This is a genomic window from Winogradskyella pelagia (genome assembly GCF_017581965.1).
Lineage (GTDB): Bacteria > Bacteroidota > Bacteroidia > Flavobacteriales > Flavobacteriaceae > Winogradskyella > Winogradskyella pelagia.
In genome coordinates, this window is sequence record NZ_JAGEVF010000014.1 from 1 (window position 1) to 57671 (window position 57671).

The window sequence follows — 57671 nt, forward strand, 5'->3', positions numbered from 1 at the left end:
GAATGTTAAAATGGAGGAACATTTGCAATTACTTTTACGGTTTTTCCGTAATCAATTAAAAGGCGGCACAAAAAAAGGACCTATTTTAAAATAAGTCCTTTACATCTCTAATATGAATTTGTTATTAAAACGGCAAATCGTCGTGGTCCTCCTCATTTAAGTCGCCTGCAGGCTCAAAAGCTTCTGCTGGTGGTACAGGTGGCATATTCTCGCTCGCAGGCTCAGATTGTACGGCCTCAATGCGCCAGCCCTGTACAGAGTTAAAATATTTGGTCTCACCTTGTGGGTTTACCCATTCGCGACCTCTTAAATTGATACCAACCTTTACCTGCTGCCCAACTTGGTAGCTGTTTAATAAATCGGTTTTATCTTGGATAAATTCTATTGAAATATGCTGTGGGTATTGCTCTTCTGTTGTTACTACCACTTCTCGTTTTCTAAACCCATTACTTCCAAAGGTTTGGGTTTCTCCAATTACTTTTATACGTCCTTGTACTTCCATTGTTTGTTTAATCTATTTATAAATTGACTCAAATTTTTATGATAATAATATTTTCCAGGCACTTTCTACATCACCAAAACTCAAAAAGTTGCGCGCCAGTTTGTGTTTCTCCCTATGCGAAGCTGTTTTTATATTTGGATAACGTTCACTAACGTCATCGATAAAAGCCTCAACTTCAGTTTTACTTGGTAAAGTTTCAACGTTAGCTAACATACCAAGATTATTTCCGGTGAGTATCATACTATTGCGCACGCGCTTTGGTAAGGCGTCAACGCCTATGCCTAGAGTTTGTAAAGGCTTGGGGATTTCAAAAAAACCAGATTTAGCCCTACTGTAATAACTGCCACCAGCTCTAGCTACTAAATCTAAAGCTTCTTGGTTAAGGGTGTTGTCATCATTCATTACGTCGTCTGCAATATGCATCTGCACAACTTCACAAATAACAAGATTGCCTGCACCACCTTCAGTCCCCAAAGATATAATGTCATTAACAACACATTCTAATTGAATAGGTGATTCTGCCACTCTAAAGGGTTTAACCTTTTCGGATTTAAGCATGGTTAAACCTGCTTTTTCAAACTCATTGACACCATCTGGATATTCCGTACTGCTCAAAGACATTTGGTGAACAATATCATAATTCACCACATTGATTACAACTTCTCTTATAGTTTCAGCATTTTTTAAGGTGTGCTTCGTAGTGTTGTCTCTAACGCGTCTTGCAGGTGAAAAAATTAAAATCGGAGGCTTGCTGCTAAAGACATTAAAATAGCTAAATGGTGAAAGATTAGGATTTCCATTGACATCAATGGTACTGGCAAAAGCAATAGGCCTCGGTGCCACAGCACTTAGCAGATAACCGTGCAGTAATTTGGTTGAAATATCCTTTGGATTAATAGAAATCATGTAGCCCTCTGATTTACAGCAAATATAAATATATTAGGTGGTGCATAAAAACATTTTGGGTAGTGGCATGTACAATATTATTAACATTATTGCATTATCTTTAATAACGAAACTGAGCTATTGATGATTACCAATAAAAATCGTAATGTAATCCGTTGGATTATTATTTTCTCCTCTTTTGCCATTATCTCTCTTATCCTTTGGAATACCTATGTTTTCTTTCAGAATTTTAAGGCTGAAGAACGAGCAAAAATGAAGAATTGGTCCTTTGCCCAAAAAGAATTGAGTAAAACTCAGGATCTAAGCTCTGATGTTGGTGAATTGCCTTTTGAAATTATTGCCAGTAACAAAACCACACCAATGATAAGTGTGGCAAGCGATGGTAGCATGGATTACCGAAATATTGAGGAGGAAAAGGCGCAAGACTCTCTATATCTACTGAAGTTGATTGAGAAGTTTAAGAATGAAAATAAACCTATTGAAATTAGATATCAGGATAAAGTATTGTCTACCTTATACTATGGAAACTCTCCGCTTCTAAATAAGCTTAAATATTATCCATTAGCACTTGTATTAATAATTTTTCTCTTTGGTGCCGTGGTGTATTTCTTTTATCGCAGTACTAAAAATGCTGAGCAGAATAAACTTTGGACAGGGATGGCCAAGGAAACAGCTCATCAAATAGGTACACCGTTATCCTCTCTAGTGGGTTGGGCTGAGATTTTAAAGACGGAGAATGTGAATGCAGAGTACATTAAAGAGATTGAAAAAGATATTGACCGCCTTAAGACAATTACAGATAGGTTCAGTAAAATAGGATCCTTACCAACTTTGGAACAATTGGATGTGGTTGAGATGACCAAATCTTCATTTGACTACCTAAAATCTAGAAGTTCTAAATTGATAAACTTTGAGATTAATTGTCCAGATTCAGAAATCACAGCAATGCTTAATGCCCAATTATTTAGTTGGACTATTGAAAACTTGGTTAAGAATGCTATTGATGCCATGAAGGGTAAAGGTAATCTAGAACTTAACCTTAATGCGACAGATAAAAATGTACTAATCAATATTTCAGATACTGGAAAGGGTATTCCTAAAAACCAGTTTAAAAAAGTATTTGAACCTGGCTACACTACAAAATCTAGAGGTTGGGGATTAGGGCTCTCCTTAGCAAAACGTATTATAGAAGACTACCACGATGGTAAAATTAAAGTCTTAGAATCTGAGCCAGACAAAGGTACTACGATACAGATTAGTCTTAAAACCCTTTAAATAGTTATTCAAAATTAGAGGCAATAGCCTCTGCCAAAGATGAAAATTCATCTGGATTTAATTTTACCTTACTTGTAAACCTCGCATTTTCCATAGTGTGTAATGGAATTAAATGCACATGTACATGTGGTACCTCCAAGCCAATAACTGTCATCCCAATGCGCAAACAGGGTACTGTCTTTTCAATAGCTAATGCAACACGTCTAGAAAATTGCATAAGTTTGGTATAGGTCTCCTCATCCAAATCAAATAGTTTATCAACTTCTACTTTAGGGATGCATAGTGTGTGACCTTTAGAGTTGGGGTTGATGTCTAAAAAGGCAAAGAATTCTTCAGTTTCAGCAACTTTATATGAAGGTATTTCTCCATTGATGATTTTAGTAAAAAGTGTTGCCATAACAGTGAATTGTTTAGTGAATTACTAAGATAAAAAAGATTCCTGCTTAATATTATTAAACAGGAATCTTTATTTCAACATGTTATTTAGGTCTTATCTTGAAATCTCAAGGATATCAAATTTCATAATGCCATTAGGCACTTGTATCTCAGCAACATCGCCAACGGTTTTACCTAATAGACCTTTTCCTATAGGAGAGTTAACAGATATTTTACCAGACGCTAAATCTGCCTCGCTCTCGGCAACCAAAGTATAGGTCATTTCCATACCGTTGGTTTGATTTTTTATCTTAACTTTTGATAGGGCTAATACCTTAGAAGTATCTAATTGCGACTCGTCTATAATTCTCGCGTTTGCAAGTGTTTCTTCCATTTTAGAAATTTTCATTTCCAACATGCCTTGTGCCTCTTTAGCAGCGTCATATTCAGCATTTTCACTTAAATCACCTTTGTCTCTTGCTTCTGCAATAGCCTGAGAGGCTTTTGGGCGTTCTACATCTTTAAGATGATTTAATTCATCCCTTAGTTTTTTTAAACCTTCGGCAGTGTAATAAGATACTTTGCTCATAATTCCTTCGTTTACATATAATAAAATCCCGAAACCAGTTCGGGACTAATAGAAAAATCCCGCATGCACGAGATTAGAGCAAATATACAAAATATTTACGGTATAGCTGAATTAATCGTAACTTGCGTATCAAAATTTAGCATGAAAAAGTACTTTATTTATATGTTTTGCATCGTCCTATTTACTTGTGATAGAGATGATAATAATCCTAACTGTAATTTTTTGTTTGACGCAGGTGTTAACTTACAGGTAAATACTAATCTGCCTCAGTTTAGCCAATTGGCGTTTCCCATAAATGGTGTTTATGTGCCTGGTCAAGGTAATAATGGTATATGGTTATGGCGACTAAATTCGGCCACACTTTTGGCTTGGGACGCGGCTGACCCTAGCCATCCTCTAGAAGCCTGTTCTACATTAACAGATTCTGGGTCAGGCGATATTGTAGTTTGTGGTTGCGATGACGAAAACCGATATAGTTTAGCTACTGGTGTTGGTTTAAACGGTAATACACAACCCTGTACGTTACAGCCATACAGGGTTGATGATTTAGGAAACGGGACGTTTTTGGTAACCAACTAAAAGTTTAAGGTTAGACCTAATAAGAAATTTGTGGTGGCTTGAGGATAAAAACCTGCGCCTTCTATGGTTGTTATTGTTCCAGGTACTGAGAAATCGTCGTCAAAAGTGTAGTAATAGCCATTTGAAATAAATTTTTCGTTAAAAATATTATTGACAACACCCGTAAAAACAACAGAGTCAAATACCGAGTTGGTGTTAATGGTGTAGGTAACATTCAAATCGTTGACAAAGAAACTGTCAAGCTTAGACAAGTTTGCTTCAGTATTGCTCATAAATTGCTCTCCAACAAATTTACTTAATAGTGATAATTGTAAATTATTAAACGGTTGAAATACAATAGCATTTGCAGCAATAAAATCTGGTGAAAAGGCAATGGCAGTTTTACCTAAGTTTACAAGTTCACCATTAAAGGATATTATCGTTTCTCTATTTCTGTTAGCACTAATTGTGGCATTAGGTTGCAAGGTTAATTGTGGTGTTACAGGGATAATAGCCTCTAGCTCCAAGCCCAGCCTGTAACTTTCTCCACTATTTGTTCTAATAGGGCTTCCAACATCATCTAGTTGTCCCGAAAGTACTAGTTGTTCATTGTAAAGCATTAAAAACCCATTAGCATTAAAGCTAAAGTTACCATTTCTATGGCGCCAACCTAATTCAAAATCATTTAACTGTTCTGGTCTTACGTCGGGATTATTTTCAAAGTCTTGTCGGCTTGGTTCTCTATTGGCTCTGGCATAAGATAGGTAAAAACTGTTGTTACTATTAGCCTTATAGGTGACACCTGCCTTAGGATTAAAGAAGGTGTAGTTGACATCTACATTAAAGGGCTCAAGGCCTGAGGATTCTAATCCGGAAGTCTCGTAATTTACATTTCTTAATTGGACGTCTCCAAAGAAACGGAATTTGTCATTAAGTCTAAAATTAGCCTTAGCAAACACAGCGGCATCATTCTTTTTGCCGTTACCTTCATAGTAACGATCTCCCAAGGGTAATTCAGACGCATACTCGGCCCATATCACTTCCCCGAAATGGTCGCCATCGTAGTGACTAAAGGATATACCTGCAATAGCATCTAATTGATTGTCCTTGTAATTAGCATTGGCATTAACCACATAGAAATTATTTTCTAACCAACGCTGACGCACGTAATCCATACTGTCTACAGTTTCGCCATTAACAGTAATTGGGTCTAAGCCCAAAAAATCAAAGGTAGCATCTGGAGCAAACAGAATATTAGAATAGTAATAGTTATCTATGTATTCTTCAAGATAACCACGACCATAGGTATAATTGAGTCCTAGGGTAGTGGACCAATTGTTGTTAAATTTTTCATTCCAATGCAGTTGATAGTGGTCTTGGCGATAATCGTCCACTTGGTTGTTATAAAAACCGGTTCTATTGCCCTGATCATCAAACTGAATTCCACCAATGTTGAAGGTCCTATTTTCATCTATATTTGGATTTTCACCTATTACCGCAATAGTTGCTGGATCAAAGCCAAACCAAGATTGATAAGTAATATTGTTTCCTCCAAAGGTTACGGCTTTGATGAGTCTATTGTCATCTACATAAGCGCCTTGAAGAAAATATGACTTAAGACTTGTGGAAGCGCGGTCAATGTAGCCATCGGATTCTATATTGGACAAGCGTCCTGCAATTTCAAAATGGTCGTTCATTAGTCCTGTACTAAACTTAACCGTATGCTTTCTTGTGTTAAAACTCCCAAAGGAATTGGAGATTTCACCAGAGGCGTCCTGAGAAACGGCATCGGTTAAGATGTTGATACTTGCGCCGAAAGCCGCTGAACCATTAGTTGATGTGCCCACACCACGTTGTAATTGTAAACTCTCTACCGAAGAGGCAAAATCACCAAGGTTAACCCAAAAAGTACCTAAGGATTCTGCATCACTATACGGAATTCCATTAATGGTAATGTTTGTAGATTGGGCACTGACTCCTCTAATTCTTAAGCCTGTATATCCAATACCAGCTCCAGCATCTGAGGTAGTCACCACAGAGGGAAAAAAGTTGAGCAGTATAGGAATATCTTGCCCTAAATTTCGCTTGGCAATCTCTTTTTTAGTAACGTTACTATGCGTAATAGGTGAGGAGGCCTCAACCCTAACCGCTTTTACTAAAACTTCATCTAGTTTTTCAATTTTTGTTGAATCGGTAGGTTTTTCTTGAGCAATTAGGTTTGCAGAAAATAAAAACAAACCTAACAACACGAATACATTTTTCATACGACTATATATAATAATCGAATAAAAAGAGGTAATTATTCTTTTGGTTAAAATTAATTATACATTCCTAAACAGCATTACCTGTTCTAGGTTCAATGGGTATGATCTCAGCCACTATTAGGCACCCCTTTTTTGAGAACGGTGCAAAGTTACTAAGGATTTTTAAATGTTTAATCGGGTTTTGGAGGTTTTCTTTGCGCTTTTTTTTCTGAATGTTTGCGTTTTGAAGTCAAACGCTTTTTCTTGACCGATCTTGGGACTGTAGTTGGTTTACGCTTTTTTTGTTTTTTTATGCTGTTCTCAATAATCTGAAAAAAGCGTTTTGTAACAATGGTTTTATTTTTAAGTTGACTTCTAGTCTCGCCACAACTCATTACAAGGATACCATCTTTGTTGATACGGTTTGCAAGCTTGTCTAGTAATCTTGTTCGTTGATAATCGTTTAGATGTTGGGATTCTAATATATTAAAATGCAGCTCAACTTTAGTAGACACTTTGTTGACGTGCTGTCCACCACTACCAGAGCTCCTAACGGCTTTATAAGTAAGTTCGGTCGCTATAGCTTCATGGTCAATCATTACTTGAATTGATGCGGTGCTTTGAGCAAATCGTTTACCGTTTTTACAGGGTTGAAAGTTGTAATAGGCACTTCTACGAAGATGGTATTCCAAAATGCCATGCTACCATTCCATAAACCTGGTAATTCTAGCGCCTTTAGGTCTTTACCAACTTTTGTTTTCATGGTTATAAAAGCAGCTTTATCGTTAACGAACTTGTCTAGGTTAAACTTTTCGCCTTTATAATTTTTTATAGAACAAACGATGTCAACAGGGTTAAAATGAGTGGCATTTTCAAGGATGCTTTTCTGGGATTGGTCTTTTAGATTGATTTGAGCGGACTCAACAATTTGAAGGGATTCATTACCAGCTTCATCGGCAATCCAAAATGGTCCTCCGCCGGGCTCGCCTTCATTTTTTACCATACCACAAACCCGAATAGGCCTGTTAAGTTGGTTGTGTAAATAGACTCTTTTTTCTTCGTCTGAGCAGGTATGGAACTCAGTTTTGAGTTTGGCGTTCAATCGACGTTCTACAAAATCTGTTATAGTTATAATGGTGTCATTGGAAACATGTTCTTTATCCAATTCTTCTAAATAAGTAAAAGCTTCGGTTTGTAATTGTAGCAATAAGCCCGCTAAACCTTTTTTGTATTTCGCAATGACATCTCGATAGTCTGCAACCACAACATTATCTATATTTTTAATAAAGACAACATCGGCATCAATACTATTGAGATTTTTTAATAACGCGCCGTGGCCTGAAGGTCTATAGAGTATAGAGCCATCGTGGTTTCTAAAGGGTTTATTATTTGGGGTTACGGCTATAGTATCTGTTGATTCTGCTTGATAAGAGTATTCGGCATCAAATTTTACTCCTGTATTTTGGGTAACTACAGTTGCAATACGATTAAATTCCGCTTCGAATCTATCTTTCAGTCCAACGGAAATGGTAAAATGGAGCTTGGCTTTGTTTTTACCATTGGCATAAAGTGCTGCTTCATAAAGGTGCTCTTCAAAAGCAGTTGCAATGTGACTGTCTGAATATTTATGGAAAGGTAATAGCCCTTTGGGATAATTACCATAATTAAGTTCATCTTCCTTTAACATGGTTTGTACAAAGTGCCATACTTTTTGAGTTGTAGATAAATTATAAAAATCTATACCGTTTCTTTCGATTTGAACAAGTACCGAATTATAAAATGGGAATTGTTCTAGTTTTGATACAAAAACAGATAAGAGGTCTGATTTATTACTTTCAATATAATCCTTAATGGATTCCTCTTCTGGATTGAAGTCCATTAGAAATTGGAATAAAAATTTAAACATCCTAGTTGCGGCTCCAGAAGCTGGAACAAATTTCACAAGGGCTAAGTCATTCTTTCTGTCTTCAAAATATGCAATAAACTCTTCAATTTTAGCCTCATTCAAAGGCATTATACCATCATCAATTGTTGCTGCCTGTACAATATTAGTAAACGGAATTCCAGATTTAAAAAGCTCTATCTGAGATTCCACGGTTTTAAGGCTAAGACCTTTAGATTCTAGTTGTTTTATGTCTTGTTCTGAAAACTTCATTTATGTGTTTTGATTAATTTATCTATTTGGGAAACGGCAAAATTAAAGCGCTCTTTCTCATTTCCCTTTAAAATTAGGTAAGGTTTATTAGTCGATTTAAGAGCGTTCTCAAAGGCTTTAAACATAGCTTTGCGCTCATTGGGCTTGTCTCTTAAATCGTCTGGTTCCCACGGTGTATCAATATAAGTTAAAAAATATAAGTTGTAGCTGTTTTCGTTGGCGTATTTACTTAAAATAGGATCAGAAAACCCATTGAAATAAACTTCACTATATACTTTAGTTTCCAATAAGTCGGTATCGCAAATTAACACAGAATCCGTTTCTGAGGCACGTTTGTTTTCTAAGGCCATTTGTCCTATCGCAATTGGGATGATGTCTTTAGGTTCGCAGATGCTACGTTCTTCATCCCATTTTTTTTGAAGGTATTCCCGCGAAAATTCTGGGACCCAATTCGTTTGGTAATGCTCTGCTAATTGTTTGGACAGCGTCGTTTTACCTGTAGATTCTGGACCAAACAGAACTATTTTTATACAGTTTGCTGGGTGTTGTTTAAGCTTTTCTTCCATTCGTTATAGCCATAAATCGCAAGGATTGTAAAGATAAGATATTGTAAGGATAACATGCCCAAACCTCTATATGCATATAGCGGAACTGTAACTAGGTCACCGATAATCCAAAGCGTCCAGTTCTCTAGTTTTTTATTAGCCATGTACCACATGGCTGTAAAGAAAATACCTGAGGTTACAATGTCTATATAATTGGGCAATTCAATGGTGTAATCAAATGCTTTGTAGACAACGTAAGTAATAATTATGGTCAAGGCAAATAGACATAAACCGATTATTTTTTCTTTAAATGATGTTCTTGAAATTGGAATAAGATAATTGCCATTCTTTTTTCTAGACCAATTCCACCAGCCATAAATACTCATAATAGAATAGTAAAGATTCATCATCATATCGCCAAGATAGGTGTTGATGTAAAGAAGATATACTGTAATTACAGTACAAATGATGCCTGTTGGATAAACTAGAATATTTTCTTGTTTGGCAAACCATACACTGGCCACGCCAAATACAAAAGCAATAGCCTCTAGTACAATTTGAAAGGTTGGTGTTTGCCTATAAGCTTCCAGAAAAAAATCAAAAATGTGGTTCATAATTGCTTCGGTCTGTCTTTACCAATTTTATGGACATTACGGCTATATCTATACTGTTAAAAGCGTCTTTTATCGCTGTGGTTAAGAATGGCATAAGGTCATCATAATTTCCAAAAATTTGTGTGCTTAGGGGATTTTCAATGACAGTGAATTTTGATGCTCTTAAAACCTTAATAAAGTCAATCACGTGCTGCTCGTAACTGTCGGTTAAAGGCGAGTAGGTTAATTCAATAGATACATCCATGGTTTATTTTAAAAGGAATTGATTATTTGATTAAAAAATGTCTCATCTTTTTCAAAGGCTGTACCAATAACTACCAAATCTGCACCTGCTTCGTAGGCTTTATCCAAATCTGTTTTTGACCGAATGCCGCCTCCAACAATCAAGGGGATTTTGATTTGAGATTTTACAGCTGAAATAATTTCTGAATCTACAGGGTGCGTTGCTCCACTACCTGCCTCTAGATACATAAGTTTCATACCAAGATATTCACCAGCTTTGGCAGTATGGCTAATAAGTTCTGTGTTTTTTCGCAGCATAGGTTTCGTTTTACTAATGCGTTCAACCGCTGTTTCAATGCCGTTTTCTATAAGGATATAGCCTGTGGGAATAACCTCAAGATTCATTGTATTCAACTTCGGAATAGCTTTTATGTGTTTTCCGATTAAGTAGTCCGGATTTCTTCCAGAAATAAGTGAAAGAAATAAAAGGCCATCAGCATTGTTGGTCAGTTGATTCTCATCACCTGGAAACAGAATAAGTGGTGAATCCGTATAATTTTTAATGGCCTTTGCCAATGTATCAGTTGTATTATTTTGCAGTTCACTACCTCCTAAAAAAATATGGGTGGCCATAGACTGGTTGACTTTATTTACAAAAGGCTCAATACTATTTACAGGCATTTTGTCCGGATCAATGAGTACGGCAAGTTGTTTTCTCCCTTCCTTTATGGCATTTAATATGTTGTTGTAAAGTCTTGTCATTCAGGCACAACGTAAGCACAGGTGAAATCCTCAAATTCTATAAATGCAGTTTTATGTCGGTATTTTTTAGAGTTATAATCTATCCAAGCTACGGTTTCATTATCTTCAAGCATAAATGGAATGACCAGAAAATGCTCTTTAAATAGCATACCTGGTGTGGCAAATAGTTTATATAGTGATTCCTTAATTGCCCAGATAACGGTTAAATCTCTCACGTAAGTAGGACTTTCGGGTTTTAGATAATCAGTTTCATATTCAATAAATTTGCTGGCAATGCGACCAATTTTGGGGCGTTGTTTTTCAATATCTATGCCTACTGGCTGATTACTAACGATGACACCAGAAAATTCAAAAGAATGTGTAATCGATATGTAGTTGCCATCCTTAAGATGTGGTTTCCCATAGTCATCATAGTAGAGGTCTTGATCGGTATATCCAAATTCGCGAAGCAAATGTCGCACGCTTAAAAAACCTCTTTGGTGTATTTCACTTTTCATGCTTAAAACGCGCGCCTTGCTATTGGGCTTTAAATCAAGGGGTTTTAATAAGTCATCGTAGGATTCTTCAATACGCCAAATTTTAACAGCAGTTTGTGAATTTACGCTAATGGATTTAAACAGTGGCATTTAGTATTCTGAATGATATTGATTACCTTTGCATCGCTTTTGCTAAGGCTAGTATTCGTCGATGTGGCGAATTTAGCTAAATAAGCGATAAAGCCAAACACCAAGCAAATTATAAAAATTGAAAAATTGAGATAATGAGTACAAAAACAACAACTTACGTACCATACAAAGTTAAAGATATTGATCTGGCGGAATGGGGTCGCAAAGAAATAGAATTAGCTGAAGCAGAAATGCCAGGACTAATGAGTTTGCGAGAAGAGTATAAGGATGAGCAACCGCTTAAAGGTGCAAGAATTGCTGGATGTTTACATATGACGATACAAACTGCAGTTTTAATTGAAACCTTACAGGCTTTAGGAGCTGAAGTGACTTGGAGTTCATGTAATATTTTTTCAACACAAGACCAGGCCGCAGCCGCAGTAGCAGCTGCTGGAACTCCAGTTTATGCATGGAAGAACATGACGGAAGAAGAGTTTGATTGGTGTATTGAGCAAACCTTATTCTTCGGCGAAGACAGACAGCCTTTAAACATGATTCTCGATGATGGTGGCGATTTAACCAATATGGTTTTGGATAAATATCCGGAATTGGCAGAAGGTATTAAAGGATTATCTGAGGAGACAACAACTGGTGTACATCGTTTATACGAACGTGTTAAAAATGGAACCTTACCAATGCCAGCCATAAATGTTAACGATTCTGTAACCAAGTCTAAGTTTGACAATAAGTATGGTTGTAAAGAATCTGCAGTAGATGCTATTAGAAGAGCTACGGATATTATGTTAGCAGGAAAGCGTGTTGTGGTTTGTGGTTATGGCGATGTAGGTAAAGGTACAGCAGCATCTTTTAAAGGAGCGGGCAGTATCGTAACTGTTACAGAAATAGACCCAATATGTGCACTTCAGGCTGCCATGGATGGTTTTGAAGTAAAACGTTTGGAGACGGTAATCTCAAATGCAGATATAGTCATCACCTCTACAGGGAATAAGGACATTGTTAGAGCTGAGCATTTTAAGGCTATGAAGGATAAAACCATTGTCTGTAACATAGGTCATTTTGATAATGAAATTCAAATGGCGTGGTTAAACGAGAATTTTGGTCATACTAAGAATACGATTAAACCTCAGGTAGATAAATATACCCTTGACGGAAAAGATATTATTGTATTGGCTGAAGGCCGTTTAGTAAATCTTGGATGTGCTACTGGGCACCCAAGTTTTGTAATGAGTAATTCCTTTACCAACCAGACTTTAGCACAGATTGAGCTTTGGAATAATTCTGATGCTTACGAAAATGATGTTTATATGCTACCTAAACATTTAGATGAAAAAGTGGCCAAACTACATTTAGAAAAAATTGGTGTAGAGCTTACCGAACTAAAGAATTACCAGGCAGATTATATTGGCGTTACAGTCGAAGGTCCCTACAAACCTGAGCATTACAGATACTAAATTTGGTATGCTGAATATTTTTCAGCACCTCATATATAGACCTAAACCCTTGCAGAAATGTGAGGGTTTTTATTATTTTTAAAGTATATGAAAAATACTCAAAAGCTTTCTAAATACCTTGATGAACTAGAATCTCTTATTCCAAAGTTTAAAGAAAAGAACCCAAAAGTATCAAAATCTAATGTAGGTTGGCAAATTGATCACAGCCTCAAAGTGATTAATAATGTCATTAAAGCTCTTGAAGCTTCGGACCCTAAGTTGTATAAAAGTAATTTTAGTTTTTTAGGATGGGTGTTTTTAAGCCTAGGTTATTTTCCAAGAGGAAAAGCCAAGGCTCCCAAGCATGTAAAACCACCCGAAGTTATTTTAGAAGAGGATTTAGTATCACAAGTCAAAGCGGTTAAATCTAATTTAGAATCATTAGCCAACTTAAATAAGAATTCTTTTTTTGAGCATCCTATGTTTGGGAATGTTAACACCAAAAAAGCAGTTCGTTTTCTAGAAGTTCACACCAATCATCATTTAAAAATTATAAGAGATATTTTAAAATAGATGGGCTATGACGAGTCTAAAATAAAAGTTCCAAGGTTCAATGAAGAATCGGGTTTTTATACCACCAAAAAGCGCTCAAAAATAATGAGTAAGATTCGTGGTAAAAACTCCAAGCCAGAACTACAATTTAGGAGAGCACTTTGGGCAAAGAGCGTTAGGTATAGAGTTAATACAAATCAACTACCAGGCAGACCAGATATAAGCATTAAAAAGTATAAGCTAGCTATCTTTATAGACGGTGACTATTGGCATGGTTACAATTGGGATGTACGTAAACCAAAACTAAAAACCAATAGGGAATTTTGGATTCCAAAGATTGAACGCAATATGCAGCGTGATGCCGAGGTAAATCGTCAATTAGAAGAAATGGGATACACCGTATTTCGGTTTTGGGAACACGAAATAAAAAAGAATCTAAATACCTGTATAAATGATATTATGGTGTATTTACACTCAAGAAGGATTCACTAGCCTTTCTTAGGATGCACCAATTTCATCTCTTTAATTAAGTGCTTAGCACCTGCGTACTTGTCAATTATAAATAGGACATAACGTAAATCGACCATAATATTTCTGCAAATCTCAGGGTCATAGTATATATCGCTCATGGTGCCTTCCCAAACACGATCAAAGTTCAATCCTACCAAATTTCCTTTGGCATCAATAGCCGGACTACCAGAATTGCCACCGGTAGTATGGTTGGTCCCTAAAAAGCAAACTGGTAGTTTTCCATTTTGGTCTGCATATTGCCCATAATCCTTATTAGAATACAATTCTTGCAGTTTTTCGGGCACATCAAACTCATAATCGCCAGGAACATATTTTTCCATAACGCCGTCTAAATAGGTTACAGGATTATAATAGACCGCATCTTTTGGAGCATAACCATTAACTTTTCCATAAGTGACCCTCATTGTACTATTAGCATCCGGAAAATAACGTTCTTCTGGCATAACTTCCATGAGTGCTCGCATGTACTGCGTTTGTAAAGCATTGATTTCGGAATTGATGCGTTGAAACTCCGGTTCTAAAGTGGTATAAAATTCAAGAATCAAAGGTTTCGCATATTGATAGGCAGCGTCTGCATTGATGTTTTCAACAACGGTGTTAGCATCGCCTTCCAAAAGTTTTAGGGCGGAATCCAAATCAACAAGTGCTGTTTTATCGTATATGGACTCATCTACATTAGACGTGTACAATGGCATAACCACATTATAGACACCTCGATCCACTTTTAAACTATAATTTTTATGAATGCCCTTGAGACGATTAATCATAGAATTTCTTGCTTTATCGAATTGCTCTTCACCTTGTCTTGCTGCACTCTCCACTTCTATTAGCCTAAAGGTCATTTGCATGAGTTCGTTGGTGCGTAAAAAGACTTCAACAAAGCTGTTTCGCTTCACATTTACGGATTCAAAGGCTTCATATAATTCTTCAAATTTGGGCAATAATTTACCATATGTTTCTTCTTTACCTTGTGCCTTAAGTGCTCTGGTAAACTCATCCTCAAAATTGCGCTTTATGTCAACCGCTCCACTTTTTTTTATACCTAGATTTTCACCAATCCATTTTTTCCACGCATTGGCAATACGTGCCTGCTTCGATGCATATTGAATCCGTACTTGGTCGTCAGCCTTCATATTGGCATCAATGACTTTAAGCGCAGCTTCCCTAATTGCAATTCTCGCTGGATTAACCTTTTCTGTAATCTGTTCTACAGCGACTGCAGGTAAGTATTCGTTGGTTCTCCCTGGAAAACCAAATACCATGGTAAAATCGCCCTCTTCAATCCCATCTAAAGAAACAGGTAAGAAATGTTTTGGCTTGTAAGGTTTATTGTCTTCACTGTAGGGCGCTGGTCTGTTATTTTTGTCAGCATAAATTCTAAACAATGAAAAATCTCCTGTGTGCCTCGGCCAAACCCAATTATCTGTATCGCTTCCAAACTTTCCAATACTTACAGGTGGTGCACCAACGAGTCTAATATCTTCAAAACGCTCCGTTACGAACAAGTAATATTGATTGCCTTTATAAAATGGTCTTATTTTTAGGCCTTGCCACTCTTCTTTTTTTATAGTTTTCTCAACCTTATTCCTGTTTTTATCAATTTGAGATTGCCGTTCTCTAGGATTCATGGCGTCAGTGACATTCATTAGCATCTGTTCTGTGACATCCTCTATACGTACAATAAACTCAACAAAAAGCCCTGGGTTTGGAATTTCTTCTTTAAAGTTCTTTGCCCAAAAACCATTTTTGATATAGTCGTTTTCTAAGGACGAATGCGACTGTATTTGGCTATATCCGCAGTGATGATTGGTGAGCAGAAGCCCTTTTGGGGAAATCACTTCGCTTGTACAACCACCATTAAAATGGCCAATAGCATCTTTAAGACTAGAGTTGTTGACATCGTAAATATCCTTAGCAGTCAGTTTGCTGCCAAGGCTTTGCATTTCGGACTCGTTCATGCCTTCTAAAAGGGAAGGAATCCACATACCACCTTGTTGAGCAGTCAATTGAAAAACAACGAAGAAAAATAGGATTTTAATAAAGCGCATTGTTGAGATTTTAGTTTAAGGTAAAGATAAAAAAAGGTCTTTTATATCCTTATCTTTAAGGCCAACAAAGCACATTGAAATGAGATTTCTATCTAAACTCCCAAATGTTGGTACAACCATTTTTACGGTGATGGGAACTTTGGCCAATAAACATAAGGCTATTAATTTGTCCCAAGGATTTCCGGATTTTCCAAGTGATAAAAAATTGAGTGACTTGGTATATACCGCTATGAACTCAGGGTATAACCAATATGCCTCAATGGCCGGACAGATAGATTTGCTACTGGCTATTTCAAATAAGTATCAAGACCTATATAATGCACAATATCATCCAGAAAAAGAAATCACCATTACAGCTGGAGCTACACAAGGTATTTATACTATTATTTCGGCTTTTATAAGGCCTGGCGATGAGGTCATTATTTTTAAACCGGCTTATGATTGCTATCAGCCAGCGGTTGAAGTCAATGGCGGAAAAGCAGTGAGTATTCAACTTTCGGCACCAGAGTATAAAGTGGACTGGAACGAAGTTGCCACAAAGATATCTTCTAAAACTAAAATGATACTTATTAATACGCCGCATAATCCTAGCGGAACCATCTTGTCGAAAGAGGATATGATGCAACTTCAAAAACTCACAAAAGACACGGATATCATAATTTTAAGTGATGAGGTTTATGAGCATATGGTTTACGACGGAGAAAAGCATCAGAGCGTATGTTTATTCCCAGACTTGAAAAAAAGGTCGTTTATAACAGCGTCGTTTGGTAAAACATTTCATAATACGGGATGGAAAGTTGGTTACTGTTGTGCGCCAGAAGCATTAATGCGAGAGTATAGAAAAGTACATCAATTCAATGTCTTTTCTGTAAATCATCCTGTTCAAAAAGGGATTGCGGATTATATGCAAGACCCAAATACGTATCTTGGTTTAAATACTTTTTTTCAGCAAAAACGTGATTTGTTTTTAAACTTAATCCAAGAATCGAGATTTAAATTTCAACCATCCCAAGGCACCTATTTTCAAGTGTTGGAATATTCTGCAATAACTGATGAGAATGATGTTGATTTTGCAAAGCGCTTAACTAGAGATTATAAAATTGCTTCTATTCCATTGTCCGTGTTCAATGAAAACCAAAAGGATGACAAGGTGTTACGATTTTGCTTTGCTAAAACTGATGAGACATTAGTGAAGGCGGCTGAAATATTATGTAAAATTTGATAGAGAAAACCATAGTAATTTTATGAATGATTCTTTAAAGATAGCTTTGGTTCAGACCCATTTAATTTGGGAATCCCCAGAACAAAATCTGAAACAATTAGAAGAAAAAATAACTCCTATTAATGATGGTGTAGACGTCATTGTACTACCCGAAATGCTTACCTCTGGTTTCACCATGAATGCAGAAGTTGTAGCCGAATCAATGGATGGTCCGTCAGTTCAATGGCTAAAATTTATGGCTAAGAAAAAAAATACAGCGATTACTGGCAGCCTTGTTATTAAGGAAGGTGGTCAATATTATAATAGGTTAATTTTTTCAGAGCCATCAGGTAAAATTTCAACCTATGATAAAAAGCACACCTTTACTTTGGCAGGAGAGGATAAAGTTTATACCGCAGGAAAAGAAAAAGTAATTATAAAGTATAAGGATTGGAGCATCTGTCCTTTAATCTGCTATGATTTACGTTTTCCGGTGTGGGCGAGAAATGTAGAGGATTATGATTTACTGCTATATGTTGCCAATTGGCCAAAACCAAGAATTAGTGCTTGGGACGCTTTGTTAAAGGCGCGCGCTATTGAAAATATGAGCTATTGTGTGGGAGTAAACAGAATAGGTTTAGATGGTACCAATCACGAGTATCCTGGACATTCTGGAGTTTATGATGCCCTCGGTAATAGGCTAGATGATTTAAAACCCAATACAGAAGGTATAGCTGTCATTACTTTACAAAAGAACCACCTGAACAAATACCGCAATAAACTTGGTTTTTTAAAGGATAGGGATGGTTTTAATCTAAAAGATTAAATTCTATAATCTGATCAAAATTAGCTCTTACCTCGTCAATTTTAGGGGCATAACTAACTCTTTCAGGTTGTAAACCCAGTAAGAAGTTCCCTGGGTCGTATTTTCCATTTTTATTGGTGTCAAAAACTACTCTCAGGCTATATTGTTTTGGAAGCACATCCGTGAAATCAACTACCGGAGAAGAACTAGTATAGCGCTCATAAAGCACTTTGCCTTTATCATCGGTGAGTTGAACAATCAAAGGCAATTTCGCATTCCTTAGATTAACCCTAATATTACCATATTCAGATGTCATCTTTGTTCTAAAGGAAAAATTCAAGGTGTCTTTATTCACTTCATCATAAAAATCCGTAAAGGTATTTGGGAGCATGGTAAAGTCGTATTTTTCACCTTCTTCTTTTACAATTTCAATAGCAACTCTGTTTAATAAAGTATCCAACTCCAACTCGAAAGCCACCTCTAATGAGTCTTTATTAATGAGTTTTATTCTGGACTTATCAATAGTTTCAAGCGGTGTTGTAGCTTCCAGAACAAAATCTTCTTCGGAAGTTAAGGTACCAGAAGTAACAGCTTTTATTTGTAGCGAATCGCGCACTAAATCCCTAAAGCGATGCTTAAAAGTGTCTACATATTTCTCGTTTGTAACGACGAAAAACGTTGTGTCAATTTCAAACTTCGGCTTGTACCAATAGTAAATGGTATCGGTCTCTGGATTTTTTGTCATCTTATAAGTAAATCCCTCTGGCTTTTCTCCTAAAACGCGAATTTTCATATTTTCATGACTGCCTTCATAGGGGAAAATGATTTTAGAGCCACTTTCTTGTTTTGGCTTTATGGCTTTAAAATTTATTAATTCATTGAACAATTTAAGTTCATATAAGGAGTCGTTAGGTACAGAAATAAATTCATTGATAAATCCAATTTTATCGTCCTTTTGATTAAAAATATAATTACTAGACTTGTCTTTTAGCGCAATGAGCTTATAGGTGCCCTCTTTAATATTATCTACAGAAAAGGTTGTTACACTATCCAGGGTATTTGTAATGTATCTAGGCTTTTCTTTATAAACAATGGAGTCTGTGTAAGCCGAATCTTTTTCGTAGAGCATCACGGATACAAACTTATCTGGCTGTTCTAATAGCGCATCTACAACATAACCTTTTACGGATAATGAATCTATAGTATCTCCAGTTGAAAACACATATCTAAAATATGGGTATGGATTTTCTTCGTTATTATCAACTATGCTTTGGCCAAAATTAAAGGCATAAGTGGTGTTGGTTTCTAAGGTGTCTTTTAGTTTTATTTTTATGGTCCTGCTCGCACCGCCAAGAGGGTAAATGGTTGGCTGATTGTCTAATGGCGGAGAAATAATGAGTTGTTTTTGTACGTCTTTGATTTTTACAAACTCATCAAACTCAATTACAATTTCATCGGAAGTAAAGCCAGTGGAAAAGTTTTTTGGACTTATACGCTTAATTACCGGCGGATCGATGTCTTTTTCTCCTCCAGAAGGTGTTCCGCGATTGGCACAACTTACAATTAAGCAAGTCCATAAAACTACTAAAAACAATTGCAGTAAAGGTCTAATCACCATGTTGAAATTATTTTGCACAAAGAAACAATTTTAAAGATAACAAACGAAAAAATCAATCAGCAATTGCCATGGTTGCGAGACTTAACTTAATATTATCAATTGAATGCAAGACGGAAGCACATGCTTCAATAGTGGCTCCTGTTGTAATTAAATCATCCACAAGCAGAATGTGCTTGCCTTTTAAGGATTGATTTTCAGTTAAAGAAAAGGTTGAAGAATCTTCAGCCCATCGTTTTAATCTGGATTGAAAAACTTTGGTTGAGGTAGCCTTGGTTTTTACCAATACACTATTATTAAATTCAATATCTAGATGTTTGGCAATTTCTCTACCGAACAAATCGACTTGGTTATAGCCCCTTTGTCTTTGCTTTATTTTATAAAGAGGGACTGGAATTACAACATCAACATTATTATAAGCCTCAAGGGACTTCAGTTCAGAACCTAGCCATCGACCTAAAAATCCCGAAATGTTTTCATGGCCTCTATACTTTAAATTATGGAGCATTTGCTGAACACTACTTTTTTTTGAAAAGTGCAATAAGGCAGTGGCATTTTCTAATTTAACCCGTCCATAGAGTACTTTTTTAACAGCCTCAGGATGGTCAAAGTGAAAATTAGTAACAGGCAATTGATGACGGCATTTTAAGCAAATTACAACTTCATTATCAGTTAAAACGTTTTGGCACGCTTCACAGACTTTAGGGAAGAACAAGTTTAACAAATTTTTTACCACTTAATCGATTAAAATAAATTCACACTTTAATTAGCTCTAATTTCGCTTTAAATTAAGAAATTAATTATGATAGTTAACCCTCAATTATTTAACTATAGATTAATTATAGGTTCTTTATTAGTCGTTTTAACTGTTTTAGGGATTTACAGCTTTACTAATTACAAATCCATTAAATCCTACGAGGAATTCCTAAAACAAGAGAAGGTTCTTATAGAAAAGGAACTGACAGAGATGTTAGAGAGTTATGACGAACTGAGCGAAGATTATAATCTTACCGCTTCCCAGCTCCAAGAGGCGAAATTGGAAACTAAACTTGCTTTGGATTCTTTGAGGTTATTAAAAAGTGACTTATCCATAATCACAAAGTTTAAAACCCAGCTTTTGGTGCTTAAAACCAAAAGCAAGATTTTGTTGTCCACCATAGATTCTCTTAATGCAACAAATGAAAATTTAATTAAGGAAAATCGATACGCCTTAAATACTATAGAGCAGAAATCTTCAACGATTAATGCTTTGGCAAATGCAAATGATTCTTTAAATGAAACTATTGACAAGGCTGCAATTCTTAAGGCCAGTAAAATAGAGGCAAAGTCTTATAGACTTAAATCTGGAAAGAAGCGACCTACATCTAGAGCAAAACGCTCAAATGCTATTGACGTTTGTTTCTCATTGACCGAAAATCCTCTAACCACAAAGGGCAATAAGGATATTTATATTCAAATTGTAAGTCCAGAAGGGAATGTAGTTGCCGATCAAGGGGAAATAGTTTTTGGAGACAATTCTCTAATTTACAGTAAAAAAGAAGCTGTTAACTATGCTAACGAGACTTTAGATATTTGCACAGAAATTATCGCTGATGAAGATGATAAACCGTTTTCAAAAGGGTATTATTTCATCAACGTATTTCACGAAAATTTAAAGCTTGGTAGTACGAGCATAAGGCTTAAATAACGAGCTAAATAATATTTATAAAAACCGCACTTTAATTAGTGTGGTTTTTTATTTTTGTGACATGGCAAACGACGATAAATTTAAAAAAGTAATCGCCCACGCAAAGGAGTACGGTTACGTTTTTCAGAGTAGTGAAATCTATGATGGATTAAGCGCGGTGTATGATTATGCCCAAAATGGTACCCTGCTCAAGAATAATATTCGTGAATATTGGTGGAAGGCCATGGTACAAATGCACGATAATATTGTTGGAATCGATTCAGCTATTTTTATGCACCCTACAACATGGAAGGCCTCAGGTCACGTCGATGCATTCAACGACCCCTTAATTGACAACAAGGATTCTAAAAAGCGCTACAGGGCTGATGTTTTAGTAGAAGATTATTGCGCTAAGATAGAGGCTAAAATTAATAAAGAAATAAATAAAGCGGCTAAACGCTTTGGCGACGCCTTTAACGAAGCAGAGTTTGTCTCAACAAATCCAAGAGTATTAGGTTACAAAGAAAAAATAGAAACGATACTAAAACGATTGGGCAAGTCTCTTGAGAATGAAGATTTAGCAGATGTTAAGGCTTTAATAGAAGAGTTGGAAATTGCTGATCCACTATCGGGTAGTAAAAATTGGACTGACGTTAAGCAGTTTAATTTAATGTTTGGTACTAAGCTTGGCGCTTCAGCAGAACATGCCACAGATTTATACTTAAGACCTGAAACTGCACAGGGTATTTTTGTCAATTTTCTTAATGTGCAAAAAACTGGGCGAATGAAAATTCCATTTGGCATTGCACAAACAGGTAAAGCGTTTAGAAATGAAATTGTAGCTCGCCAGTTTATTTTTAGAATGCGTGAGTTTGAGCAAATGGAAATGCAATATTTCATCAAACCAGGCACACAAAAGGAATGGTTTGACTATTGGAAAAAAACACGATTAAGTTGGCACCAATCCTTAGGATTAGGTGAAAAAAATTACCGTTTTCACGATCATGAAAAACTCGCCCATTATGCTGATGCGGCTAGCGATATAGAGTTTAATTTTCCATTTGGTTTTAAAGAATTGGAGGGTATTCATTCTCGTACAGATTTTGATTTAAAACAACATGAGGAATACTCAGGTAAGAAGATGCAATACTTCGATCCAGAAGATAACACAAGTTATACACCATATGTATTAGAAACCTCAATTGGTTTAGATCGCATGTTCTTAGCTGTATTCTCTAACTCACTTCAGGAAGAAGCTTTGGATAACGGCACCACTCGTACGGTATTGCGATTGCCAGCGGTTTTAGCTCCTACTAAAGCTGCAGTTTTACCATTGGTTAAGAAAGATGGCTTGCCAGAAATTGCAAAACAAATCGTTGAAAGTTTAAAATGGGATTTCAACGTGGCGTATGACGAGAAGGATGCTGTAGGAAGACGCTATAGAAGACAGGATGCTGTCGGTACACCATTCTGTATTACAGTAGACCATGATACTCTAGAAGATAATACCGTGACTATCCGTCATAGAGATAGCATGGAGCAAAAGAGGGTAAGTATAGAAGATCTCAAGGATTTAATTAAAGCTGAGGTAAATATGAAACATTGGCTAAAACGCATGAATTAAACTTACTTTATTTTTTTTAGATTGCGACCTTTAAGACTTTAGCACCTTTAATTACTATGTTTTTATCTTTAATACCTTCAGCATTGAGGATTTCTACATTGTTTTCATTTTGTTTACCCAGAGAGACTTTGACCTTTTCATACGAGTTATTACCCTTAAGTTCTTTTAAAACATAGATATAGCTACCCGTGTCATCTTGTATTACCGCAGAGCGCGGTATACCCTTGCCCATATCATGAGTAACTAAAACTTTTGCAGTTACGTACATACCTACTATGAAATGCTGTTCTTCATTATCTACGTGGCCATGTACTTTAACCCGTCTCGTAGATTCGTCAATAGTTGTACCAACAAGATGAACTTCCGCCTCAAAAATAGTATTGCTAGCTTCCGGAATTTGGAATTCTATACTTTGCCCCTTTTTTACTTTCATGATGTCTTTCTCAAAAACAGACAGCTCCAAATGAATATGCTCTGTATCCACAATTTCCATAATAACATCGTTTGCTGAAACAAAAGCACCATTACTCACATTAACTTTAGTGACGTAACCAGCTATAGGTGCATACAAATTAATTGTAGAGACGATATTACCTGATGTAACACGTTCAGGATTGAGGTTAAGCATCTGTAGTTTCTTCTTTAGTCCGTTGAAGTGGGCTAAATTACTCTTATACTGACTTTGGGCCTTTAGGTAGTTCTTTTCCGAACTAATATTCTCATCATAAAGTGTTTTCTGCCGGTTATATTCAGATTTTAAATAGTTTAATTGCTCCGATAGCTCTAAATAGTTTTGCTGTAGTTCCACATACTCCGGATTTTCCAAGGTTACCAATAATTGACCCTTAGAGACTCTATCACCAATGAGCAAAGGTGTTTTTACAATATAGCCACCAATAAAAGTTGAAATGACAGATTTATTTTTTGGAGGTACATCAATCATTCCTGTAACAGTGAGTGATTCACCGAAATTTATGTCGGAAAGCTTGCCTAAAACCACCTGACTTTCTTCCAGATGGATTTGTGACAAAGTTGATTGTTCCGATGTTGCTTCTGTGTTTTGCTCTTGAGGCTCTGTATCCGTTTTGCTATTGCAAGACAGTACAATTATACCTAGTATAAAGATGTTTAGAAATTTCATTTCTATAGAATTATAAAATTAAGTTGAATAATGGTTTGATTGTAATTGTTCATGTTTTCTAAATACTCCAATTGTATAGTCTTCGCCGTTTCTATACTTTGAATGTATTGAAAGAAGTTTATTTCACCTTCTTTATAGGTTCTGTTTGCTGTTTTTAGGATTTCTCTAGAAAGTGAATCCCCTTGCTGCACGTAATATGCAATTGCTTCTTGATATTGCTGTAATTTTTCTATTAGACCATTGTATTTCGCCTTAAGTTGTACTTTGTAGTCTAATGTCTCTTCAACTAGTGATTCCTGTGCTAATTGTGCCGCTTTTATTTTTGCACGTTGTCCACCAAAAAGCAAGGGTATTTTAATTCCAAACTGGTAGCCAATTAGGTTGTCATTTAATCCACTATTGGTGCCTTGAAAATATTCTGCTGTTAAATCTGGAAGTAAGTTTTGACGTTCTAATTTAGTCCTTGCCCTTTCATAATCTACAACCGATTCCATGTAAACTAATCCCAAATTATTGTCAAGTTCCAGCTGTGACAATTCTAATTGGGGTAGAAGTTCACTACCCGTTGAAATTAAAACACTGTCGGATTGAATTAATTTAATTACTTCTTCCTGACTATATGCTACCTGGTGCCTGGCCTGTTTATGTAAAGTTGAAATTTGTCGCTGCTTTGACTGGGCTGTTATCATCTCCAGATAATTAGTTTCACCGAGCTCAAACCTTCGTTTGGCCTTTTTAGCAAAGTCACTGTACAAGCTGTCCAAAAATCTATACGTGTCTGCCTTCATTTCCTCGTAGTTGAGTTGGTAATATGCAGAATAAATCCGTCGTTTTAATACTTGGAGATTAATAGTGTGCTTAGACGATTGCACCTCTATACCTTGTTCATTAAGCTTCCGTTCTGAAATATATGTGGTAGGAAACTTAAAATCTTGAGCAATACCAAAAACACCAATAGGTCTATCATTTACCGCAAGGTTGTTTTGGTCATAGCCATAGTAAATATTAGTTTTGTCAAAAAACTGTGCGCTTTTTACTATCATTTTTGCTTCATCGATTTTTAAACTAGAAGCTCTTACTGAGGCATTGTTTTGCAGGGCTAGTTCATAAACCTGCTCAACCGATAATGGCTTCTCTTGTGCTTGGGATGTTATACCAAGCATAGCCACAATCAAAGTAACAATAGTCTTTTGTTTCATTTTTGGTCGTTTTAATTGTTGAAACCAAGCGTATAATATGGGTAGAACAACAAGAGTAAGTAGTGTAGCTGTAATAAGACCACCAATCACCACAGTAGCTAACGGACGCTGTACTTCAGCACCTGCACTTGTAGAAATAGCCATTGGCAAAAACCCTAGTGCTGCAGCGGAGGCGGTTAGCAACACTGGCCTGAGACGCTCGGTAGTTCCTTTAATAATGAGTTTATCAATATTTACAATCCCTTGCGATTTTAAGTCTTTAAAATGTTCAATAAGAACAATACCGTTTAAAACAGCAATACCGAATAAAGCAATAAAACCTACGCCTGCGGAGATACTAAAAGGCATATCACGAAGCCAAAGGAGTAATATGCCTCCAACGGCTGCTAAAGGAATAGCTGAGTAAACCATTAAGGCTTCTTTCACGGAACCAAAAGCAAAATACAAGAAGATAAAAATTAAAACTAATGCAATAGGAACGGCTACAAGCAATCTGGACTTCGCACTTCTAAGATTTTCAAATTGACCTCCATAAGAAATGGAATATCCAACGGGCAAGTTAACATTAGCTTCAATAAGTTGTTGCACGTCACTTACGACAGATTGCAGGTCTCGGTTACGAACATTAATGCCTACAACTATACGTCGTTTTGTGTCGTCTCTTGAAATTTTAGCTGGACCGGTTGTATATTTTACTGATGCTAGTTCATTTAATGGTATTTTAATACCGCTAGGAGTATCTACCAGTAGATACTTGAGGTTTTCAAGATTTTGTCGATTGTTTTGATTGAGACGCAATACCATGTCAAACCGCTTCTCTCCCTCAAATACACTACCTACTTTTTCGCCGGCAAAACCCATAGAAACAATTCTATTTAAATCTGAAATGTTTAAACCATATCTTGCTATTTTACTGCGGTTATACCTTACACTCATTTGTGGGAGGCCTTCTATTTTTTCCACAACAATATCTGATGCGCCATCAACACCGGCAATAATCTGTTTAATTTCATCAGCCTTTGAAGCTAATATACTAAGGTCTTCACCAAATATTTTAATCGCCACATCAGCTCTTACTCCTGTTATTAATTCATTAAAGCGCATTTCAATAGGTTGGGTAAATTCCACTTCCATATTTGGCATAACCGCTTCTAACGCCTCTTTAAATTGGTCTGCTAATTCATCCTTACTTTTTGCCGAAACCCAATCACTTTTTGGCTTAAGCTTTATAATAACATCACTCTCTTCCATGGACATGGGGTCCGTAGGGACTTCAGCAGCTCCAATTCTTGTAACAACTTGTTCTACCTCGGGAAACTTTTCCAACAGGATACGCTCTATATTTGTGGTGGTTTCAATGGTTTTTCCAAGAGACATTCCGGTAGGTAAAACGGGTTGGATTACAAAATCCCCTTCATCTAATGTTGGCACAAATTCTCCACCCATGTTTATAAATACAAAGCTAGAGGCTACAAGAATAGAAATCGCAAAACCAATAACTGCTTTTTTGTGCTTAAGTGCCCAGATAATTGAGGGTTGATATGCACGCTCAATGCCAGACATCAGCTTCTTGGATAAAGCCAAAGTAGATTTTTTAGTAGGCTTTAAGACCATAGATGATATCACGGGAACATAAGTAAGGCATAAGAGCATCGCACCAAATAAGGCAAAGCTAAATGTCAGCGCCATTGGTCTAAACATTTTTCCTTCTATGCCGCTAAGCGATAGGATTGGTATAAATACTATGAGGATAATAAGTTGCCCAAATATGGCAGAATTCATCATCTTTGAGGCACTTTTTAAGGTGATGTTATCTATCTGTTCTTGCAGGTTTGCCTTTGATAATCCATTGAGCTCAGACATCTTTCGCATAATTTGAAAAGCGATAAACTCAACGATAATTACGGCACCATCAATGATAATACCAAAGTCAATAGCACCTAAACTCATAAGATTGGCGTCCACATCGAAAATATTCATAAGCGAAATGGCGAATAATAAACTTATGGGTATTATGGATGCTACCACTAATCCAGAGCGCCAATTGCCTAATAGCAGAACCACAACAAATATTACGATCAGCGATCCCAAAATAAGATTCTCTGATACGGTACTAGTGGTTTTGTCTATAAGTTCACTTCTCTCCAAAAAGCCATTTATAAAAACACCCTGCGGTAAGGATTTTTGAATTTCACTTACACGCGCTTTCACTAAATCAATAACCTCCTTGGAATTTCCGTCTTTTAGCATCATTATCTGTCCCAACACCTTTTCGCCTTCACCATTTCCAGTAATAGCACCAAAACGAGTGGCACTGCCAAAACCAACGTTGGCAACGTCCCTCACATAGATGGGTTGTCCGTCATTTTTAACCACTATAGACTCAATATCTTCAACACTTTCTACAAGGCCTTCACCACGTATAAAAAAGGCTTGGTTTCCTTTTTCAATATAGCCACCTCCAGCAACACTATTATTTTTTTCTAAAGCCTCATAAAGCTCTGAAAGGGTTATGTTTAGCGCATTTAATTTACTTGGGTCAATAGCAACTTCATACTGTTTTAAAAAGCCACCCCAAGTATTCACTTCCACTACGCCCGGAATACCAGAAAGCTGTCTTTTAACAATCCAATCCTGGATAGTTCTTAGATCTGTAACAGAGTATTTGCCTTTGTATTTGGGTTCAACATCTAGTATGTATTGATAAATTTCCCCTAATCCTGTTGAAATAGGTCCCATTTCTGGAGAGCCAAAACCTTCAGGGATTCTTTCGCGTGCGGATTCTATTTTTTCGGCGATAAGCTGACGCGGCAGATAGGTGCCTAAATCATCTTCAAACACAATAGTAACTACTGAAAGCCCAAACTTAGAAACCGAACGTATTTCCTTAACTCCTGGCAAATTGGCCATTTCTAATTCTACCGGATAGGTAATAAACTGTTCTACATCTTGGGTAGATAGATTACGGGATGTTGTAATTACTTGAACTTGATTATTAGTAATATCAGGCACGGCACCAATTGAGATTTGAGTCAATGAATATAGTCCAAAACCAACGATGGTGGATGTAATTAATAAGACAATAAGCTTATGTGCTAAGCTCCATTTAATAAGTTTTTCTAACATAATTCATAGATAAAAACGATGACCAATATCTATTAGATACCGACAAAAACAATTTTAAAAGATAAATGAACTATGTAAGTTTTGGAGGTTGAAAAATAGATGATTTTTCAAAAAGGGAATGAGATTCTGAATAGAAGAAATTAAGGGGAACCTCATTGTATTCGTTGTGTTGTATCGTAAAAGAGAAATTACTTAGAACAAAAACCGAGTTTAGTTGAGAACAACTTTGTTGACCGTGTTTAAACGGTAAATCCTCATGTTCCTCGTGTTCTATGCTGTCTTGGTCATCCAAGTCCGCATAGTGTTCAACTACAAACTCAAAGAAAGAATCACCATAAGTTTCTTGATGATACTGCGCATGCTCCAGCAGCACATGGAATTTTGAAAAGTCTTCCGTGCTTATATTAAGACTCTGAAAGAGAATTAATAATGAAAACACTATGGCAATACCTTTTTGCATTTAATCAAATTTATAAAAAAATTGATGTAATTAAGTCACATATGTCACAAAAGACCATCATGCAGCATTATTAAGCTCTATTCCGTGGGTTGTTCTGAGCCATATGGCTCTAAGGATTTAGTAGTCTATAAAAACTATTGAATTTTACTAAAATTAGAAGTAGGCTTTCAGTTGAATGGTTCCTGTATGAATAGTCCTGGAAGTCTCAGTTTTTCTCCCAAAATAATTTAGGTTTAAATCTAAAAATTTTGTGAGTTTCTTTTGTGCCAACAAGCTCCAAGTAAAATTACGGCCAGGTTGAAGGCCTTCTAACATTTGATAGGCCACGGGAGAATTCGCATTACCTTCAAACTCGTTTTGAAAATAATTAAATTCACCTGTTAGTGCTATTTTCTGCGCATTGTTATAGGTAAATGATAATCCGTAATTGTTTTGGGTTAGCGTCTCAAGACTGCCAATAGTGTTGGTCTTCGAGGTATATTGATAAAATATATCAAATTGTGCGTTCTCATTAAAGACATAAGATAGTTTTGGTTGTAAGCGCTCCTCTTCAATTTCAAAATTTCTATTGGCAAAGTTTTCGCTTAAACTTTCGTCGGTTCCAACGCTCCCCAGAACATTAACTAACCAGCTAGTAGCAAATTTATGATTAAAGTTTATTTGATGGCTCATAAGGGTATTTTCTTGAAAGCCTATCGATAGCAAGCTTCTGCTGGTATTAGATAAATAAGTATAAGATGTCGTATAGCGTTGTTTACCTCTATTAAAAAACAATACATTTCTTATGCTGCGATTGAGTGCTAGCAGGTTTTCTTCATTAGATTCAAAAGGGTTTAGATTAAAATTATTGCCTTCGCGTCTTACTTTTCTGTCCACTAAAAATGAAGTTTGATTATAAAAGTGCGAAAAGAAGGCTTCGGTTTTATTTTCAGAGGAGTTCCATTGTTGAAAATTTAAAGTTGAGGTGAGACTTAGCCTGTTTTGGTGCGTTCTCACAAATACTTGGTTGGGCAGTAAAACTCTAATGTAATTGCCTTCATCTGCAAATTGTGCCAACTCAAATTCATCCAACTCCTGAATACCGTTTTCATTATAGTCAATCCATGTGTAAGCCCCTTGGCCAGGTTCTACCTCCACATAAGTAAAATCTTGTTGGGGTAAGGTACCCGAATTAGTTTCGAAACTGGTGTTTACACTAACAATATTATTGAAAAGACGTTGGTTGTAATTTAATCTGCTATTAAGACTTTGCTCACTCGCTGAGGAGTCGTCTTCAGCTTTTAAGTCTCTGTAGTTAACATAGAGCTGAAGGTTGGTAAATCTGTTTTGAATTAATCTAGATTTTAAATAGTAGGTATTTGAGTTATTAACTCGGTCTAAGCTATTGTTCCGTAAACTATCATTATAGCGTTTTATATAACCCACTTCAGCGAAGACTTTAGTGCTATCACCTATACCTACAAAAGCTTCGTAAGCAGTAAATTTTTGACTCAAAGGAGTTAAAGAATCTGTGGCGATGACCTTCTGCTCGTTATCTTCAATACCAAATTTAACACCAGCCCACTTTCTGTTTTTGGCATAAACCAAGCGATTAAAAGATCTTAAAAACGTAGAGCTGTTTAGGGTACTTTCACCGTTTAAAAAGCTGGATAGAGAAAAAATCCTAAAATTACCCAAACGCAAATTGGCATTGACATTGTGCCTGCTGCCATTAAAATTATTTGCAAAGTCCAAGTATTCAAAATTATAAGAGGCATTGCCCTTTTTAGAATGCGACAGTTGTAAACCCGAATTAAAGAGTAATTGGTTTCCTAGAACAAAGTTGCCTTGATCGTCTCTGTTGTCTTCCAAATTCCAATCTCTATTAAATTCTGCCCGGTATAAACGTTGTATAGTTCTAAAGTTTTCTTGAATTAAATCTGCGTCTACTAAAGCCGATAAATTCCATAAGCTATCGTTAGATACCAGTTTTTGGTTAATTTTTAGTTTTCCGGCAAATCCATCGTTGTCCTCATTATCTATATCTGAGAATAAGTTGAGGTCATTTTTACTTCCTGCCATTTCAAAATAAACATTAGTCTTTTCTGACGGCTTATAGCGTCCATTAACCACTGCAATTTGCAAGCGCTCTGGCGCAACTAACTGAATAATTGGCTCGTAGTTGCCTTGTAAAACACCACCTATTGGAGCTACGTATTCGTAAATATTACTCACAGCATTATCATTGCTCAAAACGTAATTTCCTTGGTTAGTGCCTACTAATGAGAAACGCACACTAAATAATTCATCCTCTGGATTGTTTGAGAAGACAAAAATCTCAGTACCATCTATAACCTCTTTTCTGTATAAAATCCTGTTTTCGGAGAAGTCTTCTGGAGAGGCAGAAGGAGCAATCATTAGGCTTCTGTCATCACCAGCATCTGCAAGAATTTGGATTTGTTCTTGCGACAGATTTTGCTGTAACGGCTGGTTTTTAGCATCGCTCTCTGAGTAGATAGAAATATTTACATCTAGTTTTTCTGTCTTATAGCCACCACCACCAAACACCGTAAATCTTGAATAATTACGTTCACTAAACTGATAGTCTACTGTAATACGCATTTCCGAGGTAATGGGAAAAGTTGAATTAAAAATAATTTCTCCAGCATTATAATCAATAATATAATCTCGGTTTTCGCCTCGCTCCAAAGGCACACCGTTAACATATACCGTTTCACTACCAGATACAATGAGCACAAAAAGTTCATTATTTGGTCCTCTGAGTTTATAAGGTCCTTGATTGCCTTCTTGAGCTGTAAATTGTGTTGTAGTAAACTGACCTCTCACTAAGGCTCCAGAGGCAAATACATTGGTTTTGTCGCTGAGATTAGCATTGACGAAAAGCCCTTGAACCCGTTTGGAGAAATTAGCAAAATAGCTATTGGTATTAACTAGGTCAATGTCACCAGCTCTTATATTCCAACTATCACTAAAGAGTTCAATAAAAACTTGGTCGAACTCGTCTAGGCGCTGAGAATAACCACTTTCTTGTAGTGGAATATTGGCGTCCTGTATAGAAGCTCTCAATGAAACTTTATCACTTAGCTTACCGGAAATCTGTAAATCCAATTCACTATTGAGCACAGAGTTTTGGTTGTTGCCAATGGTAACGCCTCTAGAGATGCTTCCGGAGGTTGTAAGGCCATCAAAGGGAGTAAAAGTTCTTTCTTTAGATTTATTTTCGAGTCTATACAATTGTTGCCTAAAGCCATCGGAACGATTTACAATAACCTTATCGTCTAGCTGCTTATAGACTTTGGTTAAAAAATTGGGATAACGCAAATATTCAATTTCTACACTATCAGTTTCTACAGGTTTTTTAAATTTTAAAATAGCCTTGCCGAAATCTACTTGATAATAGCTAGAATCAAGAAGTTTTCCAGTCTTGGATTTTACAATAAACCGAGAGGAATTAATACTAACGGAATCAATTTTTATAGAATCCTTTACCGCCACTTTTATGGTTTTGAGATTATCTGTTTCAGTTTGGGCAAAACCTAACCCAAAACAAAATAGACTAATTAGAAGTAGCTGTTTTTTCATTTAGAATTATAACTCCTTTCGGTTCTAAATATTTTATCGTTAAAACATGCTTAAAAGCATGGTGTAAAAGTAGGGTATTATTTATTTTCGCTTTAGTTCAATAAAAATGTCGAGAAGACCTATTCTAACTAAAACCAGATATGAAAATAGCATCTTATAATGTCAATGGAATACGAGCGGCTTTGAACAAGGGCTTTATTAAGTGGTTAGAGGCCACAGACCCAGATGTCATTTGTCTCCAAGAGATAAAAGCTATGGAAGAGCAGCTAGATTTAGAACTTTTTACAGATGCAGGTTACGAATACAACTATTGGTTCAGTGCTCAAAAAAAAGGCTATAGTGGTGTTGCCATTCTTTGCAAAACAGAACCAAAGCATATAGAATTTGGAACAGGTATAGAATCTATGGATTTTGAAGGGCGTAATTTACGTGTAGATTACAATAATGTCTCTGTAATGAGTATGTATTTACCTTCTGGAACTAACGATGCGAGATTATCCCACAAGTTTGAATATATGGATATGATCAAAGACTATCTTACCAAGCTTAGACGTCAGTATCCAAATATTGTGGTTTGTGGCGATTATAATATTTGTCACGAAGCGATAGATATACACAACCCAAAAATGAAAGGAGTCTCTGGGTTTTTACCTGAAGAGCGAGAATGGTTAGGTGCATTTATTGACAGTGGATTTATTGATAGTTATAGGTTTTTACACCCTGAAAAACAAGAATTTTCTTGGTGGAGTTATCGCGCCAATGCTAGAGCTAACAACAAAGGCTGGCGTCTAGACTATGCCATGGTTAGCCAACCTTTACAAGAAAAGATCAAACGCAGCGTTATACTCACTGAAGCAGTTCATAGTGATCATTGTCCTATAATGCTAGAGCTTGATGTATAACGAAAAAACCATTTTTAAAAATGTTTAAACGAATCGTCCTATTATCCCTTTCTGCAGTATTATTTTCGTCTTGTGTGTCTAAAAAGATTTACACAGAATTAGAAGATAGGTATGCCAATCTTAAAAAAGAAAATAGAAATTTATCAGATGAGGTACAATCCTTATCTAGCGAAAATTCTAAACTGGCTAATGATTTGGCACAATTGCAATCCGCCTACGACAAGGCGATTGAAGAACGCGATAAGTTTAGAGCAGATGTAGCAGCGTCAAAATCTAATTTAGACAATTTAAAGGCCTCTTACGATGCTTTAGAACAAAACAGTTCTGCAGAGATTGCAAAAAACTCACAAAAAAACAGAGAGCTTTTGGCACAGCTAGAAGCTAAAGAACAAGCTTTGGCTGCGGAAAGTGAACGTTTGAATAACCTGAAAAAGGAGTTAGACAAACGGTCGCAACGTGTTGCAGAATTAGAAAGCGTTATTGCGGCAAAGGATGCTGAGATGCGTGCCTTGAAAGATGCCATTTCAAGAGCTTTAGTCAATTTTGAAGGTAAGGGCTTAACTGTAGAACAGCGCAACGGTAAGATTTATGTCTCTATGGAAAATAAGTTATTGTTTAAATCAGGCAGTTGGTCTGTTGGTTCCGAAGGACGAAGTGCCGTACAACAGTTGGGAAGCGTATTGGCAGACAATCCAGATATTTCTATTTTAATAGAAGGCCATACCGATAATGTACCTTACAAAGGAAATGCCCAGCTCAGTGGTAATTGGGATCTTTCTACAAAACGTGCTACAGCTATAGTAAATATCCTAAGGGAAAACGATGCTATCAACCCTAAGAATTTAACGGCAGCAGGCCGCGGAGAATATGCGCCTTTAGCTACGAATGACACAGCTGATGGCAGAGCCAAAAACAGACGTATAGAAGTTATTTTAACACCTAAACTCGACGAAATTTCTAAACTATTAAATGATATTTAGACGATAAACCTTAACATAGATTTAGGCCTTTTGCGTTAATTCAACTCAAAAGGTCTTTTTATTTTTGGGATTATTAAAATACCGTTATGAAATACACCACATTACCACATACAGACATCAAAGTCAGTAAGATTTGTCTCGGTACCATGACTTGGGGAAACCAGAATACAGAGCAAGAAGGCTTCGACCAAATGGATTTGGCCTTGGATAAAGGTGTTAATTTCTTTGATGTTGCAGAACTCTACCCTGTACCAGCCACTGCAGAGCGGTATGCCGACACCGAGCGCATCATTGGTAATTGGTTCGCTAAAACAGGGCATAGGGATAAGGTCGTTTTAGCGACCAAAATTGCAGGACCAGGAGATTACACAGCTCATATAAGAACCACTGGATTTAGCAAAGAAGCCCTTGAAGAAGCCGTAAACAATAGTTTAAAGCGTTTACAGACAGACTATATCGATTTATATCAATTACATTGGCCAGAGCGCCAAACCAATACATTTGGTGTGCGCGATTACAAGCATAACCCAAACGACAAATGGGAAGACAATTTTAATGAAATTCTACATGCGTTAGATGAATTAATAAAATCTGGTAAAATACGACAGGTTGGCTTGTCTAATGAGAAAGCTTGGGGCACCATGAGATATTTAGAAGAATCTAGGGCCCATAATTTACCAAGAATGATTACCATACAAAATGCATATTCCCTTCTTAATAGGACCTTTGAAGGTGATTTAGCCGAGGTAGCCCATAGAGAGCAAATAGGTTTGTTAGCCTATTCACCAATGGGATTTGGTGTGCTTTCTGGTAAATATATAAAGGGTACAGCAGCGGAAAATGCACGCTTGAAATTGTTTCCTCGTTTTGCGCGTTACAGCAGCGACCATTCTACAGAAGCCACAAAACGCTACTTAAAAATTGCCGAAGACAATAGTATGACCTTGGCGCAAATGTCTTTAGCCTTTGTTAATGAACGACCCTTTTTAACCAGTAATATTATTGGTGCGACATCTATATCTCAGTTAGAAGAAAACATAGATAGTATTAACATAACACTTTCTAAAGAGGTCATAGCTGCGATTGATGCCGTCCATGCCGATATACCTAACCCTGCGCCGTAAGTAGCGATTAAATAATAGATCATTTTTCCTACTATTACATTGTTTGAAAGTAGATTACTATTTAGGTAGTAAAAAACAACTATATTTTCAGTGTCAAGACAACGTTAGCATTTACCCTCTTGTTCATTAATTTGTACCAGATATTACATCGTTCCACTTTACTCTTCTCAATTTTCTAATATTAGGTGCTTAAGGTGATTACGGTTTTTCCGTAATCCTCGGGTTATTTTTTCTCATAATTTAACAGGTTTCAGTTTTTACTTGAGAATAGCTCTTAATAATTTTAGGCTATCCCTTACTTAAGATTGATTGTTGGCAAGTTTAAATTAACCCTTAATTGATATTTGTTTAATCAATTGATATCTATTGAAACACAAAACCATCACATCCTATCTCAAAATGGGCATGCTGCTTTTTGGGATATGCTATTTTATTACAGCATGTCAATAAGATGAAATAGAGTCTTCCGAAGTTTACACTACCAAACAAAAAGAATTTATCAAGGTTAATTTAGGCAACGATGTAACTGGCAAGGTTATTGATTTTCTTAATCAAAGAACCAATAATTCCATGAAGGTAAATGTCACCAAAGGGCATGTTAAGCTCTTTAACGGAAATATGGAAAATGCCAGACAGAGTGCTATGGGAGAGGTTGATACATCAAAAGAGATAGTTGTTGTAAACGAGAACAATACCAAGTATACGTACAAGGTTAATACTGTTGAAGAAACATCTACAAGTGTTACCAATATCATAGTTGTGGATACTGGCGATGAACTTTTTGAATATTTCATTAAATATAATTTTGATAATGAAATTCCTATGCATGAAGCTGGGGTTGTAGATATTTCAAGGTTTACAGGAACTATAGAAACGTATAACAGTGAAGGTCAACTAACGGGTGTAACAGAAATTGTAAATGGTAGTGTTGTAAACGGTTCAGGGACTAATACGCCTTGTCCAGACGACACTAGTGCAAATGATGACCCTGTTGGAGATGATTCTGATGGAACAGGAGGGGCTCAGGGAAGTGTTGGAGATGATGACCCAAACAACCCAAATGACGATGGCGGTGGTGGATGGTTCGATGGTGGACCAGATTGGGATTGTGGTCTTAACTACCATTACGATGAATGTACAGGAGGGGCATCAGACTTACATGAACCTAGAGAAAATTCCAGTTTACCTGGAGGAATGTGTAGTGGAACACTTTTAATAATAACCGATTGTGAAGGAAACGTAATCAGTTCTTCTGGTGTATTTGCAAGAAATACAGAATCTACTGATACAACCAACCCATGTGGAGGGTCAGCAGGAGTTATCATAGAGCCAAGACAATCTCATAAAGATAATTGTGATAAACTGAATGAATTATTAGATACTGGACCTGAAGATGCTAATGCATTGCAATTTATATTGGATTTAAGGCAGAAAGCAACCAACAAAACAGATGAGTGGTATATTAATTTTAGAAAAGTTGATGATTTTGGCACAATTACAAGTAGCTCAGCAGAAGGTGCTTTGCAACAAGGAAAAGACTTAGACTCAGAAGCACTAAAGGGTCCTGGTTTTTACGGACAGATTCACAGCCATCCAACCGGTTCTGCAATGATGTTCTCTTGGAACGACATAAATTCGTTAAAGGAAGTTTACGAAAAGACTTATGAAGGCTATAGAAAGGACGTATTTATTATGATTGTAGGACCTAGTCCTGCCAACGAGGTATATGCTGTTAAGGTGGACGATTTTAACAAGCTGGCAGATGGTCTCGAGCAAGATTTACAGAACGTTTCTGGAAACGATTTGAGTAAAAAAAAGCGAAAATTGAAAAACAAGTTTAGAACAAAATATAGGGCTTACCCAACAAAAAAAGATGGTGTTTTCCTTAGGTTCTTTCAAAATCATGGAATCTCTTTATATAAACCATTTGATAGTAACATGACAAATTGGGAAAAATTAGAATTACAAGACCCTAGCGGAAATGGATATTATACAAAAACAATACCTTGCATTTAATATTTAAACTATGAAAATTACTATCACTTTATTTTTAACAATAATTGCAGCGTCAATAATCAATTCAATTAACTGTCAGGAACTTACCATCCCATTATTTAATTGGGATGGTGATGAAAGTGACAACGTCTATTATAAAGACATGGATGCTCAACTTAATGACTTTGAAGGTACGTGGTTGTACACCAATGGGAATACCTCACTAAAACTAGTGTTACAAAAAATAACCATGCATTTTAATGGAAGGTGCTACCAGGACATTATAATTGGCGAGTATCAATATATTGAAAACGGTGTTGAAAAAGTTAATACCTTACAAGACTTAGCTAACCCCAATGTATCAGTAGACGACCACTATATAGATGGAAATGATCTTCATGATAATTGCGGATTGCACCCTACTAGTGATTGTATTGAAGGTGAATTACGATTATTCTTAGGTATTGTGGACCCCAATAATCCTTACATAGGTGTTGTTTCACTTCACAAGCGCATAATTAATAATACACCTGCATTAAATGCGTACATTGGTTTTGAGTATTCTGATGGTGCCATCGAGGAAGACGAAATAAAACCAGAACCTAGTATGCCTTATGGAGGAGAGTACCTTTTAATTAAGCAAGATTAATATCTAGGAAATGTTTAGAGCAGTAGTTTTATTTTGGTTCTTAAGCTTCTTTTGTAGAGCTCAACAAACAGCCCAACACGGCAATGATTTTGAAGAAATAATTGGTACATGGATTGCCGAAGGGTCGGCCAATGTAAGCAGATGGGTCTTTAACTCAATTGGGACTATGCAGGATTATAGCAAAGGAGGAGTGACAAAGACTTATCACTGGGAAATTATAACAGCTGTGGTAGGAGGATTTAAAAGTTCTTATTTAGAGTTAAAATTAGTAACAGATACTAGTACGGAAAGAAACTATGAAATCAGTCTTCTCACTGAGGAGAAAATGACTTTAATTTACCAAAGGTTGAACAATCAAGGAATAGGAAAGTCTTTTACTTTTTTACAAACCAAATTAGCCAGATAAAATCCCATTGTTGTTTTATTAAATATGTAATATTTTTCCTAACTTTAAGCATTAGTTAGGGTGTCCTCTAAAGCTGATTTTTAGTTATACCCATAGATTAATAGCAAAAACAAAGCACCTGCATCTTGGGTGCTTTGTTCATAAATAGCCTGCCATGACCTAATGCTAAAAAACATATTTGTGCATAAATTCACTGAAACATCTACAAAATAATTCTAAAGAAAAAGTCCTGATGGTTAGTCAGGACTTAATGTTGTGGTTTTAGGTTTGACCTCTATAACAAAAATTAAAAAAAAGCAATGATGAACAATATTTATTCATAAAGGTCAATTCAAATATCAATAAAAATCTTGTAGTATCAAAGTATATAAGTTAATTTAACAGCAAAAACTGCTGTATTACAGAATCTAGCCCTAAACCATGCATTTTCTGTCACAAAAAATAGAATTTCCACATGTCTCTGAAGCATCGCCAGAAGGCCTATTGGCTGTCGGTGGTGATTTGTCTCCAGAACGGGTTTTACACGCCTATAGACATGGTATATTCCCTTGGTACGAGAATGAAGAACCTATACTTTGGTGGTCTCCAGACCCGAGGTTTGTGCTTTTGCCCAATGAGTTGAAGGTATCTAAAAGTATGCAGAAAATTATACGAAAAGGAACGTTTAGACTTACCAAGAACCAAGCTTTTGAAGAAGTTATTGACCAATGCTCATTAATTAAAAGAGATGGTCAACAGGGCACATGGATTACCTCGGAAATGAAACAAGCCTATATTAAATTACACGAGCTTGGCTACGCTACTTCGGTCGAGGTTTGGCAAGACAGCAATCTTGTTGGAGGATTATATGGGGTAGATTTAAAAAATGGCGTGTTCTGTGGAGAAAGTATGTTTGCAAAAGTATCTAATGCCAGTAAATTTGGTTTTATTTCATTTATACAAAACTCTAACTATAAACTTATTGATTGTCAGTTGTACACTAAACATTTGGAGAGTTTGGGCGCTAAGGATATGGCAAGAGAAGCCTTTTTGAGGTATCTGTAAGTTAAATATCAAGTATTGCTGAGGTTAAAATAAAAAGGCTTTGTTCTGTCTTAACATTAAAAGCTTCAAACCGGTATTCTAATCCTGCTTGCAGTCTCATCTTAGTAGAGAGTAACCAACCAACCAGAACAGTTGTTCTATGATCTAGCTCTGGTTTTAGTCTGGTGCTTTGGCTCAATAGAGCTTCCATAGAACCCACAAAGTAACCCTCGCCAATATCGAGTTTTTCGCCATTAAACGGAAAATCCAAGGCAAAGCGATAGCGGTATCTTATAACGGTAAGGTCATCTAAAATACGCTGTTCTAATCGGATTCTGTGGCCAAATCTAAGCGCATAATTACGCTTGGTGTAATTAAACTGTTGCGTTAAACGCAGCTCATTATTACCGTCATCAAAATCCTCTCTAAATCTATATTGAATACCAAAACTAATGCTGTGGTTATAGTTTAAGGCTAAGGTAGAAAAGTGAACAAAATCAATTTGACGGTTTTTGAAGTGAAAATCGTCGCGTTGAAAAATATAGTAGCGCGCTCTGGTGGCAAAGTGTATTCTATAATTGTTAGAGACCTTATGGTTTACCAAAAAAGCAGATTCACCGAGAGATTCAAAACTCTCTTGAGAATAACCATATAGCCCAACGAAAAAAGCTATAATCACAAAGAATTGTTTAGTAGAGGATATGCTCATATGAGGCGGGATTTAAGACCCTTATTTTTATGAGTTTCCCAGAATTACTAAACGTGAATTCTCTAATTGAACGTTCTGACTTTGTTTTTACCTCTGCAATAATCTCATAATTTGGAGCAATATCACTTTTATTATTAAGTACCTTTTTGATGGATGCTCCCGAGGCTTTAAGATTTTCAAAAACATACTGTTTTTGAGTTTTCAGGATTTTAGTTTTTTCAAATTCCTTTTCAAAATACATTTTTACAGTAGCTTTTGCGGTCTTTTGTAGGGATTTAAATTTCACCGTAACCTCAATGTCTTCAACCATACCAGAAGTGGCGAATTCTATACTATAGCGTTGTTTATTATATTTAAACTTTGCTTCAAAACTTCTATGGTCGTTGTCGGTTTCTTTGTAGAATTTAAGTTTTTTACAATCCTCGGGAAGTGCTTTTATTAAAGAAATAGCTGTGTCTGGGAACATGTTTAAATCAACACGCTCTTCTTGTTCGTTTTTAGTCTGGGAGGTAAGGACAGTGCTAAAAAAGAGAATACACCAAAGACTGTATATAGGTTTTGAGATTCTTATCTGCGCCAACACATTATTGTTTTAGTATTTTAAAAGTTTCTACATTATTAATGGTTAAAAAATACAAACCACTAGGTAGGTTTAAAATTTCTATAGAATCACCTGCACCCTCATCTAATAGCCTTCCAAGATTGTCATTAAGGAACCAATTTACTGTCTCATTAAAGAATACCTTATCTGTAGCAGGATTTGGATAGATTTTAAATTGCGAAGACAATGAGAAATCATCTGTGCTTAGGTTTTCTGTAAATACCCACTGGGCAAAATCATTGGCAGAGGTTAATCCTGCTGAATTAAAGTTACCTCCAACAAATATTTTATTGGTACCATCACTGTCTTTCGCAAATTGGATGGTATTTATTTGATTGTCTACACCTACAGTAGTATCAGTGCCTAATGGACTCCAGCCATCTGTTTCGTTATATTGGGCTATACTATTAACGATAATCCTATCCGTTACATTTTCATTAGCAACTTCAAAACCTCCTGCAGCATATAGATTTGCACCATCATGAAGCAATCCTGTAACAATATTGCTCAGTCCATTACCCAATGCTGACCAAGAACCGTTAGTTTTATCCCATTTTGCAATGCGGTTTACGGTAATATTCCCAGCTTCACCAAAATTACCTCCAACATAAACAGCATCGCTTGTTGTGGTTATAGCTTCAACAAATCCGCTTGTACCGTCTCCTAAGCTTCCCCAATTTGTACCGTCCCAGGTGGCTATTCGATTTGCAGGGTTACCGCCAGCTTCATCAAAATTACCACCAGCGTAAAGTATGTCGTTATCATCTATAGCTAATGAGCGTATTTCATTATTTGTGCCTGCAATGGAATTTGTATTATCAATTAAGGCGTTCCAACTTGTTCCGTTCCATACAGCAAGATTCCTTGCCGGATTTCCATTTAAAGTTTCAAAAATACCTCCAACATAAATAGTGTTGTTTGAATCAATAGCCATAGCTGCGATGGAACCGTCTATTCCAGAACCTAAAGCTGTCCAAGAACTGCCATTCCACATGGCAATATTATTGGCAGTTATACCATCAATTTCTGTGAATACACCTGCTACATAGAGATTGCCATTTGGCGCGAGTTTAATAGCATTTATTGTCCCGTTCGCCGTTCCAAAGGCATTTAAGCCATTGGTTTCGGACCAGGTTGCAATATTGTTGATGGAATTATCTTCCGAGACCGTAAAATCACCACCAATATAGATAGTGCCGTCTGCACTTGTTTCAATAGCACGAATTTGCCCATTAAAACTCTCAGTCGATGTTGTGGACCATTCTCCAATACCATCTACTGCTATCCCGTTAGGTCCTGAAGAGCCATCGACAATTTTAAAAATCTGCGCATTACTGCCATAAGAACTGAAATAGAGTTCACCACTCTCATCCAAACCAAAACTAGATACAAATCCAGGCGAGTCAAATAATAATGTTCTGCTCGCTGCTCCTGTGGTTGGATTATAATCTAAAGCCCAAACCCTGCCACTAACGTAGTCTCCAAAGATGTATTTTGAGTTAATATCTGGGTTTAAACTCGTTACTCCAGAACCTCTATAGACATAACCTCCTGTTATTGATCTATCGGATGCTGTATGTTGATAAAAGAATACAGGGAACTCTAAGGGGCCTGGGCCTTGGGTAGGAGCGTTGTTGGCAATATCTTCAGCTTCAAAGCGTTTCCAACCGTAGTTTCTGCCGTTGAGAATAAGATTAATTTCTTCAAATTCGTTTTGGCCAACATCTGCGCCCCAAATATTACCTGTAACCTCGTCAACCGAAAACTTCCAGGTATTTCTTATACCATAGGCAAAAATCTCATCTAAACCTGGTGCGCCCGCAAAAGGATTGTCGCTAGGGATTTCGTAATTACCATTTGAACTTATTGGGTTACTGCCGTCAACATCTACGTCAATTCTTAGTATACTTCCGAAGGCATTATTTATATTTTGAGCATTATTCTGTGGGTCATTTCCGCCGCCACCATCACCAATGGAAATGTAAAGATAGCCATCAGTACCAAAAGCGATTTTACCGCCATTGTGGTTACTGGTAGATTGATTTTTGCTGTAATCCAATAAGATAACTTCGCTGATAGGGTTGGCTAAATTTGGGTTAGAGCTGTCTACAGTAAACCTAGAGATTATCATTCTTAGATTACTAGAACTGCCTGTGGTATAATACACGTAGAAGTAGCCATTTTGAACATAGTTGGGATGAAAAGCTAAACCTAATAGTCCCATTTCTTGACCAGAAGAAAAAGTAACCGCACTTTCTATATTGAGAAATGTGGAGACTCCAGAAATAATAACATTAGGATCATTTGGAAATACTTCTATGCGTCCTGGCTGTTCTACTACAAAAAAACGGTTAGAGCCATCTTGAGCATTTTGTATTTCTACGGGATTCGAAAAAGATATATTCGGAAATGCGGATTCAAACGTAATCTGGGCATAAAGCGAAAACGACAATAAGGCACCAAAAAGAGTAATAATAGGTTTAAGAGATTTCATAGCAATGTAGATTAAGGGATGTTATATTTTATCGTTAAACTACGTATTTTACCGCTAAGTTACTGAAAACTTTTTATTTAACCTTTTTTTTAACTTCTTCGTGTCTAAAACAGCTAACCTCATGGTCATTGACCATTCCGGTAGCTTGCATATGGGCATAAACTACAGTGGAGCCTACAAATTTAAAACCTCTTTTTTTAAGATCTGCACTTATTTTATCACTGAGTTCCGTATTAGCAGGCGCTTCCTTATAATTGTTATAACTGTTTATTATAGGTTTGCCATTAACAAAAGACCAAATGTATTTAGAAAAGGTTCCGAAATCGTCTCGTATCTTTAAAAAGGCTTTTGCGTTGCTTACCGTTGCATTAATTTTAAGTTTATTGCGTATAATGCCTTTATTATGTAATAGCTGGTTAATCTTTTCTTCGTTGTATTTGGCAATGCTGTTGTAATTAAAATTGTCAAAAGCGGTTCTAAAGTTTTCTCGTTTTCTAAGAACTGTAATCCAGCTCAGTCCAGCTTGAAAGGTCTCTAAAATCAAAAACTCAAACAAGGTTGCATCATCATAAATAGGTACGCCCCATTCATTATCGTGATAGGCTTCATAAAGTGGGTCACCTTCGCACCAACCACAACGTTTAGGTTCATTTCTCATAGTGAAGTAATCGTGTTTTTAGGTTAGCTATTTCATTGTCTTTATACTTGAGCTTTACCCTCAATTCAATGATGTAAACGATGATGTACAAAAGAATAGCTATGTTTTTAATATCCTCCAGCTTGTCTTTTGTAAAGAACTCACTGTCTTTAATCCAATGAAAATATTGAGCTATGATTGGAAAGGCAAATGCCAATAGTAAAGCAGTTCTAAAATATTCTATTATTTTAATCCACTTCCAGTTCATTGTAAGTAATACTTTGATTTATCTACTAAGGTAACAACTGTGACATAAAAAATAAAAATGCTACCTTAAATTTGCACTAATGAATACAACCGAATTAAATATGCCTAACACAACAATCTTAGATAGTCTAAACAAGAGTATGTCTTACCAAGAATATATTGGACTAGTTAATGTCTTAGTGGAAAGGTCATCTACAACTGGCAACGAGAAAACAGAAGCATTGGCTAATTATACGATGCTTAATCAACGCAGGATGAGACGCTGGGATAAAACTGTAAAGCTATCGGATAAAGCTAAAGCAAAAATTGAAAATTATTCAGGCAAAATGACATGGCTTGTTTTGACGGAAAGTTGGTGTGGTGATGCGGCGCATATTATGCCAGTGATTAATAAGGTCGCAGAACTCAATGGTAATATTAACTATAGGGTAGTTCTGAGAGATGAAAATGATGTGCTAATGAACCAGTTTCTAACCAATGGCGGACGCTCAATCCCAAAGCTAATTGCTATTGATGAAGAGTCTAAAGAAGTAGTTGGGACATTTGGTCCTAGACCTTCAGTGGCTACAGAATTGGTGAATGCCTACAAAGAGAAGCATGGCGCGCTCACGCCTGAGTTTAAAGAGGATTTACAACGTTGGTATAATAAAGATAAAGGACAATCGGCAGTAAGTGATTTATTAAATCTTTTAAATTAACCTTTTCCCTTGAACACAAAGGTTATAGTGCCTAATTGATTTTTTCGACTTGAACTGCTGAATTTGGCTGTTTTTGCATAAGAAATAGCGCTTTCAATAAGACATTGATTATTAGAGCTCGAAGCACCATTAATATAAGCATCAAAGACATTACCATCTGAATCTACCTTAATACTAACAACAATCTTTCCGCCGAATTCGCAGAGATAGCGCGGTGTTTTATAATACTCTAAAACTCTATCTTTTAGTGAATACGTTAAGCTACTTCTTTTATTGGCATGTTTATCTATCACCTTTTCATTGACTAGACGCTTGTTTAATTTTTCTTGAAGTTTTTTAAAAGCCTCTGTTTCGTTAGCTTTAAGTGCATAACCCATATGGTTAGATACGGACCTTAGTTCTGATGATTCTTCTTCGATAAGATCTGATTTAGTCTGTTCTAATGCTTTAGTAGTTTGTTCAAAATCATTTGCACTAATGGCTTTGAAATTACGCATCATTTCCTTGTATTCTTGGTCTTCGTTAAATGCCTTATCACTTGAGGACGAATTGGAGTCCAATAAGTCATCCTGTATAAGTTCTTCCTGCTGAGACTCTGGTTCGGGATTAATCTCGTAGAAACTTTCGCTTATCAGTACTCCGCGTTGTTTGAGTTGAATACTAAACAATCCTAAAACAAAAATACCAGTAAGGAGAAAGGTTATAATACCAGCTTTATATCGTGCAATCAATGACAAAAAAATAATTTTAGTGTGTTGCAATATATACGAAAATAACCATGAAATGGTTTAACTCTGTGGATTCTGCTAATAGATTAAGGCTCTATTCCAGGCAATTGCTTAAAGAAAATCTCAGGTGAAATAGCATCATTAACATTAAAATCACCAATCTTGGTTCGTCTTAATTCGCTTAAGTGCGCTCCCGAATTTAAGGCTTTGCCAAAGTCGTTTGCCAATGATCTAATATAGGTGCCTTTACTGCAAACCACACTAAATTTTAGTTCTAGACCATTGATTTGAGTAATATCAAATTCTGATATTTCAACTTCTCGTGCTTTAATATCTACATGTTCCCCAGCCCTAGCAAACTCGTATAGTCGTTTCCCATCCTTTTTAATGGCTGAAAATACAGGCGGAAACTGTTTAATAGTTCCTGTAAATTGGTGCGTTGTAGAATGTATCAGTTCTTCGGTAATATGACCTGTGGGATAAGATTTGTTTATATCTGTTTCAAGGTCAAAAGATGGTGTGGTGCTGCCCAGAGTTATAGTACCAGTATATTCTTTTTCCAGACCTTGATAGATGTTAATTTGCTTGGTCATTTTACCTGTGCAGATTATGAGTAACCCGGAAGCTAGGGGGTCTAAAGTGCCAGCATGGCCTACTTTAATTTTTTTAAGCCCAAAAGCTTTTCTAATGGCCCAACGAATCTTATTTACTGCTTGGAATGAGGTCCACTCTAGTGGTTTATCTATAAGAATGACTTGTCCAGATAAGTAGTCTTCGGCTGCCTTCATCCTATTGTGTTGAAGCCAGGCCTATGGCAATTAATCCTACTATAATACAGTAAATAGAAAAATAAATCAATTTACTGTTCTTAACCAACTTTATCATCCAAGTACAAGCAGCTAAGCCAGAAACGAAAGCAGCTAAAAATCCAATTAATAGAGGCGTGAAGCTTGTACTGTCATAAGTCAATTCACCACCAATAATATCTTTTGCAATTTTTCCAAGAATAAGCGGTACCACCATTAAAAAAGAGAAGCGTGCGGCTTTTGTTTTATCGTTTCCTAGTAATACTGAAGTAGATATAGTAGCACCTGACCTCGATATTCCTGGCAACATTGCAATAGCCTGTGAGATACCAATGACAATTGCGTTTTGAAAAGTTATATTTTTTGAAGTGTCTTTTGCCTTATCAGCGAGAAACAATAAAAGGGCCGTAAGTATGAGCATAAAGCCAACAAGTTTAATATTCCCATTAAACAGACTTGCTAATTCATGTTCGTAGGTATACCCAATTATAGCCGCAGGAAGCATAGATATGGCAATTTTAGCAACGAATTGTAAATCAGAATTCCATTGTAATTTTAGAGCGCCTTTTAGAATGCTCAGTACATCTTTTCTAAATACAACAATGGTACTAAGAGCCGTTGCAAAGTGAAGTACAACCGTAAATAACAGGCTTTCTTCAGGGATTGAATTATCGCCAAGAATTGCTTTTCCCAATTCTAAATGACCACTGGACGAAACCGGAAGAAATTCCGTTAAGCCTTGAATTATACCTAGAATAATCGCATCTATAATTTCCATCGTTGGCAAATATCAACTTTCAAGAATCAATTTCCAAATAAAGAAGTCGAAGCGCTAATAATTACTGAAAGTGCTTTTATTTTGAAGATTTACCTTTATTAGAATTAGCAAGTATAGCATAGACTTGAAGTCCAAATCCAATAAGTACTAAAGTCGGTGCCAACCGAATGCGGTCCCATCTAAAGATAGCAGGGTCAAATGTATTGGGATCATTATTCTTACCAGCATAGGTAAAGTCATAACCATAAGCCATTATAAAAAAGCCAACTGCAATAAAGCCCAGGCCAATAAGAAACCATTTGTAATTTTTCTTACCAAAGATAAACTCTGATTTGGCTTGTTGTTTACGTTTTTGCTCTCCCATTATATTTAAAATTCTGTAAATAGCGTATCATTATCCACCGTTAATTGAGAAATGTGTTCTGATGTGACAGCACCTCCAATTAGTTTTGCTAAATGCAAAGTAACAGTTTTATTTAAAACTTTAGTCTTAAGGGAATCTAAATTTAATCCACGCTCTAGTCCACGGTTTATGTAGTAGAAGTCTGTACCGTTGTCTCTAAAGACAATATCATAACTAGTACCTTCACTAATTTGGGTTATAATAACATTAACAACTTCACAATCTTCAGGTTGAGGATTGTTTATGCTACAAGATTTAAGGAGTAGAATAGCCCCAAGAACTGCCAATAGAGCAACTGTTGAGAAGTAGAGCAATACTTTTTTCATTTGATTGATTTATATAATCAAAACGATAAAAAGAAAAATCTAGTATTTCTGTAAGAATTTAATAGTAAAGCTGGTCCGTCTTAAGATTGAGAAACCGCTGGGTAGCAATGAAGGTGCTCATCCATGTTATAACTATTCCTAAGCCAAAAACACCTAGGAATAAGGCCAAAAGTGATATGGTGTTATTCAATAAATTCAGTTCAGGGAAAGTAAGGTTGAGGTAATACAAAACAACGGCAACACCTGCTAGAGCAAGTATGGCACCAATAATTCCAAGCTGTATACTTTTCCAAACAAAAGGACGTCTGATAAAGCTTTTAGTGGCACCAACCATTTGCATGGTTTTAATTATAAATCGTTTTGAATATACCGCTAATCTAATTGAGCTATTGATTAATAGTACGGCAATAAGCGTAAATAGTCCACTGATAACCAAAACCCAAAATGATATTTTCTGCACATTGTCGTTCATGAGTTCTACCAGGTCATTATCGTATCTAATTTCTTCAATAAACGATTTACTCGATAAATTATCTGTAATTTCAGAGAGTTGTTGAGTGGTTACAAAATCAGCTTTGAGATATACATCAATAGAATTTTTGAGCGGATTATAGCCTACAAAATCCATAAAGTCTTCTCCTGTTTCAACTTTCATAAATTCAGCAGCTTCTTCTTTGGATACATATAAGGCTTCTTTAGTGTAATCGGCCATAGCTAGACTCTTTTTTAACTGATTTACCTCAACTTCTTTGGCAGTATCATTTAAATAGATGGTCATCACCACTTGTTCTTTAAAGTGGTCAGCTACTTTTTTAGAATTTATAACCAATAAACCAAGACAACCTAATAAAAATAGGACTAATGCAATGCTAATAACTACAGAAATGTATGATGAAATTAGTTTACGCTTTTGGTATTTATCGAAGGATGATGCCATTTAAAACGGATTAATGCTGTAAAAATATAAAACTAATTGCTTCTGTAGACTAATACAACGTTTAGTTTTTTATTGTGTTGCAATACCTTTAAATTTGCCCCTTATTTCAATAATAATCAAAGATGCGGTACAACTTTAACGCCATTGAAAAAAAATGGCAAGCGTATTGGGCAAAAAATGGCACATTTAAAGCCTCTAACACCAGTGATAAGCCAAAGTATTATGTGCTGGACATGTTTCCATATCCTAGCGGAGCGGGTTTGCATGTGGGACACCCTTTAGGCTATATTGCTAGTGATATCTATTCACGCTACAAGCGCCATAAGGGCTTTAATGTATTGCATCCTATGGGTTATGATAGTTTTGGTTTACCTGCTGAGCAATATGCTATACAAACAGGTCAACATCCCGCTTTAACAACAGAAAAGAATATTAAAACCTATCGCAGGCAGCTTGATCAAATTGGTTTTTCTTTCGATTGGAGCCGGGAGGTCCGGACGTCTGAACCAAAGTACTATAAATGGACACAGTGGATTTTTATTCAGTTGTTTGAATCTTGGTATAATTACGATTCTGATAAAGCAGAACCTATTGATAACTTGATTTCTAAGTTTTCTTCAGAAGGAAACACAAAAGTGAATGCAGCTTGCGATGAGGATATACAGCCATTTACAGCAACCGATTGGAATAGCTATTCTTCTGAGCAACAACAAGAAATCTTGTTGAAATATAGATTGACCTATTTAGCAGAAACTGAAGTGAACTGGTGCCCAGCACTAGGAACGGTTTTAGCAAATGATGAAATTATTAATGGGGTTTCAGAACGTGGTGGACATCCAGTAATCCGTAAAAAAATGACCCAATGGAGTATGCGTATTTCGGCTTATGCAGAACGTTTGCTTCAAGATTTAGAAACCATCGATTGGACGGATTCATTAAAAGAAAGCCAGCGTAATTGGATAGGTAAATCGGTTGGCGCATCAGTTTCTTTCGATGTAAAAGACTACGATGCAACCATAGAAGTCTTTACTACACGGCCTGATACCATTTACGGTGTTAGTTTTATGACATTGGCTCCAGAACACGAATTGGTGTCAAAAATCACATCCGAAGTGCATAAAGCTGAGGTTGAGGCTTATATTGAAAAAACAGCGAAGCGCAGTGAACGCGACCGCATGGCAGATGTTAAGACTATTTCTGGTGTGTTTACGGGTGCTTATGTAGAGCATCCTTTCACTAAAGAACCGATACCAATCTGGATTGGTGATTATGTGTTGGCAAGCTATGGAACCGGAGCCGTCATGGCTGTGCCTTGTGGTGACCAGCGCGATTATGATTTTGCAAAACATTTTAATATTCCAATTCCAAATATTTTTGACGGAATAGATATCTCAGAAGAGGCCTTTTCATCCAAGGAAAATGTTAAAATTGCCAATAGTGATTTCCTTAATGGAATGAACTACAAAAAAGCGAGCAAACGTGCTATTTATGAGTTAGAACAAATAGGTAAAGGTCGAGGAAAAACCAATTACCGTTTAAGAGATGCTGTCTTTTCGCGCCAACGCTATTGGGGCGAGCCTTTCCCTACGTATTACGTGAATGGCATGCCACAAATGATAGATGCTAAGCATTTGCCATTAACCTTACCAGAGGTTGAAAAATATCTGCCAACCGAAGAAGGCGAACCACCATTAGGACGCGCCGATGTTTGGGCTTGGGATACCGAAAGTAATAGGGTAGTGTCTAATAATAAGATTGATAACAAAACGATTTTTCCTTTAGAGCTGAACACCATGCCTGGCTGGGCTGGGAGTTCGTGGTACTTTTTTAGATATATGGAAGATGCCAAGCGTGCCGAAACCTTTGCGAGTGAGGACGCTTTAAACTATTGGAAAAACGTAGATTTATACATAGGAGGCAGCGAGCACGCCACAGGTCATCTTTTGTATTCACGTTTTTGGGTGAAATTTTTATACGATAGAGGCTTTGTTTCTATTGATGAACCTTTTAAAAAACTCATTAACCAAGGTATGATTTTGGGGACGAGTGCTTTTGTTTTTAAAATTAATGTTGACAGCTTTGGTTTTGAAGGTAAAGGTGAAGATTTACGAGAACAAATGGGTAAGTTCAACGTTTTTGTTTCTGCCATAAAACTTGAGACCATAAAGGAATCTGCAGAAGAGAAGAAACAATTCATCGAAAATATAAAGTTGAAATTGGAATCGATTCAATTATCCCAAGGAAAATTAGTCAGAGTAGACATTAACCCTGAAAGATTCTTAGCTATTCATGCAGATGTTAATTTAGTTAATTCTTCAGATGAATTAGATGTTGAAGCTTTTAAAAATTGGAGATCAGAGTTCAAAGATGCCATATTCATTACTGAAGAAGACGGTGCGTTTAAGGTGAAACGTGATGTCGAAAAAATGTCCAAGTCCAAATACAACGTGGTCAACCCAGATGATATTGTTGAGCAATATGGTGCAGACAGCTTACGCCTATATGAGATGTTCCTTGGCCCATTAGAGCAATACAAGCCATGGAATACTGCTGGTATTACAGGTGTGCATAGTTTCCTTAAAAAGCTTTGGAAGTTATTTGTGGATGATAATGGTCTTAAGGTCACTGACGCTGAGCCCACTAAGGATAATCTAAAAACGCTACATAAAACCATTAAGAAGGTAGAAGAAGACATTGAGAACTTCTCCTTTAATACTTCGGTATCTACCTTTATGATTGCCGTTAATGAATTAACAGCCCAAAAGTGTACCAGTAAAGCTATTTTAGAACCACTTTTAATTCTTATTTCAGCGTATGCACCACATATCGCAGAGGAATTATGGGAGCAACTAGGTCATGCAAACTCAATTTCAATAGTTCCGTTTCCAAAATTTGAAGAAAAATATTTGATAGAAAGTACCAAAAACTATCCTATTTCATTTAATGGAAAAATGCGCTTTACGCTAGAATTGCCTTTGGATATGAGTAAGGAAGACATCGAAAAAACTGTTTTGGCATACGAAAAAACACAAGAGCAATTGCAAGGGCGCACACCTAAAAAGGTAATTGTGGTACCTGGGAAAATTGTAAATATCGTTGGTTAATGTACCTAATCGTGGTAATTAAACTATCTTAAGGTTTTCTAAAAAGAATCTCATGGATAAAACAGACATACTGGTTGCTCAATTAAAAGTTAAGGACGTAGATGCCTTTGAGCAGCTTCACCATATGTACGCCAAGAATATTCTTGGTGCCATAAATGTTATTATTCAGGATGAGGCCATCTCAAAGGAAATTTGTCAGGATGTATTTGTTAAGGTCTGGGAAAAGTCACAGTTGTATGATGCCGCAAAGGGCCGCTTTTTTACATGGCTGCTTAATATGGCCAGAAATGCCGCGATTGATTATTCAAGGTCGAAAGAATTTAAGACCCAAAAAAAGAACCATTCCTTAGATTTATTCGTTAGTATCTATGAACAGCCAACGGACAATACAACCTCTGGTGAAAAATACGACGGGCTAAGACGAATGTTAAAACAATTAAAGCGCAAGTGTGTAGAGCTAATTGAAATGCTCTATTTTAAGGATTATACCCAAAAAATGGCGGCAGAGCGTTTATCAATTCCTCTGGGAACCGTAAAAAGTAGAAATAGAAATTGTTTAAAGCACCTTCGTGAAAATTTGAAAAATGACTAGTAAGGAACTCATAGCATCTGGTGAACTTGAATTGTATGTGGCAGGCTTACTTTCGGAAGAGCGCAATGCCGAATTGGCTCAGCTAATTCAGGATGATGAGGATATTAGACAAGAAGTTGAGGCTATTGAACAGATAGTTATGCGTTTGGCTGCTGAAGCCTCAGTGTCAGACACCGAAGATTTCAATGAGGTTCTTAAAAAGATAGTAAAACAGCGAGTAGGGAAGGTTCAATCCGATGAAACTGAACCAACACCTAAAAAGAAAGTAATACCATTAACTCCCTATATAGGATGGGCTGCCGCAGCTATATTTTTAATGTTTTTTGTGTATCAATATCAAACAACGACAGAGGTACAAACCATTTTAACTTCCAATATTGAACAAAAGGAAAAGTTAGAGGAGCAGATAGAAAGTCAAATTCAAAATACCATCCTCAAAGAAGAACTGCTAAAAACAGTAGCATCTATAAACACCAAGAAAATTAATTTGGCAGGACAGGAAATTTCTCCGGATTCTAATGTCAGTGTCTTTTGGAACACAGAGAAGGACAAAATAATTATTGATGCCAGTCAACTACCAGAAGCACCTGATTCCATGGTCTATCAGGTTTGGTCCTTAACACTGAGTCCGCTAACGCCGACAAGTATCGGTTTGCTCGACAACTACAGCAACCAGAACACCTTATTTTCCTTTGACAATCCTAATGCCTCTGAAGCTTTTGGGATTACTCTAGAGCCTAATGGAGGGAGCGAAACACCAAACTTAGAGCAGCTTTATGTATTGGGAACTACAGATTCTTAGTTCACTCTTCTTTTCCCCTAATTTTCTTAAAGTTTTCATAAAATGAAAATTTATTGAACCCTTGCATTAAATACTTCGTACGTAGGGCAAAACCATAAAAATTAAAGAAATGAAGTATTTAAAAATTAGAACAATGCTAACCATGTGTGTTATGACTTTGTTCATTGTAAGTTGTAGCACCGATGATGACGCCATCACCGTTGACCCAAATTTAGAATCAAAAACCTATCAATTATTTGAATTGGCGAACTCTGGTGTGTCGGGCTCGGCAACATTTACCAATCAAATAGACGGTAGTGTTTTAGTTTCCGTAGACCTTAATGGCACACCTCAAAACGGAATGCATCCATCCCACATCCATTTTAATACGGCAGCTGAGGGTGGTGCTATTGCTGTAAGTCTAAACCCTGTTAATGGCTCAACTGGAACCAGTCAAACCTTTGTAACCCAAACGGATGACGGTATGCCATTAGATTACCAGAGTTTATTGGATTTTGATGGCTACATCAACATCCATTTAAGCATGGATGAATTAGCCACCGTGTTAGCGCAAGGTGATATTGGACAAAATGAATTAACTGGAGTTTCAAAATCTTACAATTTAGGTGAAAAAGATGTCCTAGGAATCAGTGGGTCAGTTCTTTTTGAAGAGCGTGTTAATGGTGAAGCTCAAGCTACTATTATGCTCATGGGAACGCCTGATGAGGGTATGCACCCAGCGCATATCCATATGAATACAGCCGCAGAAGGTGGTGCTATTCTCTACACGTTTACACCAGTAGATGGTGCTACAGGAATGAGCCGTTCTAATGTCGCTATGCTAGACGACAATTCAATGTTCGGTTATAACGATGTGCTTGATGTCGATGGCTATGTGAATGTACATTTAAGTGTAGATCAGTTAGCCACCATAGTTGCTCAAGGTGATATTGGTCAAAATGAACTAACAGGAGTTTCCAAGTCTTACAATTTAGGTGAAAGAGACGTCCCAGGAATCAGTGGCTCGGTACTTTTTGAAGAGCGTGTTAATGGAGAAGCTCTGGCTACTATAATGTTGTCCGGAACGCCTGATGGAGGAATGCATCCAGCACATATTCATATGAATACAGCCGCAGAAGGTGGTGCTATTCTCTACACATTTACACCAGTTGATGGTACCACAGGAATGAGTGTCTCAAACGTAGCAATGTTAGATGATAATTCCATGTTTGGTTATAACGATGTGCTAGATGTCGATGGCTACGTCAATGTACATTTAAGTGTGGATCAATTAGCCACTATAGTTGCTCAAGGTGATATTGGGCAGAATGAATTAACAGGAGAATCCAGAATGTATATGCTAGGTGAAATCGACGTACCCGGAATCAATGGCTCAGTAATTTTTGAGGAACGCGTTAATGGAGAAGCCCAGGCGACTATCATTTTGTCCGGAACGCCTAATGGCGGTATGCACCCAGCGCACATACACATGAATTCAGCTGCAGAAGGTGGTCCTATCCTTTATACGTTCACACCTGTAAATGGTACTACAGGAGTGAGTATCTCAAATGTGGCAATGTTAGATGATAATACCATGTTTGGTTACAGCGATGTACTTGAAGTTGATGGCTATATCAATGTGCATTTAAGTATGAACGAATTGGCAACTATTGTTGCACAAGGTGATATTGGGTTGAATGCTATGTAATTAGATTGTTCAATTTGAGGGGGAGAAAAGCTGCCATTAGGGTGGCTTTTCTTATTTTTAATATCAAAAACTATTAAAGCCTGTTTGTAGTTAATCGATATTTTTAAAATTATATCTATTAGTGTATTTCTTTGATAATGAGTTCTTTTTTGAGAAAATCAAAAAATAGAGGCGAAAAAATAAATAATCTATAAAAATGTCCTTCCAAAGTCTATAAAATTTGCTTTGCTCATTTTTTTGATGGTACTTTCTTACTGCTATTAAATTCTAATCAACAATTATAAATGAAAATCGGAGTACCCAAAGAAATCAAGAACAATGAAAACCGTGTTGGTATGACACCAGCAGGCGTATTCGAATTAACCAAGAACAATCACGATGTTTATGTACAAAAGAGCGCAGGCTTAGGTAGTGGCTTTTTTGATGAAGATTATATGGAGGTTGGTGCCGTCGTCCTCGATACCATAGAGGAAATTTATGCAGCTGCAGATATGATTGTTAAAGTAAAGGAACCTATTGAGCAAGAGTATCCATTGATAAAATCGCATCATGTGGTCTTCACTTATTTTCATTTTGCATCTAGTGAAACTTTAACTAAGGCAATGATAAAAAGTGGTGCCGTATGCATTGCTTATGAAACTGTAGAATGTGAGAATGGGACGTTGCCGTTATTAACACCAATGTCTGAGGTAGCTGGCCGTATGGCAGTACAACAAGGTGCAAAATATTTAGAAAAACCCATTAAGGGTAGAGGCGTATTATTAGGAGGTGTACCAGGTGTGCCTCCAGGTAAAGTTTTGGTTTTAGGTGCAGGGACCGTTGGTATACAAGCCGCTAAAATGGCAGCTGGTTTAGGTGCACATGTTACTATTATGGATATTAATATGAAACAATTGCGTTATGTTAACGATGTTATGCCAAATCATGTGGTTACGGAGTTTTCGAGCGAATTCAATATCAGAACAAGAATTAAAGATCACGATTTAATTATAGGAGGTGTTTTAATAAAAGGTGCTAAAGCACCTAAATTGATTACAAGGGATATGCTCAAAGAAATGCGTCCTGGAACTGTTATTGTAGATGTTGCCGTAGACCAAGGCGGTTGTATAGAAACGACTAAAGCAACTACTCACGAAGACCCGACTTATATCATTGATGATGTGGTACATTACTGCGTAGCTAACATGCCTGGTGCAGTACCTTATACATCGACCTTGGCTTTAACCAATGTAACATTACCTTATGTTCTAAAATTGGCCAATCAGGGCTGGGAAAAGGCTTGTGAAACTGACGAAAGTCTATCCAAGGGATTAAATGTGGTCGATGGTAAAATTGTTTATGAAGAAATTGCAGAGGCTTTTAACTGGTCTATGGATGCAATGGCCTAAGTTTTTTTAATCGCTATCTTTAGATTAAAATACGTCATTAGTATTATGAGAGTTTTTATTTTAATCATCCTTTTGTGTTTTTCATCATTAGTGTTAGCACAAAAGGATGGTTTTAATTTTCCAGAGGATGCTTTTGGTATTTACAAAGGCGATTTGATTATTGAGAATGATAAAGGAAAGCAGACAATAGGTATGGAATTCCACTTTCAGCCTACAGAAGTTATAGGGACATATCAATATAAAATCGTTTACATTGCGGATGCGAAGCGCCAAGAGAGAAATTATAATCTTATAGTTAAAGATAGTACCCTAGGTCAGTACATAATTGATGAAAATAATGGTATCCGGCTACCAGCTAAACAATTTGGACATAGGATACATAGCATTTTTGAAGTTCAAGGAAATTTATTAATAACTACTGAGGCCTTTTACGATGATTATATGTTGTTTGAGATTGTTTTTTCAAATACCAATGAAGAAGTTGTATCTGGTAACACCTCTGAGGATATTCCAAAAGTAACAGCCTATCCTGTCACAGTTTCCCAACGTGCCAAGCTTTTTAAAGTAAAAAACTGACAAAATTTCTTAACGTTAGTTTGGCTTATTTTTTGTTACTTCTTTGCTAAATTTACATAACAAAAATTAAACATATGTTAGGATATTATATATTAATTGGAGCGATTGCTTTGGTAAGTTGGATGGTGAGTAATAAGCTTAAGAAAAAATTTGCCTTTTACTCTAAACGACAATTAAACAATGGCATGTCTGGTAGGGAAATTGCTGAAAAAATGTTAGCAGATAATGGCATTGGCGATGTTGAAGTTATTTCGGTAAGAGGACAACTGACCGACCATTACAATCCCAAAAATAAAACGGTTAATCTGAGTGAGGCGGTTTACAATCAACGAAATGCGGCGGCAGCTGCAGTTGCCGCGCATGAGGTTGGTCATGCGGTACAGCACGCCACTGCATATGGTGCTTTGCAAATGCGTTCGCAATTGGTGCCTATTGTTAGCGTCACTTCAGGTATGAGTCAATGGTTAGTTATTGGAGGTTTAATTCTTGGCGCTGCTGCAGGTTTTGGCCCAGGCTATTGGGTTGCCGTAGCAGGTTTAGTATTTATGGGTTTTGCAACCTTGTTTAGTTTTATTACGTTGCCTGTAGAATACGATGCCAGCAATAGAGCTTTAGCCTGGTTAAAAACAAAGAATATGGTTAGCCAACAAGAATATGAAGGTGCTGAAGACGCCTTAAAATGGGCTGCTAGAACCTATTTAGTTGCG

At 36.6% G+C, this 57671-nt stretch carries 54 protein-coding genes (1 of these 54 running past the window's edge); 24 read left to right on the forward strand and 30 right to left on the reverse strand.

Annotation, left to right across the window (positions count from 1 at the left end; translation table 11 throughout):
• Window positions 1–124 precede the first annotated feature (124 nt).
• A complete protein-coding gene (locus tag J4050_RS14005; protein ID WP_208155223.1) occupies window positions 125–502 on the reverse strand; it encodes a DUF3127 domain-containing protein in 378 nt (125 codons plus the stop codon).
• Window positions 503–538: 36 nt separating this feature from the next.
• Window positions 539–1408, reverse strand: a complete 870-nt coding sequence (locus J4050_RS14010; protein ID WP_208155224.1) for a flavin reductase family protein — start codon at window positions 1406–1408, stop codon at window positions 539–541.
• 123 nt (window positions 1409–1531) lie between these two features.
• Between J4050_RS14010 and J4050_RS14015 the strand changes: the two genes are divergently transcribed.
• Window positions 1532–2683 (forward strand): sensor histidine kinase, encoded by a 1152-nt coding sequence (locus J4050_RS14015; RefSeq protein WP_208155225.1) that lies wholly within the window; start codon window positions 1532–1534, stop codon window positions 2681–2683.
• Between the two features lie 4 nt (window positions 2684–2687).
• Here J4050_RS14015 and J4050_RS14020 read toward each other — a convergent pair whose 3' ends face one another.
• Both J4050_RS14020 and greA read right to left on the reverse strand, forming a co-directional pair.
• Complete coding sequence (locus tag J4050_RS14020; protein WP_208155226.1) at window positions 2688–3080, reverse strand: HIT family protein; 393 nt, start codon at window positions 3078–3080, stop codon at window positions 2688–2690.
• Window positions 3081–3173: 93 nt separating this feature from the next.
• Window positions 3174–3647, reverse strand: coding sequence for a transcription elongation factor GreA (gene greA / locus J4050_RS14025; protein WP_208155227.1), 474 nt, complete (start codon window positions 3645–3647; stop codon window positions 3174–3176).
• 141 nt (window positions 3648–3788) lie between these two features.
• On the opposite strand from greA, the gene J4050_RS14030 reads away from it, so the two are divergent.
• Window positions 3789–4226 carry a hypothetical protein gene (locus J4050_RS14030; protein WP_208155228.1) on the forward strand — a complete coding sequence of 146 codons (438 nt, stop codon included), beginning with the start codon at window positions 3789–3791 and terminating at the stop codon, window positions 4224–4226.
• Here the strand turns inward: J4050_RS14030 and J4050_RS14035 are convergent.
• The 8 genes from J4050_RS14035 to J4050_RS14070 all read right to left on the reverse strand — a co-directional run bounded on the left by J4050_RS14035 (window position 4223) and on the right by J4050_RS14070 (window position 11372).
• Entirely contained in the window at window positions 4223–6469 is a 2247-nt protein-coding gene (locus tag J4050_RS14035; protein ID WP_208155229.1) for a TonB-dependent receptor, read from the reverse strand. The two genes, J4050_RS14030 and J4050_RS14035, sit on opposite strands and share 4 nt — an antisense overlap.
• Window positions 6470–6639: 170 nt before the next feature.
• Entirely contained in the window at window positions 6640–7047 is a 408-nt protein-coding gene (arfB, locus tag J4050_RS14040) for an alternative ribosome rescue aminoacyl-tRNA hydrolase ArfB (RefSeq protein ID WP_208155230.1), read from the reverse strand.
• Complete coding sequence (locus tag J4050_RS14045) at window positions 7047–8603, reverse strand: DUF4301 family protein (RefSeq protein ID WP_208155231.1); 1557 nt, start codon at window positions 8601–8603, stop codon at window positions 7047–7049. The genes arfB and J4050_RS14045 overlap by 1 nt, the downstream gene beginning before the upstream one ends.
• On the reverse strand, window positions 8600–9169 hold the full coding sequence (locus J4050_RS14050; protein ID WP_208155232.1) for an AAA family ATPase: 570 nt from the start codon (window positions 9167–9169) through the stop codon (window positions 8600–8602). The genes J4050_RS14045 and J4050_RS14050 overlap by 4 nt, the downstream gene beginning before the upstream one ends.
• Window positions 9130–9762, reverse strand: coding sequence for a nicotinamide riboside transporter PnuC (pnuC, locus tag J4050_RS14055; protein ID WP_208155233.1), 633 nt, complete (start codon window positions 9760–9762; stop codon window positions 9130–9132). The genes J4050_RS14050 and pnuC overlap by 40 nt, the downstream gene beginning before the upstream one ends.
• Entirely contained in the window at window positions 9746–10006 is a 261-nt protein-coding gene (locus J4050_RS14060) for a hypothetical protein (RefSeq protein WP_208155234.1), read from the reverse strand. Before J4050_RS14060 ends, pnuC begins: the two co-directional genes overlap by 17 nt.
• Window positions 10007–10014: 8 nt before the next feature.
• Window positions 10015–10746, reverse strand: a complete 732-nt coding sequence (locus tag J4050_RS14065) for a phosphoglycerol geranylgeranyltransferase (RefSeq protein ID WP_208155235.1) — start codon at window positions 10744–10746, stop codon at window positions 10015–10017.
• Window positions 10743–11372, reverse strand: a complete 630-nt coding sequence (locus J4050_RS14070) for a 4'-phosphopantetheinyl transferase family protein (protein ID WP_208155236.1) — start codon at window positions 11370–11372, stop codon at window positions 10743–10745. Before J4050_RS14070 ends, J4050_RS14065 begins: the two co-directional genes overlap by 4 nt.
• 134 nt (window positions 11373–11506) lie before the next feature.
• Between J4050_RS14070 and ahcY the strand changes: the two genes are divergently transcribed.
• The 3 genes from ahcY (at window position 11507) to J4050_RS14085 (ending at window position 13846) form a co-directional block, all read left to right on the forward strand.
• Window positions 11507–12823: an adenosylhomocysteinase gene (ahcY, locus tag J4050_RS14075; RefSeq protein WP_208155237.1), complete on the forward strand. Its 1317-nt coding sequence runs from the start codon at window positions 11507–11509 to the stop codon at window positions 12821–12823.
• Between the two features lie 87 nt (window positions 12824–12910).
• Window positions 12911–13375 carry a DUF1569 domain-containing protein gene (locus tag J4050_RS14080; RefSeq protein ID WP_208155238.1) on the forward strand — a complete coding sequence of 155 codons (465 nt, stop codon included), beginning with the start codon at window positions 12911–12913 and terminating at the stop codon, window positions 13373–13375.
• On the forward strand, window positions 13376–13846 hold the full coding sequence (locus J4050_RS14085; RefSeq protein ID WP_208155239.1) for a very short patch repair endonuclease: 471 nt from the start codon (window positions 13376–13378) through the stop codon (window positions 13844–13846).
• Here J4050_RS14085 and J4050_RS14090 read toward each other — a convergent pair.
• A complete protein-coding gene (locus J4050_RS14090; protein ID WP_208155240.1) occupies window positions 13843–15933 on the reverse strand; it encodes a S46 family peptidase in 2091 nt (696 codons plus the stop codon). The genes J4050_RS14085 and J4050_RS14090 overlap by 4 nt on opposite strands.
• Before the next feature lie 79 nt (window positions 15934–16012).
• On the opposite strand from J4050_RS14090, the gene J4050_RS14095 reads away from it, so the two are divergent.
• Both J4050_RS14095 and J4050_RS14100 read left to right on the forward strand, forming a co-directional pair.
• Window positions 16013–17155, forward strand: coding sequence for a methionine aminotransferase (locus J4050_RS14095; protein ID WP_208155241.1), 1143 nt, complete (start codon window positions 16013–16015; stop codon window positions 17153–17155).
• Between the two features lie 22 nt (window positions 17156–17177).
• The gene (locus tag J4050_RS14100) at window positions 17178–17960 is read left to right on the forward strand and encodes an amidohydrolase (protein ID WP_208155242.1); all 783 of its coding nucleotides are present in this window, start codon (window positions 17178–17180) and stop codon (window positions 17958–17960) included.
• Here the strand turns inward: J4050_RS14100 and J4050_RS14105 are convergent.
• Both J4050_RS14105 and J4050_RS14110 read right to left on the reverse strand, forming a co-directional pair.
• The gene (locus J4050_RS14105; RefSeq protein WP_208155243.1) at window positions 17944–19557 is read right to left on the reverse strand and encodes an Ig-like domain-containing domain; all 1614 of its coding nucleotides are present in this window, start codon (window positions 19555–19557) and stop codon (window positions 17944–17946) included. The two genes, J4050_RS14100 and J4050_RS14105, sit on opposite strands and share 17 nt — an antisense overlap.
• A 52-nt stretch (window positions 19558–19609) precedes the next feature.
• Window positions 19610–20269, reverse strand: a complete 660-nt coding sequence (locus tag J4050_RS14110) for a ComF family protein (RefSeq protein WP_243878650.1) — start codon at window positions 20267–20269, stop codon at window positions 19610–19612.
• 87 nt (window positions 20270–20356) lie between these two features.
• On the opposite strand from J4050_RS14110, the gene J4050_RS14115 reads away from it, so the two are divergent.
• Window positions 20357–21241, forward strand: a complete 885-nt coding sequence (locus J4050_RS14115) for a DUF8428 domain-containing protein (RefSeq protein ID WP_208155245.1) — start codon at window positions 20357–20359, stop codon at window positions 21239–21241.
• Between the two features lie 61 nt (window positions 21242–21302).
• A complete protein-coding gene (locus J4050_RS14120) occupies window positions 21303–22844 on the forward strand; it encodes a glycine--tRNA ligase (RefSeq protein ID WP_208155246.1) in 1542 nt (513 codons plus the stop codon).
• Between the two features lie 16 nt (window positions 22845–22860).
• On the opposite strand, the gene J4050_RS14125 is transcribed toward J4050_RS14120, so the two are convergent.
• From J4050_RS14125 to J4050_RS14140, 4 genes are all read right to left on the reverse strand, one after another.
• Complete coding sequence (locus J4050_RS14125) at window positions 22861–23985, reverse strand: efflux RND transporter periplasmic adaptor subunit (protein ID WP_208155247.1); 1125 nt, start codon at window positions 23983–23985, stop codon at window positions 22861–22863.
• Window positions 23986–23987: 2 nt separating this feature from the next.
• Complete coding sequence (locus tag J4050_RS14130) at window positions 23988–28310, reverse strand: CusA/CzcA family heavy metal efflux RND transporter (protein ID WP_208155248.1); 4323 nt, start codon at window positions 28308–28310, stop codon at window positions 23988–23990.
• A gap of 70 nt (window positions 28311–28380) precedes the next feature.
• Window positions 28381–28770 carry a hypothetical protein gene (locus J4050_RS14135; RefSeq protein WP_208155249.1) on the reverse strand — a complete coding sequence of 130 codons (390 nt, stop codon included), beginning with the start codon at window positions 28768–28770 and terminating at the stop codon, window positions 28381–28383.
• Between the two features lie 153 nt (window positions 28771–28923).
• Window positions 28924–32352 (reverse strand): DUF8818 domain-containing protein, encoded by a 3429-nt coding sequence (locus J4050_RS14140; RefSeq protein WP_208155250.1) that lies wholly within the window; start codon window positions 32350–32352, stop codon window positions 28924–28926.
• Between the two features lie 140 nt (window positions 32353–32492).
• On the opposite strand from J4050_RS14140, the gene J4050_RS14145 reads away from it, so the two are divergent.
• The 7 genes from J4050_RS14145 (at window position 32493) to aat (ending at window position 39452) form a co-directional block, all read left to right on the forward strand.
• Window positions 32493–33254 carry an exodeoxyribonuclease III gene (locus J4050_RS14145; protein ID WP_208155251.1) on the forward strand — a complete coding sequence of 254 codons (762 nt, stop codon included), beginning with the start codon at window positions 32493–32495 and terminating at the stop codon, window positions 33252–33254.
• Window positions 33255–33274: 20 nt separating this feature from the next.
• The gene (locus J4050_RS14150; RefSeq protein ID WP_208155252.1) at window positions 33275–34234 is read left to right on the forward strand and encodes an OmpA family protein; all 960 of its coding nucleotides are present in this window, start codon (window positions 33275–33277) and stop codon (window positions 34232–34234) included.
• 86 nt (window positions 34235–34320) lie between these two features.
• Window positions 34321–35358 (forward strand): aldo/keto reductase, encoded by a 1038-nt coding sequence (locus J4050_RS14155; protein ID WP_208155253.1) that lies wholly within the window; start codon window positions 34321–34323, stop codon window positions 35356–35358.
• A gap of 570 nt (window positions 35359–35928) precedes the next feature.
• Window positions 35929–37374, forward strand: a complete 1446-nt coding sequence (locus J4050_RS14160) for a hypothetical protein (protein ID WP_208155254.1) — start codon at window positions 35929–35931, stop codon at window positions 37372–37374.
• A gap of 10 nt (window positions 37375–37384) precedes the next feature.
• The gene (locus J4050_RS14165; RefSeq protein WP_208155255.1) at window positions 37385–38002 is read left to right on the forward strand and encodes a DUF6705 family protein; all 618 of its coding nucleotides are present in this window, start codon (window positions 37385–37387) and stop codon (window positions 38000–38002) included.
• Between the two features lie 10 nt (window positions 38003–38012).
• A complete protein-coding gene (locus tag J4050_RS14170) occupies window positions 38013–38408 on the forward strand; it encodes a hypothetical protein (protein WP_208155256.1) in 396 nt (131 codons plus the stop codon).
• Between the two features lie 420 nt (window positions 38409–38828).
• The gene (gene aat, locus J4050_RS14175; RefSeq protein ID WP_208155257.1) at window positions 38829–39452 is read left to right on the forward strand and encodes a leucyl/phenylalanyl-tRNA--protein transferase; all 624 of its coding nucleotides are present in this window, start codon (window positions 38829–38831) and stop codon (window positions 39450–39452) included.
• Between the two features lies 1 nt (window position 39453).
• On the opposite strand, the gene J4050_RS14180 is transcribed toward aat, so the two are convergent.
• The 5 genes from J4050_RS14180 to J4050_RS14200 form a co-directional block, all read right to left on the reverse strand.
• On the reverse strand, window positions 39454–40140 hold the full coding sequence (locus J4050_RS14180; RefSeq protein ID WP_208155258.1) for a DUF2490 domain-containing protein: 687 nt from the start codon (window positions 40138–40140) through the stop codon (window positions 39454–39456).
• The gene (locus J4050_RS14185) at window positions 40121–40720 is read right to left on the reverse strand and encodes a hypothetical protein (RefSeq protein ID WP_208155259.1); all 600 of its coding nucleotides are present in this window, start codon (window positions 40718–40720) and stop codon (window positions 40121–40123) included. Before J4050_RS14185 ends, J4050_RS14180 begins: the two co-directional genes overlap by 20 nt.
• 4 nt (window positions 40721–40724) lie before the next feature.
• Window positions 40725–43235, reverse strand: a complete 2511-nt coding sequence (locus tag J4050_RS14190; protein WP_208155260.1) for a PQQ-dependent sugar dehydrogenase — start codon at window positions 43233–43235, stop codon at window positions 40725–40727.
• Between the two features lie 73 nt (window positions 43236–43308).
• Window positions 43309–43893, reverse strand: a complete 585-nt coding sequence (locus tag J4050_RS14195) for a DNA-3-methyladenine glycosylase I (RefSeq protein ID WP_208155261.1) — start codon at window positions 43891–43893, stop codon at window positions 43309–43311.
• Window positions 43883–44140, reverse strand: coding sequence for a hypothetical protein (locus J4050_RS14200; protein WP_208155262.1), 258 nt, complete (start codon window positions 44138–44140; stop codon window positions 43883–43885). Before J4050_RS14200 ends, J4050_RS14195 begins: the two co-directional genes overlap by 11 nt.
• A 79-nt stretch (window positions 44141–44219) precedes the next feature.
• Here J4050_RS14200 and J4050_RS14205 point away from each other — a divergent pair, with 79 nt between their 5' ends.
• A complete protein-coding gene (locus J4050_RS14205; protein WP_208155263.1) occupies window positions 44220–44837 on the forward strand; it encodes a thioredoxin family protein in 618 nt (205 codons plus the stop codon).
• On the opposite strand, the gene J4050_RS14210 is transcribed toward J4050_RS14205, so the two are convergent.
• The 6 genes from J4050_RS14210 to J4050_RS14235 all read right to left on the reverse strand — a co-directional run bounded on the left by J4050_RS14210 (window position 44834) and on the right by J4050_RS14235 (window position 48815).
• Window positions 44834–45574, reverse strand: coding sequence for an energy transducer TonB family protein (locus J4050_RS14210; protein ID WP_208155264.1), 741 nt, complete (start codon window positions 45572–45574; stop codon window positions 44834–44836). The genes J4050_RS14205 and J4050_RS14210 overlap by 4 nt on opposite strands.
• 77 nt (window positions 45575–45651) lie before the next feature.
• The gene (truB, locus tag J4050_RS14215; RefSeq protein ID WP_208155265.1) at window positions 45652–46353 is read right to left on the reverse strand and encodes a tRNA pseudouridine(55) synthase TruB; all 702 of its coding nucleotides are present in this window, start codon (window positions 46351–46353) and stop codon (window positions 45652–45654) included.
• Window position 46354: 1 nt separating this feature from the next.
• Entirely contained in the window at window positions 46355–47149 is a 795-nt protein-coding gene (locus tag J4050_RS14220) for an undecaprenyl-diphosphate phosphatase (protein ID WP_208155266.1), read from the reverse strand.
• 76 nt (window positions 47150–47225) lie between these two features.
• Window positions 47226–47513, reverse strand: coding sequence for a DUF3098 domain-containing protein (locus J4050_RS14225; protein WP_208155267.1), 288 nt, complete (start codon window positions 47511–47513; stop codon window positions 47226–47228).
• Between the two features lie 5 nt (window positions 47514–47518).
• Window positions 47519–47878, reverse strand: coding sequence for a hypothetical protein (locus J4050_RS14230; protein ID WP_208155268.1), 360 nt, complete (start codon window positions 47876–47878; stop codon window positions 47519–47521).
• 58 nt (window positions 47879–47936) lie between these two features.
• The gene (locus tag J4050_RS14235) at window positions 47937–48815 is read right to left on the reverse strand and encodes a cell division protein FtsX (RefSeq protein WP_208155269.1); all 879 of its coding nucleotides are present in this window, start codon (window positions 48813–48815) and stop codon (window positions 47937–47939) included.
• A 122-nt stretch (window positions 48816–48937) separates the two neighbouring features.
• Here J4050_RS14235 and J4050_RS14240 point away from each other — a divergent pair, with 122 nt between their 5' ends.
• The 7 genes from J4050_RS14240 to J4050_RS14270 form a co-directional block, all read left to right on the forward strand.
• On the forward strand, window positions 48938–51919 hold the full coding sequence (locus J4050_RS14240; RefSeq protein ID WP_208155270.1) for a leucine--tRNA ligase: 2982 nt from the start codon (window positions 48938–48940) through the stop codon (window positions 51917–51919).
• Window positions 51920–51971: 52 nt separating this feature from the next.
• Window positions 51972–52511: an RNA polymerase sigma factor gene (locus tag J4050_RS14245; RefSeq protein WP_208155271.1), complete on the forward strand. Its 540-nt coding sequence runs from the start codon at window positions 51972–51974 to the stop codon at window positions 52509–52511.
• On the forward strand, window positions 52504–53313 hold the full coding sequence (locus tag J4050_RS14250; RefSeq protein ID WP_208155272.1) for an anti-sigma factor: 810 nt from the start codon (window positions 52504–52506) through the stop codon (window positions 53311–53313). The genes J4050_RS14245 and J4050_RS14250 overlap by 8 nt, the downstream gene beginning before the upstream one ends.
• Before the next feature lie 109 nt (window positions 53314–53422).
• On the forward strand, window positions 53423–55000 hold the full coding sequence (locus J4050_RS14255) for a CHRD domain-containing protein (RefSeq protein ID WP_208155273.1): 1578 nt from the start codon (window positions 53423–53425) through the stop codon (window positions 54998–55000).
• Between the two features lie 284 nt (window positions 55001–55284).
• Window positions 55285–56388, forward strand: a complete 1104-nt coding sequence (gene ald, locus J4050_RS14260; protein ID WP_208155274.1) for an alanine dehydrogenase — start codon at window positions 55285–55287, stop codon at window positions 56386–56388.
• 45 nt (window positions 56389–56433) lie between these two features.
• Window positions 56434–56964, forward strand: a complete 531-nt coding sequence (locus tag J4050_RS14265; RefSeq protein ID WP_208155275.1) for a hypothetical protein — start codon at window positions 56434–56436, stop codon at window positions 56962–56964.
• Window positions 56965–57038: 74 nt separating this feature from the next.
• Window positions 57039–57671: the 5' portion of a zinc metallopeptidase gene (locus tag J4050_RS14270; RefSeq protein ID WP_208155276.1), read on the forward strand. It continues 63 nt past the right edge of the window; only the first 633 of its 696 coding nucleotides appear in the window; it begins with the start codon at window positions 57039–57041; its stop codon lies off the right edge, out of view.

Coding starts and splice junctions, on each gene's coding strand:
- J4050_RS14005 (WP_208155223.1), bottom strand. CDS start 502: ATGGAAGTACAAGGACGTATAAAAGTAATTGGAGAAACCCAAACCTTT.
- J4050_RS14010 (WP_208155224.1), bottom strand. CDS start 1,408: ATGATTTCTATTAATCCAAAGGATATTTCAACCAAATTACTGCACGGT.
- J4050_RS14015 (WP_208155225.1), top strand. CDS start 1,532: ATGATTACCAATAAAAATCGTAATGTAATCCGTTGGATTATTATTTTC.
- J4050_RS14020 (WP_208155226.1), bottom strand. CDS start 3,080: ATGGCAACACTTTTTACTAAAATCATCAATGGAGAAATACCTTCATAT.
- greA (WP_208155227.1), bottom strand. CDS start 3,647: ATGAGCAAAGTATCTTATTACACTGCCGAAGGTTTAAAAAAACTAAGG.
- J4050_RS14030 (WP_208155228.1), top strand. CDS start 3,789: ATGAAAAAGTACTTTATTTATATGTTTTGCATCGTCCTATTTACTTGT.
- J4050_RS14035 (WP_208155229.1), bottom strand. CDS start 6,469: ATGAAAAATGTATTCGTGTTGTTAGGTTTGTTTTTATTTTCTGCAAAC.
- arfB (WP_208155230.1), bottom strand. CDS start 7,047: ATGATTGACCATGAAGCTATAGCGACCGAACTTACTTATAAAGCCGTT.
- J4050_RS14045 (WP_208155231.1), bottom strand. CDS start 8,603: ATGAAGTTTTCAGAACAAGACATAAAACAACTAGAATCTAAAGGTCTT.
- J4050_RS14050 (WP_208155232.1), bottom strand. CDS start 9,169: ATGGAAGAAAAGCTTAAACAACACCCAGCAAACTGTATAAAAATAGTT.
- pnuC (WP_208155233.1), bottom strand. CDS start 9,762: ATGAACCACATTTTTGATTTTTTTCTGGAAGCTTATAGGCAAACACCA.
- J4050_RS14060 (WP_208155234.1), bottom strand. CDS start 10,006: ATGGATGTATCTATTGAATTAACCTACTCGCCTTTAACCGACAGTTAC.
- J4050_RS14065 (WP_208155235.1), bottom strand. CDS start 10,746: ATGACAAGACTTTACAACAACATATTAAATGCCATAAAGGAAGGGAGA.
- J4050_RS14070 (WP_208155236.1), bottom strand. CDS start 11,372: ATGCCACTGTTTAAATCCATTAGCGTAAATTCACAAACTGCTGTTAAA.
- ahcY (WP_208155237.1), top strand. CDS start 11,507: ATGAGTACAAAAACAACAACTTACGTACCATACAAAGTTAAAGATATT.
- J4050_RS14080 (WP_208155238.1), top strand. CDS start 12,911: ATGAAAAATACTCAAAAGCTTTCTAAATACCTTGATGAACTAGAATCT.
- J4050_RS14085 (WP_208155239.1), top strand. CDS start 13,376: ATGGGCTATGACGAGTCTAAAATAAAAGTTCCAAGGTTCAATGAAGAA.
- J4050_RS14090 (WP_208155240.1), bottom strand. CDS start 15,933: ATGCGCTTTATTAAAATCCTATTTTTCTTCGTTGTTTTTCAATTGACT.
- J4050_RS14095 (WP_208155241.1), top strand. CDS start 16,013: ATGAGATTTCTATCTAAACTCCCAAATGTTGGTACAACCATTTTTACG.
- J4050_RS14100 (WP_208155242.1), top strand. CDS start 17,178: ATGAATGATTCTTTAAAGATAGCTTTGGTTCAGACCCATTTAATTTGG.
- J4050_RS14105 (WP_208155243.1), bottom strand. CDS start 19,557: ATGGTGATTAGACCTTTACTGCAATTGTTTTTAGTAGTTTTATGGACT.
- J4050_RS14115 (WP_208155245.1), top strand. CDS start 20,357: ATGATAGTTAACCCTCAATTATTTAACTATAGATTAATTATAGGTTCT.
- J4050_RS14120 (WP_208155246.1), top strand. CDS start 21,303: ATGGCAAACGACGATAAATTTAAAAAAGTAATCGCCCACGCAAAGGAG.
- J4050_RS14125 (WP_208155247.1), bottom strand. CDS start 23,985: ATGAAATTTCTAAACATCTTTATACTAGGTATAATTGTACTGTCTTGC.
- J4050_RS14130 (WP_208155248.1), bottom strand. CDS start 28,310: ATGTTAGAAAAACTTATTAAATGGAGCTTAGCACATAAGCTTATTGTC.
- J4050_RS14135 (WP_208155249.1), bottom strand. CDS start 28,770: ATGCAAAAAGGTATTGCCATAGTGTTTTCATTATTAATTCTCTTTCAG.
- J4050_RS14140 (WP_208155250.1), bottom strand. CDS start 32,352: ATGAAAAAACAGCTACTTCTAATTAGTCTATTTTGTTTTGGGTTAGGT.
- J4050_RS14145 (WP_208155251.1), top strand. CDS start 32,493: ATGAAAATAGCATCTTATAATGTCAATGGAATACGAGCGGCTTTGAAC.
- J4050_RS14150 (WP_208155252.1), top strand. CDS start 33,275: ATGTTTAAACGAATCGTCCTATTATCCCTTTCTGCAGTATTATTTTCG.
- J4050_RS14155 (WP_208155253.1), top strand. CDS start 34,321: ATGAAATACACCACATTACCACATACAGACATCAAAGTCAGTAAGATT.
- J4050_RS14160 (WP_208155254.1), top strand. CDS start 35,929: ATGAAGGTAAATGTCACCAAAGGGCATGTTAAGCTCTTTAACGGAAAT.
- J4050_RS14165 (WP_208155255.1), top strand. CDS start 37,385: ATGAAAATTACTATCACTTTATTTTTAACAATAATTGCAGCGTCAATA.
- J4050_RS14170 (WP_208155256.1), top strand. CDS start 38,013: ATGTTTAGAGCAGTAGTTTTATTTTGGTTCTTAAGCTTCTTTTGTAGA.
- aat (WP_208155257.1), top strand. CDS start 38,829: ATGCATTTTCTGTCACAAAAAATAGAATTTCCACATGTCTCTGAAGCA.
- J4050_RS14180 (WP_208155258.1), bottom strand. CDS start 40,140: ATGAGCATATCCTCTACTAAACAATTCTTTGTGATTATAGCTTTTTTC.
- J4050_RS14190 (WP_208155260.1), bottom strand. CDS start 43,235: ATGAAATCTCTTAAACCTATTATTACTCTTTTTGGTGCCTTATTGTCG.
- J4050_RS14195 (WP_208155261.1), bottom strand. CDS start 43,893: ATGAGAAATGAACCTAAACGTTGTGGTTGGTGCGAAGGTGACCCACTT.
- J4050_RS14200 (WP_208155262.1), bottom strand. CDS start 44,140: ATGAACTGGAAGTGGATTAAAATAATAGAATATTTTAGAACTGCTTTA.
- J4050_RS14205 (WP_208155263.1), top strand. CDS start 44,220: ATGAATACAACCGAATTAAATATGCCTAACACAACAATCTTAGATAGT.
- truB (WP_208155265.1), bottom strand. CDS start 46,353: ATGAAGGCAGCCGAAGACTACTTATCTGGACAAGTCATTCTTATAGAT.
- J4050_RS14220 (WP_208155266.1), bottom strand. CDS start 47,149: ATGGAAATTATAGATGCGATTATTCTAGGTATAATTCAAGGCTTAACG.
- J4050_RS14225 (WP_208155267.1), bottom strand. CDS start 47,513: ATGGGAGAGCAAAAACGTAAACAACAAGCCAAATCAGAGTTTATCTTT.
- J4050_RS14230 (WP_208155268.1), bottom strand. CDS start 47,878: ATGAAAAAAGTATTGCTCTACTTCTCAACAGTTGCTCTATTGGCAGTT.
- J4050_RS14235 (WP_208155269.1), bottom strand. CDS start 48,815: ATGGCATCATCCTTCGATAAATACCAAAAGCGTAAACTAATTTCATCA.
- J4050_RS14240 (WP_208155270.1), top strand. CDS start 48,938: ATGCGGTACAACTTTAACGCCATTGAAAAAAAATGGCAAGCGTATTGG.
- J4050_RS14245 (WP_208155271.1), top strand. CDS start 51,972: ATGGATAAAACAGACATACTGGTTGCTCAATTAAAAGTTAAGGACGTA.
- J4050_RS14250 (WP_208155272.1), top strand. CDS start 52,504: ATGACTAGTAAGGAACTCATAGCATCTGGTGAACTTGAATTGTATGTG.
- J4050_RS14255 (WP_208155273.1), top strand. CDS start 53,423: ATGAAGTATTTAAAAATTAGAACAATGCTAACCATGTGTGTTATGACT.
- ald (WP_208155274.1), top strand. CDS start 55,285: ATGAAAATCGGAGTACCCAAAGAAATCAAGAACAATGAAAACCGTGTT.
- J4050_RS14265 (WP_208155275.1), top strand. CDS start 56,434: ATGAGAGTTTTTATTTTAATCATCCTTTTGTGTTTTTCATCATTAGTG.